The sequence below is a fragment of the Microbacterium sp. bgisy207 genome (assembly GCF_057706855.1).
In genome coordinates, this window is sequence record NZ_JBYIPB010000016.1 from 1 (window position 1) to 57671 (window position 57671).

At 68.9% G+C, this 57671-nt stretch carries 52 protein-coding genes, 1 tRNA gene and 1 pseudogene (1 of these 54 running past the window's edge); 37 read left to right on the forward strand and 17 right to left on the reverse strand.

From position 1 onward, the window contains the following. Positions 1-2: 2 nt before the first annotated feature. The 5 genes from mmsA (at position 3) to AC3ENO_RS13435 (ending at position 6279) form a co-directional block, all read left to right on the forward strand. Positions 3-1517, forward strand: coding sequence for a multiple monosaccharide ABC transporter ATP-binding protein (gene mmsA, locus AC3ENO_RS13415; RefSeq protein WP_434971104.1), 1515 nt, complete (start codon positions 3-5; stop codon positions 1515-1517). Positions 1518-1540: 23 nt separating this feature from the next. After that, the gene (mmsB, locus tag AC3ENO_RS13420; protein WP_434971105.1) at positions 1541-2779 is read left to right on the forward strand and encodes a multiple monosaccharide ABC transporter permease; all 1239 of its coding nucleotides are present in this window, start codon (positions 1541-1543) and stop codon (positions 2777-2779) included. Positions 2780-2833: 54 nt separating this feature from the next. Further along, positions 2834-3661 carry a 16S rRNA (cytidine(1402)-2'-O)-methyltransferase gene (gene rsmI / locus AC3ENO_RS13425; protein ID WP_434971106.1) on the forward strand — a complete coding sequence of 276 codons (828 nt, stop codon included), beginning with the start codon at positions 2834-2836 and terminating at the stop codon, positions 3659-3661. A gap of 60 nt (positions 3662-3721) precedes the next feature. Then, positions 3722-5299, forward strand: coding sequence for a methionine--tRNA ligase (metG, locus tag AC3ENO_RS13430; protein ID WP_434971107.1), 1578 nt, complete (start codon positions 3722-3724; stop codon positions 5297-5299). 95 nt (positions 5300-5394) lie between these two features. Further along, positions 5395-6279 (forward strand): TatD family hydrolase, encoded by an 885-nt coding sequence (locus AC3ENO_RS13435; RefSeq protein ID WP_434971108.1) that lies wholly within the window; start codon positions 5395-5397, stop codon positions 6277-6279. Here AC3ENO_RS13435 and AC3ENO_RS13440 read toward each other — a convergent pair. Then, positions 6261-7331, reverse strand: a complete 1071-nt coding sequence (locus AC3ENO_RS13440; RefSeq protein WP_434971109.1) for a LacI family DNA-binding transcriptional regulator — start codon at positions 7329-7331, stop codon at positions 6261-6263. The genes AC3ENO_RS13435 and AC3ENO_RS13440 overlap by 19 nt on opposite strands. Before the next feature lie 15 nt (positions 7332-7346). Beyond that, a complete protein-coding gene (locus tag AC3ENO_RS13445) occupies positions 7347-8630 on the reverse strand; it encodes a glutamyl-tRNA reductase (protein WP_434971110.1) in 1284 nt (427 codons plus the stop codon). Between the two features lie 79 nt (positions 8631-8709). Between AC3ENO_RS13445 and hemE the strand changes: the two genes are divergently transcribed. Genes hemE through hemL form a run of 8 tightly spaced genes read left to right on the forward strand, consistent with a single transcriptional unit; the run spans position 8710 to position 17218 of the window. Next, positions 8710-9840: a uroporphyrinogen decarboxylase gene (gene hemE / locus AC3ENO_RS13450; RefSeq protein WP_434971111.1), complete on the forward strand. Its 1131-nt coding sequence runs from the start codon at positions 8710-8712 to the stop codon at positions 9838-9840. Between the two features lie 35 nt (positions 9841-9875). Next, the gene (locus AC3ENO_RS13455) at positions 9876-11204 is read left to right on the forward strand and encodes a protoporphyrinogen/coproporphyrinogen oxidase (RefSeq protein WP_434971112.1); all 1329 of its coding nucleotides are present in this window, start codon (positions 9876-9878) and stop codon (positions 11202-11204) included. Positions 11205-11212: 8 nt separating this feature from the next. Then, positions 11213-11875: a hydrogen peroxide-dependent heme synthase gene (gene hemQ / locus AC3ENO_RS13460; protein WP_434971113.1), complete on the forward strand. Its 663-nt coding sequence runs from the start codon at positions 11213-11215 to the stop codon at positions 11873-11875. Continuing rightward, positions 11872-13086 (forward strand): ferrochelatase, encoded by a 1215-nt coding sequence (locus tag AC3ENO_RS13465; protein WP_434971114.1) that lies wholly within the window; start codon positions 11872-11874, stop codon positions 13084-13086. Before hemQ ends, AC3ENO_RS13465 begins: the two co-directional genes overlap by 4 nt. Next, positions 13083-14084 carry a hydroxymethylbilane synthase gene (hemC, locus tag AC3ENO_RS13470; RefSeq protein ID WP_488185785.1) on the forward strand — a complete coding sequence of 334 codons (1002 nt, stop codon included), beginning with the start codon at positions 13083-13085 and terminating at the stop codon, positions 14082-14084. The genes AC3ENO_RS13465 and hemC overlap by 4 nt, the downstream gene beginning before the upstream one ends. Next, entirely contained in the window at positions 14081-14845 is a 765-nt protein-coding gene (locus AC3ENO_RS13475; RefSeq protein ID WP_434971116.1) for a uroporphyrinogen-III synthase, read from the forward strand. The genes hemC and AC3ENO_RS13475 overlap by 4 nt, the downstream gene beginning before the upstream one ends. Before the next feature lie 34 nt (positions 14846-14879). Continuing rightward, positions 14880-15890: a porphobilinogen synthase gene (gene hemB, locus AC3ENO_RS13480; protein WP_434971117.1), complete on the forward strand. Its 1011-nt coding sequence runs from the start codon at positions 14880-14882 to the stop codon at positions 15888-15890. Continuing rightward, on the forward strand, positions 15887-17218 hold the full coding sequence (gene hemL, locus AC3ENO_RS13485) for a glutamate-1-semialdehyde 2,1-aminomutase (RefSeq protein ID WP_434971118.1): 1332 nt from the start codon (positions 15887-15889) through the stop codon (positions 17216-17218). Before hemB ends, hemL begins: the two co-directional genes overlap by 4 nt. Positions 17219-17348: 130 nt before the next feature. On the opposite strand, the gene AC3ENO_RS13490 is transcribed toward hemL, so the two are convergent. Then, entirely contained in the window at positions 17349-18803 is a 1455-nt protein-coding gene (locus tag AC3ENO_RS13490; protein ID WP_434971119.1) for a sugar porter family MFS transporter, read from the reverse strand. Positions 18804-18895: 92 nt separating this feature from the next. Between AC3ENO_RS13490 and rsmA the strand changes: the two genes are divergently transcribed. From rsmA to AC3ENO_RS13530, 8 genes and pseudogenes are all read left to right on the forward strand, one after another. After that, complete coding sequence (rsmA, locus tag AC3ENO_RS13495; protein ID WP_434971120.1) at positions 18896-19750, forward strand: 16S rRNA (adenine(1518)-N(6)/adenine(1519)-N(6))-dimethyltransferase RsmA; 855 nt, start codon at positions 18896-18898, stop codon at positions 19748-19750. A 9-nt stretch (positions 19751-19759) separates the two neighbouring features. Continuing rightward, positions 19760-20839, forward strand: a complete 1080-nt coding sequence (locus AC3ENO_RS13500) for an aldo/keto reductase (protein ID WP_434971121.1) — start codon at positions 19760-19762, stop codon at positions 20837-20839. Beyond that, entirely contained in the window at positions 20833-21810 is a 978-nt protein-coding gene (locus AC3ENO_RS13505) for a 4-(cytidine 5'-diphospho)-2-C-methyl-D-erythritol kinase (protein WP_434971164.1), read from the forward strand. Before AC3ENO_RS13500 ends, AC3ENO_RS13505 begins: the two co-directional genes overlap by 7 nt. Before the next feature lie 120 nt (positions 21811-21930). Next, positions 21931-22236: pseudogene (locus tag AC3ENO_RS13510) on the forward strand (DUF427 domain-containing protein); the annotation flags it as partial. An 11-nt stretch (positions 22237-22247) separates the two neighbouring features. Beyond that, a complete protein-coding gene (locus AC3ENO_RS13515; protein WP_434971123.1) occupies positions 22248-23126 on the forward strand; it encodes an ABC transporter ATP-binding protein in 879 nt (292 codons plus the stop codon). Beyond that, positions 23123-23809 (forward strand): ABC transporter permease, encoded by a 687-nt coding sequence (locus tag AC3ENO_RS13520; RefSeq protein ID WP_434971124.1) that lies wholly within the window; start codon positions 23123-23125, stop codon positions 23807-23809. The genes AC3ENO_RS13515 and AC3ENO_RS13520 overlap by 4 nt, the downstream gene beginning before the upstream one ends. Further along, entirely contained in the window at positions 23806-24534 is a 729-nt protein-coding gene (locus AC3ENO_RS13525) for an ABC transporter permease (protein WP_434971125.1), read from the forward strand. The genes AC3ENO_RS13520 and AC3ENO_RS13525 overlap by 4 nt, the downstream gene beginning before the upstream one ends. Before the next feature lie 75 nt (positions 24535-24609). Beyond that, on the forward strand, positions 24610-25518 hold the full coding sequence (locus AC3ENO_RS13530; RefSeq protein WP_434971126.1) for an ABC transporter substrate-binding protein: 909 nt from the start codon (positions 24610-24612) through the stop codon (positions 25516-25518). A 65-nt stretch (positions 25519-25583) separates the two neighbouring features. Here AC3ENO_RS13530 and AC3ENO_RS13535 read toward each other — a convergent pair whose 3' ends face one another. The 7 genes from AC3ENO_RS13535 to AC3ENO_RS13565 all read right to left on the reverse strand — a co-directional run bounded on the left by AC3ENO_RS13535 (position 25584) and on the right by AC3ENO_RS13565 (position 32207). Next, the gene (locus AC3ENO_RS13535; RefSeq protein WP_434971127.1) at positions 25584-25745 is read right to left on the reverse strand and encodes a hypothetical protein; all 162 of its coding nucleotides are present in this window, start codon (positions 25743-25745) and stop codon (positions 25584-25586) included. 97 nt (positions 25746-25842) lie between these two features. Next, positions 25843-26130 carry a metal-sensitive transcriptional regulator gene (locus tag AC3ENO_RS13540; protein WP_434971165.1) on the reverse strand — a complete coding sequence of 96 codons (288 nt, stop codon included), beginning with the start codon at positions 26128-26130 and terminating at the stop codon, positions 25843-25845. After that, positions 26130-27815: an FAD-dependent oxidoreductase gene (locus tag AC3ENO_RS13545; protein ID WP_434971128.1), complete on the reverse strand. Its 1686-nt coding sequence runs from the start codon at positions 27813-27815 to the stop codon at positions 26130-26132. The genes AC3ENO_RS13540 and AC3ENO_RS13545 overlap by 1 nt, the downstream gene beginning before the upstream one ends. Before the next feature lie 149 nt (positions 27816-27964). Continuing rightward, complete coding sequence (locus AC3ENO_RS13550) at positions 27965-29791, reverse strand: ABC-F family ATP-binding cassette domain-containing protein (protein ID WP_434971129.1); 1827 nt, start codon at positions 29789-29791, stop codon at positions 27965-27967. A gap of 39 nt (positions 29792-29830) precedes the next feature. After that, positions 29831-31147 carry a GNAT family N-acetyltransferase gene (locus AC3ENO_RS13555; RefSeq protein WP_434971130.1) on the reverse strand — a complete coding sequence of 439 codons (1317 nt, stop codon included), beginning with the start codon at positions 31145-31147 and terminating at the stop codon, positions 29831-29833. Between the two features lie 66 nt (positions 31148-31213). Continuing rightward, positions 31214-31717, reverse strand: coding sequence for a hypothetical protein (locus AC3ENO_RS13560; RefSeq protein WP_434971131.1), 504 nt, complete (start codon positions 31715-31717; stop codon positions 31214-31216). Further along, positions 31710-32207 (reverse strand): MarR family winged helix-turn-helix transcriptional regulator, encoded by a 498-nt coding sequence (locus tag AC3ENO_RS13565; RefSeq protein ID WP_434971132.1) that lies wholly within the window; start codon positions 32205-32207, stop codon positions 31710-31712. Before AC3ENO_RS13565 ends, AC3ENO_RS13560 begins: the two co-directional genes overlap by 8 nt. A gap of 83 nt (positions 32208-32290) precedes the next feature. Between AC3ENO_RS13565 and AC3ENO_RS13570 the strand changes: the two genes are divergently transcribed. The 6 genes from AC3ENO_RS13570 to AC3ENO_RS13595 all read left to right on the forward strand — a co-directional run bounded on the left by AC3ENO_RS13570 (position 32291) and on the right by AC3ENO_RS13595 (position 37896). Next, positions 32291-32362: transfer RNA gene (locus tag AC3ENO_RS13570), tRNA-Gln, on the forward strand. Position 32363: 1 nt separating this feature from the next. Next, positions 32364-33830 (forward strand): bifunctional UDP-N-acetylglucosamine diphosphorylase/glucosamine-1-phosphate N-acetyltransferase GlmU, encoded by a 1467-nt coding sequence (glmU, locus tag AC3ENO_RS13575; RefSeq protein WP_434971133.1) that lies wholly within the window; start codon positions 32364-32366, stop codon positions 33828-33830. After that, a complete protein-coding gene (locus AC3ENO_RS13580) occupies positions 33805-34839 on the forward strand; it encodes a ribose-phosphate diphosphokinase (RefSeq protein ID WP_434971134.1) in 1035 nt (344 codons plus the stop codon). The genes glmU and AC3ENO_RS13580 overlap by 26 nt, the downstream gene beginning before the upstream one ends. 96 nt (positions 34840-34935) lie before the next feature. After that, complete coding sequence (locus tag AC3ENO_RS13585; RefSeq protein WP_434971135.1) at positions 34936-35412, forward strand: FMN-binding protein; 477 nt, start codon at positions 34936-34938, stop codon at positions 35410-35412. A gap of 13 nt (positions 35413-35425) precedes the next feature. Then, positions 35426-36328 (forward strand): FAD:protein FMN transferase, encoded by a 903-nt coding sequence (locus tag AC3ENO_RS13590; protein WP_434971136.1) that lies wholly within the window; start codon positions 35426-35428, stop codon positions 36326-36328. Continuing rightward, on the forward strand, positions 36325-37896 hold the full coding sequence (locus tag AC3ENO_RS13595; protein ID WP_434971137.1) for an FAD-dependent oxidoreductase: 1572 nt from the start codon (positions 36325-36327) through the stop codon (positions 37894-37896). Before AC3ENO_RS13590 ends, AC3ENO_RS13595 begins: the two co-directional genes overlap by 4 nt. On the opposite strand, the gene AC3ENO_RS13600 is transcribed toward AC3ENO_RS13595, so the two are convergent. Further along, positions 37883-39391, reverse strand: coding sequence for a sensor histidine kinase (locus tag AC3ENO_RS13600; protein WP_434971138.1), 1509 nt, complete (start codon positions 39389-39391; stop codon positions 37883-37885). The two genes, AC3ENO_RS13595 and AC3ENO_RS13600, sit on opposite strands and share 14 nt — an antisense overlap. Next, positions 39388-40119, reverse strand: a complete 732-nt coding sequence (locus tag AC3ENO_RS13605) for a response regulator transcription factor (protein WP_434971139.1) — start codon at positions 40117-40119, stop codon at positions 39388-39390. Before AC3ENO_RS13605 ends, AC3ENO_RS13600 begins: the two co-directional genes overlap by 4 nt. 193 nt (positions 40120-40312) lie before the next feature. Between AC3ENO_RS13605 and AC3ENO_RS13610 the strand changes: the two genes are divergently transcribed. Both AC3ENO_RS13610 and AC3ENO_RS13615 read left to right on the forward strand, forming a co-directional pair. Continuing rightward, positions 40313-41773: an ABC transporter permease gene (locus tag AC3ENO_RS13610; RefSeq protein ID WP_434971140.1), complete on the forward strand. Its 1461-nt coding sequence runs from the start codon at positions 40313-40315 to the stop codon at positions 41771-41773. 38 nt (positions 41774-41811) lie between these two features. Next, positions 41812-42531, forward strand: coding sequence for an ABC transporter ATP-binding protein (locus AC3ENO_RS13615; RefSeq protein ID WP_434971141.1), 720 nt, complete (start codon positions 41812-41814; stop codon positions 42529-42531). Between the two features lie 73 nt (positions 42532-42604). Here the strand turns inward: AC3ENO_RS13615 and gndA are convergent, their stop codons facing one another. Both gndA and AC3ENO_RS13625 read right to left on the reverse strand, forming a co-directional pair. Continuing rightward, a complete protein-coding gene (gene gndA, locus AC3ENO_RS13620) occupies positions 42605-44080 on the reverse strand; it encodes an NADP-dependent phosphogluconate dehydrogenase (protein WP_434971142.1) in 1476 nt (491 codons plus the stop codon). A gap of 63 nt (positions 44081-44143) precedes the next feature. Further along, positions 44144-44269: a hypothetical protein gene (locus AC3ENO_RS13625; protein ID WP_434971143.1), complete on the reverse strand. Its 126-nt coding sequence runs from the start codon at positions 44267-44269 to the stop codon at positions 44144-44146. Between the two features lie 248 nt (positions 44270-44517). On the opposite strand from AC3ENO_RS13625, the gene AC3ENO_RS13630 reads away from it, so the two are divergent. From AC3ENO_RS13630 to mfd, 3 genes are read left to right on the forward strand one after another with little or no spacing between them, the layout of a single operon-like run. Continuing rightward, positions 44518-45141, forward strand: coding sequence for a 50S ribosomal protein L25/general stress protein Ctc (locus AC3ENO_RS13630; protein ID WP_434971144.1), 624 nt, complete (start codon positions 44518-44520; stop codon positions 45139-45141). 35 nt (positions 45142-45176) lie between these two features. Further along, complete coding sequence (pth, locus tag AC3ENO_RS13635; protein ID WP_434971145.1) at positions 45177-45761, forward strand: aminoacyl-tRNA hydrolase; 585 nt, start codon at positions 45177-45179, stop codon at positions 45759-45761. A gap of 57 nt (positions 45762-45818) precedes the next feature. Then, complete coding sequence (mfd, locus tag AC3ENO_RS13640) at positions 45819-49454, forward strand: transcription-repair coupling factor (protein ID WP_434971146.1); 3636 nt, start codon at positions 45819-45821, stop codon at positions 49452-49454. Between the two features lie 94 nt (positions 49455-49548). Here the strand turns inward: mfd and AC3ENO_RS13645 are convergent, their stop codons facing one another. The 3 genes from AC3ENO_RS13645 to AC3ENO_RS13655 all read right to left on the reverse strand — a co-directional run bounded on the left by AC3ENO_RS13645 (position 49549) and on the right by AC3ENO_RS13655 (position 53358). Further along, positions 49549-50337 (reverse strand): siderophore-interacting protein, encoded by a 789-nt coding sequence (locus tag AC3ENO_RS13645; protein ID WP_434971147.1) that lies wholly within the window; start codon positions 50335-50337, stop codon positions 49549-49551. A gap of 62 nt (positions 50338-50399) precedes the next feature. Beyond that, complete coding sequence (locus AC3ENO_RS13650) at positions 50400-50606, reverse strand: hypothetical protein (RefSeq protein WP_434971148.1); 207 nt, start codon at positions 50604-50606, stop codon at positions 50400-50402. Between the two features lie 58 nt (positions 50607-50664). After that, a complete protein-coding gene (locus tag AC3ENO_RS13655) occupies positions 50665-53358 on the reverse strand; it encodes a phosphoenolpyruvate carboxylase (protein ID WP_434971149.1) in 2694 nt (897 codons plus the stop codon). Positions 53359-53525: 167 nt separating this feature from the next. On the opposite strand from AC3ENO_RS13655, the gene AC3ENO_RS13660 reads away from it, so the two are divergent. The 5 genes from AC3ENO_RS13660 to AC3ENO_RS13680 form a co-directional block, all read left to right on the forward strand. Next, entirely contained in the window at positions 53526-54701 is a 1176-nt protein-coding gene (locus AC3ENO_RS13660) for a Na+/H+ antiporter NhaA (RefSeq protein ID WP_434971150.1), read from the forward strand. Further along, positions 54698-55384: a nucleoside triphosphate pyrophosphohydrolase gene (locus AC3ENO_RS13665; RefSeq protein ID WP_434971151.1), complete on the forward strand. Its 687-nt coding sequence runs from the start codon at positions 54698-54700 to the stop codon at positions 55382-55384. The genes AC3ENO_RS13660 and AC3ENO_RS13665 overlap by 4 nt, the downstream gene beginning before the upstream one ends. 31 nt (positions 55385-55415) lie before the next feature. Then, positions 55416-56666 (forward strand): histidine--tRNA ligase, encoded by a 1251-nt coding sequence (hisS, locus tag AC3ENO_RS13670; protein ID WP_434971166.1) that lies wholly within the window; start codon positions 55416-55418, stop codon positions 56664-56666. Between the two features lie 73 nt (positions 56667-56739). Further along, positions 56740-57579 carry an SGNH/GDSL hydrolase family protein gene (locus AC3ENO_RS13675; protein ID WP_434971152.1) on the forward strand — a complete coding sequence of 280 codons (840 nt, stop codon included), beginning with the start codon at positions 56740-56742 and terminating at the stop codon, positions 57577-57579. 62 nt (positions 57580-57641) lie between these two features. Next, on the forward strand, positions 57642-57671 hold the 5' portion of the coding sequence (locus tag AC3ENO_RS13680; RefSeq protein WP_434971153.1) for a GntR family transcriptional regulator. The gene runs 381 nt beyond the window's last position; only the first 30 of its 411 coding nucleotides appear in the window; the start codon lies at positions 57642-57644; its stop codon lies off the right edge, out of view.

Below are 57671 nucleotides of genomic sequence, written 5' to 3' on the forward strand. Positions count from 1 at the left end.
TCCTGGAGATGCGCGGCATCACCAAGACCTTCCCGGGGGTCAAGGCGCTCTCGGGCGTCACTCTCGAGGTCGAGCGCGGTGAGATCCACGCGATCTGCGGGGAAAACGGTGCCGGCAAGTCCACCCTGATGAAGGTGCTCTCGGGCGTCTACCCGCATGGCTCGTACGACGGCACGATCGTCTTCGAGGGCGAGGAGGTCGCGTTCCGAAGCCTCGGCGACAGCGAAGCCAAGGGCATCGTCATCATCCACCAGGAACTCGCCCTGAGCCCGCATCTGTCGATCGCGGAGAACATCTTCCTCAACAACGAGCAGCGCGGCGCCCTCGGCCTGATCGACTGGAACCGCACGAACTTCCAGGCCGCCGAGCTGCTGGCTCGGGTCGGTCTGCGCGACAATCCCCGCACCCCCATCAAGCAGATCGGTGTCGGCAAACAGCAACTCGTCGAGATCGCGAAGGCGCTCTCGAAAGAGGTGAAGCTCCTGATCCTCGACGAGCCCACCGCCGCCCTCAACGACGAGGACTCGGACCATCTGCTCGACCTGATCCTCCAGCTCAAGGAGCAGGGGATCACGTCGATCATCATCAGTCACAAGCTCAACGAGATCAAGAAGATCTCCGACACCGTGACCGTCATCCGTGACGGGAAGACCATCGAAACCATCGCCCGCGACGACGTCACCGAGGACCGCATCATCAAGGACATGGTCGGCCGCGATCTCGAGCATCGCTATCCCGACCATGACCCGCAGATCGGCGAGGAGTTGCTGCGCGTCGAGAACTGGACGGCCCATCACCCGCAGGACCCCTCGCGGGTCGTCGTGGACAACGTCTCGCTGACCGTCCGCGCCGGCGAGATCGTCGGAATCGCGGGCCTCATGGGCGCCGGACGCACCGAGTTCGCAATGAGCCTGTTCGGCCACAGCTATGGGAGCAAGATCAGCGGCAAAGTCTTCATGCGGGGCCGCGAGATCAAGACCCGAACCGTCGCCGAAGCCATCGAGAACGGGCTGGCATACGCAACCGAGGATCGTAAGACCTATGGCCTCAACCTCATCGAGGACATCAAGCGCAACATCTCGATGGCATCGCTGAACAAGCTCGAGCGTCTCGGGCTGGTCAACGACAACAAAGAGTACGCCGTGGCCAACGAGTATCGGCGCGACCTCAACATCAAGGCCCCGAACGTTCTCGTCAAGACGGGCAAGCTCTCCGGTGGCAATCAGCAGAAGGTCGTGCTGTCGAAGTGGATCTACTCCGACCCCGACGTGCTGATCCTCGACGAACCGACCCGGGGTATCGACGTCGGCGCGAAGTACGAGATCTACACGATCATCAACAAGCTCGCCGCAGCGGGCAAGGGGATCATCGTCATCTCGTCCGAACTTCCCGAGCTGCTCGGCATCTCCGATCGTGTCTACGCGATCTCGGAGGGACGCATCACGGGAGAGCTTCCCGTCGAGGAGGCCACGCCGGAGTCGGTCCTCAAACTCATGACCATGGAGAAGGCCCGCTGACGGGCCCCGCAGGAGAACACACCATGTCCAACGACACCCCGAACACCGAGTCCACGGCCGCGGGCGCGCTCATCAACCCGCCCGACAACAGATTCACCCGCTGGTTCAGCAACATCCTCGCTGACCTGGGCAAGAACGGTATCTTCATCGCTCTGATCGCGGTGGTGGTCTTCTTCACCATCACCACGGATGGCATCCTGTTGCGCCCGCAGAACATCTCCAACCTGATCGTCCAGAACGGGTACATCCTCGTCCTCGCGATCGGCATGGTGATGGTCATCATCGCCGGCCACATCGACCTGTCGGTGGGCTCGGTGGCGGCATTCATCGGTGCGGTCTCGGGCGTCTTCGCCGTCCAGTGGGGTCTGCCGTGGTGGCTTGCCATCACGTTGTCGCTGATGATCGGTGCGCTCGTGGGAGCCTGGCAAGGATTCTGGGTCGCCTTCGTCGGCATCCCCGCCTTCATCGTGACGCTCGCGGGCATGCTCATCTTCCGTGGACTGGCGCTGGTCGTGCTCGGCAACGCCAACATCGGCTCCTTCCCCGAGGAATACCGCGCACTCGGCAACGGCTTCGTCACCGGCGTCTTCGGCGAGGGCACGCCCGACCTGTTCACGCTGCTCGTGGGAGCCGCCGCGATCGTGCTCCTCGTCTTGAACCAGGTGCGCTCGCGGGCTGCCCGGCTCAAGTACGGCCAGGACGTCGACCCGATCGTCTGGTTCGTCGTCAAGCTGCTGCTGGTGTCGGCGGCGATCGTCTTCTTCATGTTCTCGCTGGCCTCGTACAAGGGCATCCCGGTGACGCTCATCATCCTGGCGGTGCTCGTGCTCTTCTACGGCACGATCATGAACCGGTCGGTCTTCGGTCGCCACGTGTACGCCATCGGCGGCAACCGTCACGCCGCGGAGCTGTCGGGGATCAAGACCCGGCGCGTGGACTTCCTGCTGTTCGTGAACATGGGCTTCCTCGCAGCCCTCGCCGGCCTCATCTTCACCGCGCGCCTGAACCTGGCCGGTCCCAAGGCCGGTGACGGGTTCGAACTCGAAGCGATCTCGGCGGCCTTCATCGGCGGCGCCGCCGTCCAGGGCGGCGTCGGAACGATCGGTGGCGCCATCATCGGTGGCCTCATCATCGGCGTCCTCAACAACGGCATGTCGATCATGGGTATCGGGATCGAATGGCAGCAGGCGGTCAAGGGGCTCGTGCTGCTGTTGGCTGTCGCCTTCGACGTCTACAACAAGCGGCGCTCCGGAAACAGCTGAGTCCGTTCTCCCGCGAGACGCGTCGTCGCGGATTTCCCGGCCTAGGCTGGGGCGGTGATCATCCTTGCCGCCACGCCGATCGGGAATCTCGGCGACGCGTCTCGGCGTCTTGTGGAGGCGCTGGAGGCCGCGACGATCGTCGCCGCCGAGGACACTCGCACGACACAGCGGTTGTTCGCGGCGCTGGCGATCCAGAACCGTCCGCGTCTGATCGCGCTGCACGACCACAATGAGAAGACGCGCGCGGCCGAACTGGTCGAGCTGGCCCGGGACGACGACGTGCTGCTGTTGTCGGATGCCGGGATGCCGACGATCAGCGACCCCGGCTTCGGTGTGGTGGCTGCTGCGAGCGAAGCCGGTGTCACGGTGACGGTCCTCCCGGGGCCGAGCGCGGTGCTGGCGGCGCTCGCCGTCTCCGGGCTGCCGACGGATCGCTTCACGTTCGAGGGGTTCCTGCCGCGAAAGTCAGGTGACCGGCGCCGCCTCCTCGAGTCGCTTGCGAGCGAGCAGCGCACGATGGTGTTCTTCGATGCGCCCGGGCGTCTGGCCGTCTCGCTGTCCGACATGGCGCAGGCGTTCGGCGCCGAGCGTCGGGCAGTCGTGTGTCGGGAGCTCACCAAGCTCCACGAGGAGGTGCGCCGAGGAACCCTCACCGACCTTGCGGCATGGGCAGCCGAGGGTGTGAGGGGGGAGATCGTCATCGTCGTCGGGGGAGCCGGTAGCGCCCAGATGGCGTTCGAGGATGCGGTTGACTACGTCTCGGACCTGCTTGCCCAGGGCAAGTGGCTCAAGGATGCGTGTGCTGACGTCGCGACGGCATCCGGGTACTCGTCACGCGAGCTGTACAACGCGAGTCTGGAACGATCCGCCGGTCGCGGGTGACGCTCCCGCGGTCCTTGTCACACGCCGCGAGGTGAGGTCTGCCCGAACTAGACTTCTCGGGTGAGTTCCGGCAGTTCCTTCTACATCACGACGCCGATCTACTACCCGAGCGATGTTCCGCACATCGGCCACGGGTACACGACGGTCGCCGTCGACACGCTCGCGCGTTGGCACCGGCAGTCCGGTGACGACACCTGGATGCTGACGGGCACCGACGAGCACGGACAGAAGATGCTGCGCGCGGCAGCAGCCAACGGTGCGACCCCGCAGGAGTGGGTCGACCGGCTTGTCGGCGAGTCGTGGTTCCCGCTGCTTCGGACCCTGGATGTCGCCAACGACGACTTCATCCGCACGACGCAGGCCCGCCACGAGGAGCGCGTGACGCAGTTCGTGCAGGCGATCTACGACAACGGCTACATCTACGCGGGCGAGTTCGAGGCGCTGTACTGCGTCGGGTGCGAGGAGTTCAAGACCGAGGCCGAGATCATGGACGGCACCGGGGCGTTCGAGGGCCTCAAGGTCTGCGCGATCCACTCGAAGCCACTGGAGCTGTTGCAGGAGAAGAACTATTTCTTCAAGCTCAGCGAGTTCCAGGACCGTCTGCTCGAGCTCTACAAGAGCGTCCCCGACTTCGTGCGGCCCGAGTCGGCGCGCAACGAGGTCGCCTCGTTCGTGCGCAGCGGACTGAAGGACCTGTCGATCTCGCGGTCGACGTTCGACTGGGGCATCAAGGTGCCGTGGGATCCCTCGCACGTCATCTATGTGTGGGTCGACGCGCTCCTGAACTACGCGACAGCGGTCGGCTACGGATCCGATCCCGAGCAGTTCGCGCGCCGCTGGCCGGCCTATCACGTCGTGGGGAAAGACATCCTCCGCTTCCACGCGGTGATCTGGCCCGCGATGCTCATGGCTGCCGGCGTCGAGGTGCCGCGCGGCGTCTTCGCCCACGGCTGGCTGCTGGTGGGCGGCGAGAAGATGTCGAAGTCCAAGCTCACCGGCATCGCGCCGACCGAGATCACCGATGTCTTCGGCTCCGACGCGTACCGCTTCTACTTCCTGTCGGCGATCGCGTTCGGCCAGGACGGGTCGTTCTCGTGGGAGGACCTCTCCGCTCGCTACCAGGCCGAACTCGCGAACGGATTCGGCAATCTGGCCTCGCGCACGGTCGCGATGATCGAGCGGTATTTCGAGGGCATCGTCCCGCCGCCGGCGGAGTACACGGATGCGGATCTCGGCATCCAGCGGACCGTTGCGGATGCTGCGGCGAACGCGGACGCCGCGATCGAGCGCTTCCGTATCGACGAGGCGATCACGGCGATCTGGACCATCGTCGACGAGCTCAACGGCTACATCACCGAGAACGAGCCCTGGACACTTGCGAAGGACGATGCGAAGCGTGAACGGCTCGGGACGGTGCTCTACACCGCTGCGGAGGGACTGCGCGCTCTCGCGCAGCTGCTCTCGCCGGTGATGCCGATCTCGACCGAGAAGCTGTGGATCGCCCTCGGCGCGGCCGAGACCCTGGGCCGTCTGCAGGACCAGCCGCTGCGCGAGGCAGGAACCTGGGGTCGGCTGCGTCCCGGAACGTCCGTCAACGGCCTGGCCCCTCTGTTCCCCCGCGTCGAGCAGCCGGCGTGAGCGACGATCGAGGCGTTTCGACTCGCTTCGCTCGCTCAACGACCGGGGCGAGGGTCGTTCGTTGAGCGACGAGCGCAGCGAGGAGACGAAACGACATGACAGAAGACCCGAGCGCCTACGTGCGGGAACGGTCGGCCTCCGGCCGGCGGGATCTGACCTATCCTGACCCGCCCGAACGGCTGGACGTGGCAGTGTACGACAACCACTGCCATCTCGAGATCGTGGACGGCGATGATCCGCTCTCCCTCGACGAACAGCTCGCCCGCGCGGAAGCTGTCGGCATCGCCGGCGTCGTGCAGGCATCCGGTGACGTGGAGTCCTCGCGCTGGGCGGTGTGGGCCGCCGAGCACGACCCCCGGGTGCTCGCCGCCGTGGCCATCCATCCGAACGAAGCCCCCGCCTACGCGGAGGCAGGGCGTCTCGATGAGGCCATCGCAGTGATCGACGAACTCGCCGCCCACCCGCGGGTGCGCGCAATCGGCGAGACGGGGCTCGACTTCTTCCGCACGGATGCCGAGGGCCTGCCCGCGCAATACCGCTCCTTCGAGGCGCACATCGCCCTGGCCAAGAAGCACGGTGTCGCGATGCAGATCCACGACCGCGACGCCCACGACGAGGTGTTCAGCGTGCTCGATCGTGAAGGTGCGCCCGACAGGACCGTGTTCCACTGCTTCTCGGGCGACGCCGACATGGCCCGCACGGCCGCCGACCTCGGGTACTACCTCTCGTTCGCGGGCAACATCACCTTCAAGAACGCGCAGAACCTTCGCGACGCGCTCGCGGTGACGCCGCGGGATCGGATCCTCGTCGAGACGGATGCGCCCTTCCTCACGCCGGTTCCCCACCGTGGGCGCCCCAACGCTCCCTACCTCGTACCGATCACGGTGCGGTTCATGGCCGCACACCTGGGGATCCCCGTGGCGGATCTCAGCGCCCAGATCGCAGCCAACACTCGCGAGGTCTACGGCGCCTTCGCGTAGGGCAGCGCCGCGGGGGTGGCAAGCGTCGTCGAGCCGCCGACGATGCTCCAGGGCAGCACGACCGGGGGTGCTGTGCCCTCCTCGTCGTCCACCGCGTTGCTCTCGATCGTGGTGACCAACTGCGGCAGCAGCAGGCGGGGCGCGGCCTCGGGATGCACACACACGTGTGTGACACCCAGCCGGGCGTTGATGTCGCAGTCGTGCAGACAGAGCGCGACAAGCTGCAGATCGCGGGGCAAGACGATCCCGAGTTCGGACAGCTCGACGAACAGCGTCGGACCCTCCTGCGCGTAGGAGAACACGGCATCCGCTCCCTGGCGCAGCAGCTCGCGCACGCTCCCGGCAAGCTCGCGGCGATCGGGCTCCAGGTACACGATGGCGGTGTCCTGACGCCGCTGGGCGCACCACGTCCGATAGACGGCCTCGCCGATCTCTCGTCGTCGCACGCCGGGACCTTCGGTCAGCAGCCCGACGCGCGCCGCGCCTCCCGCGGCCAGCAGGTCGAGGGCGGCGCGAGTCGCCTCCTCGTATCCGGTCCGAATCCACAGTCCGACGCTGCGGGGCAGAGGCAGGTCGTTCGTGATGAGGGGGATGTGCGCGGCAGCGGCGAGGCTCATGACGGCGTCGCTCTCGCGCGCGTCGGGAGCGTACACGGCATCCACCCGCGCGCTGCGCAGCAGTTCCGGATGTGAGGTGGGAAGAACCGTCACGGTGAACCCGTGCGCGGCTGCCGCTTCGCACAGGGCTGTGAGCTGACGCATGGCGTACTGGGCCTGCGCTGCCTCGCGCTCGGACGCGGGCGGTGCGCTGGCGACATACCCGATCGACATCGTGCGCCCCCGGCGCAGGGCTGCCGCATAGCGATCCGGGGTGTAGCCGAGCGTCGCCGCGACCTCGAGGATCCGTCGACGCGTCTCGGGCCGCAGCGCGCCGCGATCGTTGAGTGCCTGGCTGACGGCTGCCGTCGACACCCCCGCTGCTGCGGCGACGTCCTTGAGGGTGGGGCGCAGGCGCGCGACGGGCGGGGAGGCGTCGTCGCGGTGCCGAGGCATGGTCCCTCCCGGGGGTCAGGCGCAGTCTGCAGTGGGCGCGGCCTGAAGGTCGCGGGCGGGATCGGGGAAGACGGTGGCGATCGCCTGGACCCACCGGTCGCCCTCGCCGGACGCGGCTAGTGTATGGCCGCGCGCGACCAGGTGATGCATGACCACGCCCGCGAAGTGACGCAGAGCCCGCTCGGTATCCTGCGGCGGTGCACTGTCGCGGGCGGGGAGTCGGGAGATTTCGGCATCCAGCAGGCGCTGAACCCACCCTCGTGCCGCGAGGACCGCGGGTGCGACATCATGCACGCGGCGCACGCTCGCGTGTCGGGCTGCGGCAGCGCTGACGATCGCGCGGGCATCCGCGAGCGACGCGATCTCGTCGATCGGGGCGTGGATCCGGATCGTGTCCAGATCCAGGAGTTCCACACCGGGAAGCTGCTGCACATCGGGCGCGACGTTGCGGGGCATCCCGAGATCGATGATCAGGACGTGTGAGTTCGGCGTTGCCGTCTGCTTCCGTGCCGCCGCCAGCTTCTGCGCGTCGAGAGCCTCCCGCGTCGTGCACGTGACGATGACCTCTGCCCGTGCGAGCTCGGCCGCGGGTGTGTCGGGGTCGACGGCGACCAGCCCATGCCGGGCGGCGAAACTCGCGGCCCGACCGGATCCCGACAGGACGCGGATGTCGCCGGCGCCGCGCGCCCGTAGCGCCGCGAGCGCTGCGGCGGCATAGCGCCCCGTGCCGACCAACAGGACCCGGACGCCGGTCCAATCCACGATGCGTGAGGACGCGAGCTCGAGGGCGAGGCGCACCAGCGAACGGCCGGACTCGCCCAGCCGGGTGGAGTTCTTGACCGCTCGTGATGTCTCGCTGGCGCGGTCGAACAGGTGCTCGAGCGATCGGGTCGTCATCCCCGCCGATCGGGCGTCATCGTAGGCGCGACGCACTTGCCCCGCGATCTCGTCTTCGCCCACGACAACCGACTCCAGGCCCGAGGCGACGGCGAAGAGGTGGTGGGCGACGCGGTTGCCCACGGTGATGTCGATCGACTCGTGCAATTGGCGAAAGCCGATCCCCGACGCGCGGGAGATCTCGGTCAGTGCCGCGTCGACCGCGGACTCGGGCGACGGCTCATCGTCCAGGTCGACGTCGAGGTACGCCTCGAATCGGTTGCAGGTTGCGAGCACGACCGCGCCGCCGATCGCGTCGTGGGCCAGGGGAACGCCCGCGCGCAGTTCGTCGCCGACGGATGCGAGACGCTCGAGCGCGTCGAACGGTGTTGCCCGATGATTCGCCGAAAGGCAGACCAGCACTCGCTCTCCTCTTCCCGTGCGTCTCGTCGGTCGTGACGAGGAGTTAGTATATCGATTAACTCCGGCCGGTGAAGGATCCATGCAACTGACTGATCAGCATCCGCTCGTTGCGCATGCGACCCGCGACTCTCGTCTCATCCGCGCGAGCCTCGGCGAGCGACCCGACCTCACCCCGGTGTGGTTTATGCGTCAGGCCGGCCGCTCGCTGCCGGAGTACCGGGCGCTTCGTGCGACGCAGTCGATGCTCGACGCGTGCCGCGATCCGGCCCTGGTCAGCGAGATCACGCTGCAGCCGGTGCGGCGGCACGGGGTGGATGCCGCGATCTTCTTCAGCGACATCGTCGTGCCGCTCGTGCTCGCAGGGCTCGATGTCCAGATCGAGGCGGGCCGCGGACCCGTGTTCGCGGAGCCGGTGCGCACCGCCAGAGATGTCGCGCGCGTCACGGCGATCGATCCAGAACTCGTCCGCGAGCGGGCTGAGCCGATCGCTGACGCCGTGACCCGAACCACTCTGCTGTTGGCCGACGAGAGCGCGACTCGTGGCGAGCCGATTCCCCTCATCGGGTTCGCCGGCGCCCCGTTCACCCTCGCCGCGTACCTCGTCGAAGGCGGCCCCTCCAAGGATCACCTCCGAGCCCGCCGCCTTATCCACGAGGACCCCGCCGCCTGGGAGGCCCTCACTGGCTGGCTCGCAGCAGTCAGCGGCGTGTTCCTCCAGGTCCAGGTGGCGGCCGGTGCCAGCAGCGTCCAGTTGTTCGACTCGTGGGCGGGGTCGCTGGCGCCCGCGGTCTACCGATCGGCCGCGTTGCCGGCCTCGCGCGCCGCTCTCGAGTACGTCCGCGCCCTCCGGCTCCCGACCGGGGCGGGTATGTCCCACGTCCCGCTGGCGCACTTCGGTGTCGGCACGGGCGACCTGCTCGCCGATATCGCGACGCTCGATCTCGACGTCGTCGGGATCGACCACCGTGTCAGCCTGGACGAGGCCGTTGCGCGACTTGCCACCGCTGTCACGGTGCAGGGGAACCTCGATCCTGCCCTGCTGTTCGCACCACCACACGTCCTGGACGCGGCGCTGGACCGGATCCTGGCCGAGGGCCGGGCTGCCCGTGCGCACATCGTCAACCTCGGCCACGGCGTACCGCCCGAGACGGATCCGGATGTCCTGACCCGGCTTGTGCGCCGCGTCCATGAGCGACCGGATGCCGCGTGAGCAGCGTGGGGACACACTCGTCGTCCGATCCCGACGTGTGCATTGTCGGCGGCGGCATCGCCGGTCTCGTGTTGGCCGTGGAAGCCGGTGCCGCGGGGCTTCGCACGGTCCTGCTCGAGGCGGGAGAGCGCGTCGGCGGAATGCTGGCGCCCGTCTCGGTCGGCGACGGGCTGCTCGTCGACGGTGGCGCGGAGTCCTTCGCAACCCGCGCGGACGTCGTTGCGCGCCTGATCGAACGCTGGTCTCTGCCCGTGGAGATCGTTGCCCCGGACCCGGCGGGGGCGTGGCTTGTCGTCCCCGACGACTCCGGCGCCGGGGTGCGCCGGGCCCCGCTGCCGCGGCACAGCATCCTCGGGATCCCCGCGGACCCGGAATCCGACGATGTCGTGGCGCTCGTCGATCCGGTCCGCGAGAGGCTGCAGCCGCTGCCCGCATCCGAGCCGTCCCTGCACGAGCTCGTCGCGTCGCGCCTGGGCGAGGCGCTCGCGACCACGATCGTCGACACCGTCTGTCGCGGTGTCTATTCCGCGCCCGCCTCGCGCCTGCGGCTCTCACGCGTCCACCCGCAGCTGTGGGCGAGGGTGCAGCAGACCGGCTCCCTGACAGCGGCGGTGTCCGATCTCACGACCACCGGCGAGCGTCCGGGAAGCGCGGTCGCCGGCATCCGTGGGGGACTGTGGCGCCTTGCCGACGCGCTCGCCGCCCGCGCGGAGGCTGCGGGAGTGGCCATCCGAACGGACACCCGCGTGACGCACCTCGACAGTGGCCCCGACGGGGTCGACGTGCGTACGAACCGCGGAGGCGTGCGCGCGCGATCGCTCGTGCTGGCCACCGGCCGCGCCGAGATCGACCGGCTCCTGGGTCGTCCGGACGGTGCGGCGGGCTCCCCCGTTCTCCTCGCGATCGCCCGGATTCACGCGCCCGCCCTCGACGGGCACCCGATCGGCACCGGTGCGCTGGTGGCCGAGACCGTTGCGGGGCAGGTCAAGGCCCTCACCCACGCGAGTGCCAAGTGGGAGTGGCTGCGAGACGAGCTGACTCCTCATGAGCACGTGGTGAGGCTGTCAGCCCGGGATGCCGAGACGGCCCGGTTCGACGCGGAGAGCATCAGCGAAGCGGTGACGCGGATCACTGGCGTCGCCGTGCGGCCATCGGCGATCCGAGAGCTCCGGGTCTGCCGCTGGGATGCTCAGTCCGCGTCGGTCTCGTCAGGTGCCGCGCCGCCCCCGCCTCCGGGCATCCACCTCGCCGGCGCCGCCGTGGCCGGGACGGGGCTTGCCGCGGTCATTCCGCACGCCCAGGCCCTGGCCGCGGACCTCCTGGTCCATCCCCCGACATCTTCGAACCCACGACCGATTCGATAGGAGCATCCGTGACCGCTTCCGATCCCCGACCCAGCTACACGCTGTTCGCCGTGCTCGCCGTTCCTCGCCTGCAGCGCCGCGACGTCTCCGAGCTCGCGGCAGCCGTGGATGCCCTCCCCGCGACGGGCGTGACGCTGCGCGGTCTCTACGACGTCACCGGCATGCGGGGCGATGCTGACCTCATGGTGTGGCTGCACGGCGAAGATCCGGCGGCTCTTCAGGCGGGTCTGCGACAGCTGCGACGTACCGAACCGCTGTGGGATGCCACACCGGTGTGGAGTGCGATGGGCGTACACCGCGAGGCCGAGTTCAACAAGCGCCACATCCCCGGATATCTGCGCGGCGAGAGCCCGCGGGCCTGGCTCTGCCTGTACCCGTTCGTCCGCAGCTACGAGTGGTACCTCCTGCCCGAGCAAGAGCGTTCGGCGATGCTCGCTGAGCACGGTCGCAAGGGCAGTGCCTTCCAGGATGTCGTCGCCAACACCGTGTCGACCTTCGCGCTCAGCGACTACGAGTGGCTGCTGCCTCTCGAGAGTGACAACCTGATCAGCCTGGTGGACATGATGCGGGACCTGCGTGCGACGGATGCGCGCCGGCACGTCCGTGAGGAGGTGCCCTTCTACACCGGGCGTCGGGTCGAGATCGAGGAGCTCGTCGAGGTGCTGTCGTGACGGAGAGCACGTTCCGACCCAAGCCGCCCCGCGCGACCGGAGCCTATTGTGCGCCCGGCGCGTCGGTGTGCGGCGCGACGCCGGCCGCGGCGAGCGGTCCCGCCCACGTCGAGGAGCCTGTCGCGTACGACGCGCTGCTGTTGCTCGGGTTCGGCGGACCCGAAGGCCAGGAGGATGTCATCCCGTTCCTGCGCAACGTGACCGCCGGTCGCGGCATCCCTGACGAGCGCCTCGAAGAGGTCGCCCACCACTACCGCCACTTCGGTGGTGTCTCACCGATCAACGCGCAGAACCGGGCGCTCGTGGCGGCTCTGGAGGCCGAACTCGCGCGCCGCGACATCGATCTGCCGGTGTACTGGGGCAACCGCAACTGGATGCCGTACGTGGCCGATGCGGTGCAGCAGTTGCACGCCGACGGACATCGCCGCGTTCTCGCGCTGGCGACCAGCGCGTACAGCTCGTATTCATCGTGCCGCCAGTACCGCGAGGATCTCGCGGATGCCCTCGAGGCGACGGGGCTGGGTGAGCAGCTCCAGATCGACAAGGTCGGCCAGTTCTTCGATCACCCCGGGTTCGTGGATTCCTTCGTCGACGGGATCCGCGACGGACTCGGCCACCTGCGCGCACAGGGGATAGAGGACGCCTCCGACATCGAGATTCTGTTCTCCACCCACTCCATCCCCGTCGCCGACGCCGACCGCTCCGGCCCCCGGGACCGTGACTTCGGAGAGGGCGGCGCGTACGCCGCGCAGCACACCGCCGTCGCCGAGGAGATCGTGCGCCGACTCGGCATCGACAGTTCGTGGCAGCTGGTCTATCAGAGCCGGTCGGGACCGCCCTCGGTGCCGTGGCTCGAACCCGACGTCAACGATGCGATCCGCGAGCTGCCCGCGAAGGGCCGACGGGCCGTGCTCATCGTGCCCCTCGGGTTCTTGAGCGACCACATGGAGGTCATGTGGGATCTCGACACCGAAGCGGTCGAGACTGCGCGCGAGGTCGGGCTCGTCCCCGTCCGCACGGCGACGCCGGGGATCTCGCCGATCTACGTCGCCGGACTGGTCGATCTGGTCCGCGAGCGCCTCGAGGGGACACCGGCCTTCGAGCGCGTGCGCGCGACCTCCCTCGGCCCCTGGTTCGACGTGTGCCGCCCCGGATGCTGCGAGAATGCCCGCCTCGGCTTCCGGCCTGCGCTCGCGGGGCTGCAGCCGTGACGGCGTCGGTACGGTTGGGAACCCGCGGCAGCACCCTCGCGATGACCCAGTCCGGCACGGTGGCGCGCATGCTGACCGCCGCCACGGGGACGCCCGTCGAGCTCGTGCCCGTCACGACCCACGGTGACACGGCGACCGGGTCCCTGGTCTCGCTCGGTGGCACCGGTGTGTTCGCCACCGCGCTGCGCGAGGCGCTGCTGGCGGGGGAGTGCGACATCGTCGTCCATTCGCTCAAGGACCTGCCGAACGCGCCCTACCCCGCGATCACCCTGATCGCCGTTCCGGGGCGAGAGAGCGCTCGCGACGCGCTGTGCACGCGGGAAGCGGTCGGGCTCGACGCGCTCGCACCGGGAGCGCGCGTGGGAACGGGTTCGCCCCGCCGCGCCGCGCAGGTCCTCAGCCGACGTCCCGACCTCGTCGTGGCCGACATACGCGGGAACGTCGATACGCGGCTGCGCAAGGTCGCGGAGGGCGAGTACGACGCGATCGTGCTGGCCGAGGCCGGTCTTCGGCGGATCTCCCGGGACGCCGAGATCCGTGAGGCCTTCGACCTCGACCAGTGGCCGACCTCGGCCGGCCAGGGAGCCCTTGCCGTGGAGATGCGCACGGCCGATGTCGGCACGGATCTCGGCGCTCAGCTGCGCTCCCTGAACGACCCGCGCGCAGAACTGACCGCGCTGGTCGAACGAGCAGTCCTCGCCGAACTCGAGGCCGGGTGCGCGGCGCCCGTCGGCATCTCCGCTCGGGAAGACGGTGACACGCTTGCCCTGATCGCACAGGTGTACCGGAGCGACGGGGGGCGTAGCATCCGTGTCGAGCAGACGGTGCCGGTGGCGCTCGTTTCCGAGCCGGCGGGCCGCAAGGGCATCGCCGCACGCGTGGTCGCCGAGTTGCGCGCGCGCGGTGTCGACGATCTGGATGCCGAGAATCGCGCGATCACCGATCCCGAGTCCGCGGGAGACGCCCACACGCCGACGGAGGGCGGGATGCCGTCGTGAGCACAGACACCGCCCCCGGGCCATTGGCGGGGCGGCGCGTGCTCGTTCCTCGCGGTGGGGCATGGGGTGAGCGCGTGGCCCGCCTGCTGCGTGAACGGGGAGCTGCGCCCGTGATCGCGCCGCTGATCCAGACCCGCGAGCCGCGGGACGTGGCGGCGCGAGACCGGGTCTTCGCCGCTCTCGCGGACGGCGCCTACGACTGGGTGTTCCTCACGAGCGCGGCCAGCGTCGAACAACTCGTCGCCGCCGGCGTGAAGGTGCCCGCCGGAACGCATATCGCTGCGGTCGGCCGGGCGACGGCGCGCGCCGTAACCGAGGCCGGATACGACGTGGACTTCGTGCCGGCGGGGCGCTCGTCGGCCTCGACGATGATCCGCCAGTGGTGCGCGCTCCACGATCCCGACCGGGTGGGCCGCTGTCTCGTGCTGCGCTCGGATCTTGCGATGGCCGTCGTCAGCGACGAACTCGAGGTGCGCGGATACGACCTCGAGGTGTGCATCGCCTACCGCACCGTCGGTGTCGACCTGGCCCCTGACGTGCTGCATGCGGTGCGCGTGGGCGACATCGACACGGTCCTTGTGACCTCCACGAGCGTCGCCCGCGAACTCGCCGAGCAGGTCGGCGCGCTCCCCGCGGGTACCGTGCTTGCCTCACTCGGCCCCGGAACAACGCGGGATGCCGAGCGTCGTGGACTGCCGGTCACCGTGACCGCCCCCGATCAGAGCATCGAGTCCCTCATCCATGCCCTTCCGCCGACGTGATCCCTGCCGTCGAACCGACCACGGAGTTGCCTTCATGAGCACGTTCCCCACCCACCGCCCGCGCCGACTGCGGCAGAGTCCCGCGATGCGCCGGCTCGTCGCGGAGCACACGCTGTCCGCATCCGCTCTCGTGCTTCCGGTCTTCGTGACCGAGCGCGACGAGCCCCAGCAGATCGCGTCGATACCCGGGGTGCGGCAGGAGACGCTTGCGACGCTCCCCGCCGTGGTGCAGGCCGCCGCGGATGCCGGGATCGGCGGCATCATGCTGTTCGGCGTCCCGCTGCACCGGGATGCCGTCGGATCCGGTGCAACAAGACCCGACGGCATCCTCAACCGTGCGATCCGGGTCGCCGCCGACGCGTCAGCCGGACGGCTCACCGTCCAGGCCGACCTATGCCTGGACGAGTTCACCGACCACGGGCACTGCGGCGTGCTCGACGGCCGGGGCGCTGTCGACAATGACGCGACGCTCGAACGGTACGCGGCGATGGCCATCGCGCAGGCCGATGCGGGCGCCCAGATCCTCGGACTGTCGGGCATGATGGACGGCCAGGTCGCTGCCGTCCGCGGCGCACTGGATGCTGCAGGTCGCACGGACGTCGTTCTTCTGGCCTACTCGGCGAAGTACGCATCCGCCTTCTACGGGCCTTTCCGCGACGCGGTCGAGTCGACGCTCGTCGGCGACCGGACGACGTATCAGCTCGATCCCGCGAACGCCCGCGAGGGCGTCCTGGAAGCGGACCTCGACATCCGAGAGGGCGCAGACATCGTCATGGTCAAACCCGCGGGTCCCTATCTCGACGTCCTCGCCGCGGTCGCGCAGCGCTCGCCGGTCCCCGTCTGGGCCTACCAGGTCTCGGGGGAGTACGCCATGATCGAGGCCGCTGCCGCCGCCGGAGCGATCGATCGGGACCGCGCGATCATGGAGTCGGTGCTCGGCATCCGTCGCGCGGGAGCCGCCGCGATCCTCACCTACTGGGCCCTCGAGATCGCCGCACGTCTGCGAGAGGGCGCACGCGCTCTCGGAACGGAGGTTCAGGCATGAGCGAGACCGCGATGTCCTCGAACAACGAGGCGCTGTTCGCCCGTGCCCGTCACGCCATGCCCGGCGGCGTGAACTCCCCGGTACGCGCCTTCGGGTCCGTCGGGGGAACCCCGCGGTTCTTCGTCAGCGCGCGCGGCCCGATGGTCACGGATGCCGACGGTCGCGAGTACGTGGATCTCGTCGCCAGCTGGGGGCCTGCCATTCTCGGCCATGCTCACCCGGCCGTCGTCGAGGCCGTGCAGGCAGCGGCAGCCCGAGGACTCTCGTTCGGTGCCAGCACCCCCGCAGAAACCGACCTCGCGGAGCTGATCGCAGCCCGCGTGGGGGCGGTGGAGCGTGTGCGGCTGGTCTCGACCGGGACCGAGGCGACGATGACGGCGGTTCGCCTGGCACGCGGGTACACCGGGCGTGACCTCGTCGTGAAGTTCTCGGGTCACTACCATGGTCACTCCGACGGGCTTCTCGCGCAGGCAGGTTCGGGGCTGGCGACTCTCGCGCTGCCCGGGTCCGCGGGTGTTCCTGCCTCGATCGCCGCGCACACCGTGGTGATTCCCTACAACGATCCGGGCGCGCTGGCCGAGGTGTTCGCGCAGCACCCGGGGCAGATCGCGGCTGTCATCACCGAGGCTGCTGCGGCGAACATGGGTGTCGTTTCTCCGCATCCGGGGTTCAACGCCCTGCTCGCGCAGACCTGCCGTGAGCAGGGCGCGTTGCTGATCGTCGACGAGGTCCTCACGGGCTTTCGCGTGGGACCAGCGGGATTCTGGGGTCTGCAGGATGCCGCGGGGGAGCGCTACACACCCGACCTGTTCACCTTCGGCAAGGTCGTCGGTGGAGGCCTTCCGGTCGCTGCCGTCGCTGGCCGCGCAGACGTCATGGACCTGCTCGCGCCGCTTGGCCCCGTCTATCAGGCCGGGACGCTCTCGGGGAACCCCGTCGCGGTCGCTGCGGGCCTGGAGACGCTGCGCCGCGCGGATGCCGAGGTCTATGCCAGGCTCGACCGTGCGTCAGCCCAGCTGTCCGCAGCGGTTTCCGACGCCCTCACGGGGGCCGGTGTTGCGCACGTGATCCAGCGCGCGGGCAACCTCTTCAGCGTCTTCTGGGGCCAGGAGGTTGCGGGCGGCGTCGACGACTACGAGACCGCGGTGCGGCAGGAGACCTTCCGGTACCGCGCGTTCTTCCACGCGATGCTCGAGGCGGGGGTGTCGCTGCCCCCATCCGCGTTCGAGGCGTGGTTCCTCACCGCCGCGCACGACGATACTGCGCTGGAGCGGATCGCGGCGGCCCTTCCCGCCGCGGCGCGCGCCGCCGCATCCGCCCGCGCCTGACCCCGCGCCTGACCCCGCACACCAGTCCTGCCTCTTCCGCGAAGCAGCCCGTTCCCGCCGAACCAGCCCGCAATGCGGGCTGTCTGAACGAAAACGGGCTGCTTCGCGGTGTGGCGTCGGGCCGGGGTGGTCAGGCCTTGGCCTTGGCCTTCGGGCGGGTGAAGAGCGTCTCGGTCTGTTCGAGCTCCATGCCCTTGGTCTCGGGAATGCGCAGCCAGACGAAGAAGAACGACAGCGCGGCGAACGTGGCATACATCCCGTACGTCAGCGGGAGCGACCACGTCGACATCACCGGGAAGGTCATGGTGATGAGGAAGTTCGCGATCCACTGCGCTCCGGCCGCGACACCGAGGGCCTTGCCGCGGATGCGGCTCGGGAAGATCTCGCCCAGAAGCACCCACACCAGCGGTCCCCACGAGGCGCCGAATCCGATGACGAAGAGGTTTGCCGCGACCAAAGCGATGGGGCCCCACGCGCCGTCGAGGTGAACGTCTTTACCGGTACCGGTGGCGAACGAGAAGGCCAGTGCCATCGTGCCGAGTGACAGTGCCATGAGCACGGAACCCGTCAAGAGGATGGGCTTTCGGCCGACCCGGTCGACCAGGAAGATCGCGATCAATGTGACGAGCACGTTCGTGACGCTGGTGAAGACGCTGATCAGTGGCGCGTTGGTCATGCCGACCGAGTTCCACAGGCTCGTCGAGTAGTAGAAGATCACGTTGATGCCGACGAACTGTTGGAACACCGACAGGATGATGCCGATCCAGACGATCGGCTGCAGACCCAGCGCCCTGCCCCGGATCGACACCCCGGCGTTCTTCTTGTCGGTCTCGATCGCCGTGATGAGCTCGTTCATCGTCTTGTCGAGATCGACGGGCGGGACCAGGCGGGCGAAGATCGCACGGGCCTCATCGTTGCGCCCCTTGCTGATCAGGTAGCGCGGTGACTCCGGCACCGTGAACGACAGGATGCCGTACACCGCCGCGGGAACCACCGCCACCAGGAACATCCAGCGCCACGCCTCCAGGCCGAGCCAGAGCACGTTGTCGGCACCGCCGGCGATGCCTTCGAGCAGAGCATCCGACAGGAGCGCCGCGAAGATACCGATCGTGATCGCGAGTTGCTGCAGGGAGGCGAGCCCGCCGCGGATCTGCCGGGGTGCCACTTCGGCGATGTAGGCGGGGGCGACCACCGAGGCGATGCCGATGCCGATGCCGCCGACGATGCGCCACAGACCGAGGTCCCACACCGAGAAGGCGAGGCCGGTACCGATCGCGCTGACGAAGAACATCACCGCGCCGAGGAACATGACCTTCAGGCGGCCCCATCTGTCCGCGAGGTTGCCCGCGGTGAGCGCGCCGACGGCGCACCCCAGCAGGGCGACGGCGACGATGAAGCCGGTCACGAAGTCGTTCAGGGCGAAATCGGCCTGGATCGACTCGACGGCGCCATTGACCACCGACGAGTCGAAGCCGAACAGGAATCCACCGACGGCAGCGGCGATGGACAGGCCGATGGCGCGGCGGCCATAGGTGCTGTTGAGGGAGAACGTCCCCGTGGGGAGCGCGTCAGAAGAGGATGTCACGCGACTCACCGTACTCCCGCGATGGCGTCGCGTGACGGATTCGCTCGGTCGGGTTTCGCGACGTCGTTGCGCCGGCCAACTACAGTGAACGCATGCCCGTCACCCTCCTGGGCGCCGCGGAAGTGCGGGCGCTGGCTGCCGACCTCGGCGTGACCCCGACCAAGAAGCTCGGACAGAACTTTGTCGTCGACGCCAACACGGTGCGCAAGATCGTGCACCTCGCCGGCGTGCAGGCCGGCGAGCACGTCGTGGAAGTCGGCCCGGGCCTTGGCTCCCTGACTCTGGCGATCCTCGAGACCGGAGCCGAGGTGACGGCCGTCGAAATCGACCACAGGCTCGCAGAGCGGCTTCCTGCCACGGCATCCGCTCATGGGGTTCCCCAGGGCGCGCTGCGGGTCATCGACGAGGACGCGCTTCGGGTGGTACAGCTTCCGGGTGAGCCCGAGGTGCTCGTGGCCAACCTGCCCTACAACGTCTCCGTGCCGGTGCTCCTGCACTTCCTCGAAACGTTCCGTTCGATCGTTCGGGGTGTCGTGATGGTGCAGGCGGAGGTGGGTGAGCGGTTGGCGGCCCTACCCGGGTCCAAGGTGTACGGAGCGCCGAGCGCGAAAGCAGCGTGGTGGGGCACGTGGCGACTGGCAGGGACTGTGTCGCGCCAGGTGTTCTGGCCGGTTCCGAACGTCGACAGCGTCCTCGTCGGCTTCCAGCGGACCGACCCGCTCGGGTCGGAGACCGAGCGCGCGCTCACCTTCCGCATCATCGACGCGGCCTTTCAGCAACGGCGCAAGATGCTGCGCCAGGCGCTCGCTGGCGTTCTCGGCGGGTCGGCTGCCCAGGCATCCGCCGCGCTGGAGCGAGCCGGGATCGCCCCGACGGCGCGGGGGGAGGAGTTGACGGCTGCGGAGTTCCTTCGCATCGCCAGAGCACACTCCCCGGAGCCGCGCTAGCCTCGAAGCATGACCGACGAGCAGCGATTCTCGCGCAGCCGATACGACCTTCATCGACCCTATTCGGCATCCGAGAGCCGCTACGGCGCCACAGAGTACCGGCAAGTCGGCACCTCGGGGCTCTACCTCCCTCCGGTCTCGCTCGGGCTCTGGTGGAACTTCGGCGACAACATCCCGTTCGACAACCAGCGCGCGCTGCTGCGACACGCGTTCGACTCCGGGATCACCCACTTCGATCTCGCGAACAACTACGGGCCGCCCTATGGCTCGGCCGAGACGAACTTCGGCCGGATGATGCGGGAGGACTTCGGACGGTACCGGGATGAGCTGATCATCTCGTCCAAGGCCGGGTACGACATGTGGCCCGGTCCCTACGGTGATTACGCGTCGCGCAAGTACATCCTCGCGAGCGCGGAGCAGTCCCTGCAGCGGATGGGCCTCGAGTACGTCGACATCTTCTACTCGCACCGGATGGATCCGGTCACCCCGGTCGAGGAGACCATCGGCGCCCTGGACACCCTCGTCCGCCAGGGCAAGGCCCTGTACGTGGGGATCTCCTCGTACTCGGCGGAGCAGACGGCCGTCGCCGTCGCCGTGGCCCGCAGCCTCGGCACCCCGCTCGTGATCCACCAGCCGTCGTACTCGATGCTCAACCGCTGGGTCGAAGACGGCCTGACCGGTGTGCTGCGTCAGGAGGGACTCGGCGCGATCGCCTTCACGCCTCTCGCGCAGGGCCTGCTCACCGACAAGTATCTCCACGGCGGCGCGGCCGATCGCGCACAGAACCGCAACTCGGTTCCCGCGGACAGGGTGTCCGACCGGGGTCGCACGATTCTGGCGGGTCTGAACGAGATCGCGCGTCAGCGCGGCCAGAGCCTTGCCCAGATGGCGATCCAGTGGGTGTTGCGTGACCCGGTGGTCACCTCCGCCCTCATCGGCGCCTCGCGCCCGGCCCAACTCGACGAGAACCTCGCCGCGCTCGAGGGTCCCGCGTTCGACACCGAGGAGATCGAGCAGATCGACACTCTCACCGACGGCATCGACCTGTCGCCGTCGGGTCTGATCTGGGCGGATGCCTCGGCATCGTGACCGCACCGCTTCGCTCCGACGGCGTCCGGGTGCGGGCGCCGGGAAAGCTCAACGTCTTCTTCGAAGTCGGTCCGCTCTTGGACGACGGCTACCATGCCGTCGCATCCGCCTACCAGGCGGTCTCGCTGTTCGAAGACGTCTGGGCGGTGGCAGCCGACGACTTCCGGCTCGACGTGACCGGATCCGTGGACGTGTCAGCAGTCCCGGTCGACGATCGAAACCTCGCGCTGCGGGCTGCCCGTATCCTCGCTCAGCACACGGGGTTCGACGGCGGCGTTCACCTCACGGTCGACAAACACGTTCCGGTCGCGGGGGGAATGGGCGGTGGCTCTGCGGACGCTGCGGCCGTGCTGGTCGCCTGTGACGCGCTGTGGGGCACGGAGGTCGGCTCTGCGGAGTTGCACCGGCTCGCCGCTCGCCTGGGCGCCGATGTCCCTTTCGCTTTGATGGGCGGAACGGCCGTGGGACTCGGGCGTGGCGACCGGCTGAGTCCGGCGCTGGCCACCGGCCGTTTCGAGTGGGTCATCGTCCTTTCGAACGGGGGCCTGTCGACTCCTGCCGTGTACCGGGAGCTCGACCGGCTCCGCTCCGGCGCGGCGATGAGCGGCCACCCGTCCACCGGGGCCATCCGGCTGTCCGGGCGTACGGGGAGGAGCCAGGATGACGCCGATCCGCTGGTCGCTCCCGGTGTGCTGCACGCCCTTCGTGCCGGCGATGCGCACGCCCTGGCGGGCCACCTGCACAACGACCTCCAGGAGGCGGCGCTCTCGCTCCGGCCCGATCTGCGCGGAGTGCTCGATCTCGGCGATCGTTCGGGCGCGCTGGCCGGGCTCGTGTCGGGGTCGGGTCCGACCGTCGCGTTCTTGTCGGAGGATCTCGAGTCCGCCCTGGAACTGCAGGTGACGCTCTCGGCTGCAGGCTATACGGCTCTCCACGTCCACGGTCCCGTGCCCGGCGCGCGGCTGATCTGATGCGCCGTGTGCGCAGTCGCCGACGCTGACGGCCTCTGCGTCGGTCATAACCGCCCGCAGTGTCCCCGGCCTCCGGTAGCGTGATTCGAAGCCGCATCGGCCGTCCCCGACGAACGGAGAACCATGAAGGCTGTCATCGACAATGTCGTCATCGCGGAAGCGTCTCGCGATGAGCTCGTCTCGATCGAGGGGAACTGGTACTTTCCGCCGAGCAGCATCGTTGACGGTGCGCTCGTCGAGAGCCCCACTCCCTACACCTGCCCGTGGAAGGGCGTGTGCCAGTACTACGACATCGTCGCGGACGGCGTCACGCACTCGGACGGGGCATGGGCATACCCGACTCCCTACCCGAGCGCGTTCGAGCGCGTGGGTACCGACTTCTCGGGCTACGTCGCCTTCGGGAAGGACGTGTCGGTCATCGACTGACCCGGTGCGCCGTGATCATCTTCGACGACGTCACGAAACAGTTTCCCGACGGAACCCGGGCCGTCGACGGGTTCAGTCTCACGCTGCCCGCGCACAAGACGACGGTCTTCGTCGGTTCGTCAGGATGCGGCAAGACGACTCTGTTGCGCATGATCAACCGGATGGTGGAGCCGTCGGCCGGTGCCGTGACGATCGACGGCGAGGACATCGCCGACGCTGACCCCGTGAAGCTTCGCCGTGGCATCGGGTACGTCATGCAGAACTCCGGGCTTCTGCCGCACTACACCGTGATCGACAACATCGCCACGGTGCCGGTGCTGCAGGGCGTCTCGCGTGCTGCGGCACGCGCACGAGGCCTCGAGCTCATGGACACCGTGGGGCTTGACCGATCCTTCGCCAAGCGCTATCCCAGCCAGCTCTCGGGCGGTCAACAGCAGCGTGTCGGGGTGGCGCGAGGGCTGGCGGCAGACCCCAACATCCTGCTGATGGATGAGCCCTTCGGCGCGGTGGACCCGATCGTGCGCGCGGAACTTCAGCAGGAACTGCTGCGTCTGCAGGACGAGGTCGACAAGACGATCGTCTTCGTCACGCACGACATCGATGAGGCCTTCCTGCTCGGAGACCAGGTCGTCATCCTCGAGAAGGGCGCGCACATCGCGCAGGTCGGTTCTCCCAGCGAGATCCTCGAGAACCCGGCATCCGAGTTCGTCGCCTCGTTCGTGGGAGTCGACCACGGCAAACGGTCGCTGCACCTGAAGAAGACCGCGACCGGCACGGCGGTGATCGATGGCACGGGCCGGACCCAGGGCATGCTCGACGAGCCCGTGCAGCCTCCCGGAGGCGAGGCGGACGGCGGAGTGGCTCGGCTAGCGGGGGGCAGCTCGCCGTGAGTTGGATCCTCGACAACCTCGGGCTGATCGCTCAACTCTCGGTGGAGCATCTGCGTCAGTGCGTCATTGCGATCGTGCTGGGGTTCGTCCTGTCGATTCCGCTGGGTTACCTCGCGTGGCGCTTCGGGCTGCTGCGGGGCTGGGTGATCACGGTCACGGGGATGCTGTACACCATCCCGTCGCTTGCCCTCCTGATCCTTCTCCCGACCGTGTTCGGGTACAGCGCACTCAGCGACGCGAACCTCATCATCGCGCTCACCCTCTATGCGATCGCGATCCTCGTGCGCTCGGTCGTCGATGGCCTCGACTCGGTCGACGAGGGCGTGCGCGGGGCATCGACGGCGATGGGCTTCTCCGGGGCGGGCCGGTTCTTCCGGGTCGAACTCCCGCTGGCCGGACCCGTCATCCTCGCCGGACTTCGCGTGACCTCCGTCAGCACGATCTCGCTGGCCACCGTCGGCATCCTCGTCGGCGTCACGAATCTCGGCTACCTGTTCACGAACGGTCTGCAGCGGCGCATCATCCCTGAGGTGCTCGCGGGGATCATCGCTGTGGTCATCCTCGCGCTCCTGATCGACCTCGTCCTCGTCGTCGCGGGACGGATGCTCATGCCGTGGACTCGCCGGAGCCGCATCCAGTCGCGCGCTGCCGCGCCGGCGGTGTCGGTAGGAGCGAGCGCATGAATCTCATCATCGATGCGTGGCTCTGGATCGTTGCGCCAGAGCAGTGGACCGGCCCCTACAGTCTCCCGATCCTCTTCGTCCAGCAGCTGGGCTACACCTTCGCCTCGGTCGGCATCGCGACGCTCATCGCCGTCCCTCTCGGGTGGGCGATCGGACACACCGGGAAGGGTAGGGAGATCGCAGTGGCGATCTCGGGCGCGGCGCGAGCGATTCCCTCGTTCGGTCTCCTCATCCTTCTCGTTCTGGTTCTGGGCGTCACGCGCCGCCCTGAGGCGGCGATCATCACGTTCGTCCTGCTGGCGATCCCTTCCCTCTTGGCGGGCGCATATACCGGCATCCAGGCGATCGACCGCGCGACGATCGATGCGGCCCGTGCCGTCGGGATGACCCGCTGGCAGGTGCTGTGGCGTGTCGAGGTCCCCCTCGGCCTGCCGCTTCTGATGGGGGGGTTTCGCACCGCCACCCTCCAGGTCGTCGCGACCGTGACGATCGCCGCTTACGTGAACCTCGGCGGCCTGGGCTGGCCGATCATTCAGGGCATCCCGCTGGGCCGATTCGACCAGGTCCTCGCCGGCGCGGTCCTGGTCGCCGCGCTCGCCCTGATTCTTGATGGGCTGCTGGCCCTCGCGCAGCGCGGCGTCGTGCCGCGCGGCGTGCGCCCGCCCCCGGTTCCACGCCGATCCCGCTCCCGCCGTGCCGACCTGTCCCTCGCCGCATCAAGCTGATCCACCACACCGATCCACCACACCGATCCGATCCCGCACACAGAGCCCGCACCACCAGAAAGAGAAAGAGGCACCATGACCACCACACGCACCCTCCGCGCCGCCGCGCTCGCCGGCGCCGCCGCGCTGCTGTTGGCCGGCTGCGCGTCGGGCAACCCGCTCGATGAGCCCACCGACGGCAGCGGCGACGCCGCGCCCGACACGATCGTCGTCGGTTCGCAGGCGTATTACTCCAACGAGATCATCGCCGAGATCTACGCACAGGCACTCGAGAACGCCGGTTTCGACGTCGAGCGTCAGTTCAACATCGGGCAGCGGGACGCCTACATTCCCGCGCTGGAGAGCGGCGAGGTCACGCTCTTCCCCGAGTACACCGGCAACCTTCTGCAGTACTTCGACCCTGAGACGACCGCTCGCACGGCTGACCAGGTCTACGCGGCATTGCCGGACGCCCTTCCCGAGGGTCTTGTCGTGCTCGATCAGTCCACCGCGACCGACCAGGACTCGTACACCGTGACCTCCGCCTTTGCCGATGAATACGGCCTGGTCTCGATCGCCGATCTGGCAGATGTGACGGTGCCGCTCACGCTCGGCGGCCCGCCCGAGCTCGCCGAGCGCCCCTACGGGCCGACCGGCCTCGCCGAGGTGTACGGCATCGACGTCGGATTCTCGGCGACCGGTGACACCACGTTCGAGGACCTCGAAGCGGGAACGATCAACCTCGCGAACATCTACACCGCCGACCCGCGCATCCAGACGGCGGGCCTGGTCGTGCTCGAGGACCCCGAGGGTCTCTTCCTCGCCTCGAACGTCGTCCCGGTCGTGAACGCGGACGTCGCCGACGAGATCGCCGACGTCATCAACGCCGTCAGTGCCGCCCTGACTCCCGAGGGCCTGGTGGCGCTGAACGTGCAGAGCACGGTCGATCAGATGTCGCCCGCCGATATCGCGTCGCAGTGGCTGCAGGAGAACGGCCTCGCCTGACGCCCCGACAACGCGCAGCGCCCTTCGTCAGAGGATCCGACGGAGGGCGCTGCGCGTGACTGCGATCAGCGGCCGAACAGGCTCGCGAAGAAACCCTTCGACGGTTCGTTCTCGTGGCCCGCGCAACGCTGGGACTTCGGGACGCCGGCGAGGGCCTGCTGCACGTGCTGGCCGCATCCGCCCCACGTGACTTTGCCGCACTTTCGGCAGGTCGTCTGGTAGCACATCGGTATCTCCTTCTCTGGCGGTAACCCGTTCGCGGGCGCGCCGATCAGCGGCCCGGGCAGCGCGCGGACCGAACAAGGGGTGGGGAGCGGTGGCGGCTCAGGCCAGCGACAGGAAGAGCTTCTCGAGCTCCTCCTGGGTCAGCCCCTCGGCCTCCGCGGCTCCCTCGGGGTCGGCGAGGCAGTCCCGCATTGCGGCAGAGATGATCGCGAAGCCCGCCCGGTCGAGGGCGCTGGTGACGGCGGAGAGCTGCGTCACGATGTCGCGGCAGGTGTCGCCGGCCTCGACCGAGGCGATCACGGCGTTCAGCTGCCCCTGCGCGCGCTTGAGGCGGTTGGTGATGCGCTTACGGACAGCTGCCTGCTCTTCGGGGGTGCCGGTGATCATCATGCGGTGACCTTCTCTCTGACAAGGATGTCGGCGGCTTCTGTGCCCCACCACTGGCGGAGGGTCTGGATCCCGCCCGACAGGGATGCGGCGTCGAATCCGTTGCCGACCAGGATGCGGTAAGCGATGTTCGAGCGGACTCCCGCCGCGCACAGTGCCGCCACCGGCCGGCCCTGGGCCGCCTCACGGACCTCGTCGATCCGCTCGCGCAGCTCGGTGTGCGGGATGTTGAGGGAGCCCTCGATGTGTCCGGACGCGAACTCGCGCGGTGTGCGGACATCGAGGATCAGCGCGTTCTCGCGCATCCGGTCGAGCTCGTCGGCGTACCAGAGCTTCAAGCGTCCGTTCTGCACGTTCTCGGCGACCATGCCCACGAGGTTCACCGGGTCCTTGGCCTGGCCATACGGCGGCGAGTAGGCGAGGTCGAGGTCCATGAGATCGGTCGCAGGCAGCCCGGCGCGGATGGCCGTGGCCAGCACGTCGATGCGCTTGTCGATGCCCTCGTATCCGACGGCCTGCGCGCCCAGCACTCGGCCGTCGTCGTCCGCGACGTGGACGATCAGGTGCACCGTGGCAGCCCCCGGGAAGTAGCCGGCGTGCTGCATCGGGTGAAGGTGAAGGGTCGTGTATGCGATGCCCGCGGCATCCAGGGCGGCGCGGTTGGCGCCGGTCATGGCTGCCGTGATCTCGCCCACCCGCACGATCGCCGTGCCGACCGGCTCGGGGATCGCGCGGGCTCCGGTCATGCCGAAGATGTCGTCGGCGATCAGACGCCCGGCGCGGTTGGCGGGTCCGGCAAGCGGCACGGGGCGCTGGACGCCGGTGACGGCATCCGTGCTCATGGCGGCGTCGCCGGCAGCCCAGACATCCGGTGCGGACGTGCGGCCGTGCGCGTCCACGACGATCGCACCCCGCACGGTCTCGATCCCCGCGGCCTCGACGAAGGCGGTGTCGGGGCGCACGCCGACCGAGAGCACGATCAGATCGGCGGGGATGCGGGTGCCGTCGCCGAGCACGACCACGTCCTCATCGGCGCCATGGTCGACGCGCTCTGCGGCGACACCGTCGTGGACACGGATGCCGAGATTGGTCAGCTGCGTCGTGACGACGCTTGCGAGCTCGCGCTCCAGCGGCGGCAGCACATGCGGGGCGAGTTCGACGACGTCGACCTCGAGGCCGCGGTGGCGGAGTGCTTCGGCGGCTTCGAGTCCGATGAAGCCGGCGCCGAGCACGACGCCGCGCCGAGCGCCCTCGTCGACCCAGCTCTTGATCGTGACGGCATCCGAGACGGTGCGCAGCGTCCGTACGCGGGGCGAGTCCAACCCCGGCAGCGGGGGACGGATCGCGGCAGCGCCAGGAGCGAGGATGAGGGCGTCGTAGGTCATGTCCTCGACACCGGATGCCGAGGCGACGGTCACGGTCTTTGTTGCCGTGTCGATCGCCGTGACGTCGTGACCGGTGCGCACATCGAGGTTGAGCGCGGCCCGCAGGGTCTCGGGAGTGTGGAGCAGGAGAGAGGACTCGTGGGGGATCTCGCCGCCGACGTGGTACGGCAGGCCGCAGTTGGCGAACGAGACCTCGGGTCCGCGCTCGAGCACGATGATCTCGGCGGACTCGTCGTGACGGCGGGCGCGGGCTGCGGCGCTCATGCCGGCGGCGACGCCGCCCACAATGACGATGCGCATGGGCACTCACTTTCGTAGGAGAGAGCTTTCGGAGGGAGAGCTTTCGGAGGGGAGAAGCTTCCGTAACTATACCCCCTGGGGTATACCGGGGCCAAATGCGCATCCGACCCGGAAGGACGTCAGGAACGAGCGTGCCCGTCCGTTCTGGCTCAGGTCGATAGTTCGGTGAGCTCGAACCAGCGTTCCTCGAGGGCCGCGGTCTCGGCTTCGACCTCGCGGAGCTCCTCACCCAGGCGAGCAAGTCCGTCGTAGTCGCTGTGATCGTGGAGGGCCATCCGCTCGTGGATCTGCGCCGTGCGCTGCGTGAGTCGCTCGAGCTTGCGCTCGATCGCGCTCACCTCTTTCTGGGCTGCCCGCAGGTCTGCGCCCGAGAGGGCAGGTGCGGCATCGTCGTTCTGTCGGGCCGGCTCGGCGCGCACCTGGCCGGCTCGCGAGTCCGAGTGTCTGCTGCCCTCGCGCAGCCGAAGGTACTCGTCGACGCCCCCGGGCAGATGACGCAGCCGTCCTGCGCCGTCGGTCCCCGGCACGATGGCGTATTGCTGATCCGTGACCCGCTCCAGAAAGTAACGGTCGTGCGAGACGACCAGGAGCGTCCCCGGCCACGAGTCGAGCAGATCCTCCATCGCTGCGAGCATGTCGGTGTCGAGGTCGTTCGTCGGCTCATCGAGGATGAGCACGTTCGGCTGGTCGAGCAGGATGAGCAGCAGCTGAAGACGGCGCTTCTGACCCCCTGAGAGGTCGCGCACCGGTGTCGAGAGCTGCGCGGAAGAGAACCCGAGCCGCTCGAGCAGTTGACCGGGCGTCAGCTCCTGCGCCTTGGAACCCGCACCGATCGTGTAGCTCGTGCGCAGTCGACCGATCACGACACGCACGGGGTCGTCCAGGTGCTCCTCCAGCTCGTCGAGCCGCTGCGTGAGGGTCGCCACCCGCACCGTCTTCCCGCGCTTGACCCGGCCGCCGCTGGGCAAGACGCTCCCGTCGATCAGTCCGAGGAGCGTGGACTTGCCCGCACCGTTGACACCGAGGATGCCCGTCCTCTCGCCCGGCGCGATGCGCCATTCGATGTCGCGGAGGACCTCACGGCCGTCGAAGCCGACGGAGACATCGAGCAGATCGACCACGTCCTTGCCCAGCCGTGTGACGGCCAGCGACTGGAGCGCGATGCGGTCGCGGATCTCGGGGACATCAGCGATGAGTTCGTTGGCGGCATCGATGCGGAACTTCGGCTTCGAGGTCCGGGCTGGCGCGCCGCGACGCAGCCACGCCAACTCTTTGCGCGCGAGGTTCTGGCGCCGGGCCTCGATGGCTGCCGCCTGGCGGTCACGTTCGACGCGCTGCAGGATGTAGGCGGCGTAGCCGCCCTCGAACGGTTCGACGATCCGGTCGTGCACCTCCCAGGTCAGGGTGCACACCTCGTCGAGGAACCACCGGTCGTGCGTGACGACCAGCAGCGCCCCGGCGTTGGCGGCCCACCGCTTCGTGAGGTGGCCCGCGAGCCACGCGATCGCCTCGACATCCAGGTGGTTGGTGGGCTCGTCGAGGATGAGGATGTCCCAGTCTCCGATCAGCACTGCCGCGAGGGCGACGCGGCGGCGCTGGCCCCCGGACAGTGTCGAGAGCGGAGCGTCCCAGTCGAGGTCTGTCACCAGGCCCGCGAGCACATCACGGATGCGGGCGTCGCCGGCCCACTCGTGCTCGTCGAGGTCTCCGACGATCGCCCGCCCCACCGTCTGGTCGTCATCGAGAGTGTCCTGCTGGTCGACGACTCCGATCCGGACTCCACCACGCACGGTCACCTTCCCGGCGTCGGGTTCGAGGCGCCCGGCGATCATAGCGAGCAGGCTCGACTTGCCGTCGCCGTTGCGACCGACGATGCCGATCCGGTCGCCCTCGGCGATGCCGAGAGTCACGGAGTCGAAGACCACTTTCGTGGGGAACTCAAGATGCAGCGCTTCGGCGCCCAGGAGATGTGCCATCCCCTCCAGGCTAGGCGCCGTGCGGGGTGCAGCTGCGCGTCAGTACCAGAAGCTCAGCCGCGGAGCGTGAGCGGTCTGGAACACCCGCGCGATGCGCGCGGGGTGATCGGTCTCGATCCGGCCAGCTCGCGCCAGCGTCACCGCCGACACCCCGCCCAGGAGCAGGGAAGACAGATCGGCCACGCCGAGCCTTACGAGCGGCACGCCTGCCGGTGGGGCATCGACCCTCTCGACGGATGCGACGCCCTCGGCATCCGTCGCCAGCACGACCGTGCCCCCGGCGAGCTCGAGCGGATCGCTCACCTCGAGCGCGATCGTATCGGCGATGTCGTAGCGGCGGCTCGCGAGCGTGGCGGGAACGTCGAGGATGCGAACGTATTGATGATCCGACACGGTGATCGTGGCGGCCCGCTGGTCGGCGATCATCCACCACAGCGGTTCGTCGACGGCCAGCTCCGACGCACGCAGGCGCCCGATGAGGTCCATTTCCAGGAAGAAACGCCACAGGCCCGCGTACGCGTCGTCGGTGGCGGCCAGCAGCAGAGAGACATCGACGGTGGAGTCCGAGAAGCTCTCGACGTTCTCGGTCACGGTGTAGACGGCGACACCTTCGGTCTCTCCCGACGGCGAGCGGTACTGCACGGCGCGCAGGCGCTCGGGCTTCTCGGCATCCGCGCTGGTGCCGAAGACGCGCTCGAGGTGACCGCCAGGAAAGGCGATCTCGCCGGGGCAGTCGAGGCGGACGCGCTCGTGGAGCACCGCGGCGGTATCGCGAGCCTGCTCACGGGACACGAAGTCCACCCGACCGGCAGCATGCGGCCCGTTCCATGCGGCACGTCGCACCCGGAGATCCCAATGCGCCGATGCCGCTGCGGCACCGAACCCGAACCGCCGGTAGATCGTCGATTCGCTGACGGTGAGAACCGCCACGGGCAGTCCGAGAGCGGCCGCGGTGCGCAGCTCGCCGGCCATCAGGGAGCGCAGGATGCCGCGACGACGATGCGTGGGTGCGACCGTCACCGAGCTGATCGCACTGGCGGGGACCGTGCCGCCGGGGACGGTGAGCTCGGTGGACCACGACGCGAAGGTGGCGACGGGGACCTCTGGCTGCGCCGCGGCGGCGTCGTAGACGCCGAGTTTGCGACGGTACGCGGCGCGCTCGAAGAACGCGTGACGCCGGGTCTCGCCGGGGTCCTCGTCGAGGAAGCCGCGCGAGACGGCGGAGAGCCAAGCATCGGTCTGGATGCGCGTCGTGTCGTCGACGCGGCTGACGGAAAGGCCCTGCTGCGCGAGAGACTCCGACATCACGGCGTCCAGTGGCGCGTCGTGGAAGCTCTGTGGGCTGTCGCTCATCATGTCTCTACGCTACGCGGGGCAGACGACATGGCATGCCGGCGCCGCGGGGGAGCGGGCCTCGGCAGCTCAGTGGAAGGCGTACTCGAGGATCGCCACGAATGCCCCGAGCAGCGCCGTTCCGATCGCGCCGAAGATTCGGAGTGCGATACCCGCTCCCGTTCGCGAGTACGCGACGTACCCGAGGAAGGCGAGCACTGCCATCGTCGCCCACAGGGCGTAGCTGGACGCGTCGTCCGCATCCAAGCCCGCCACGCCGGCGATGATCATCGCGAGGGTGGGTGGAAGGGCAGCCCACAGCATCCCCGCGGAGTGGGTGATGGCGTAGCGCGTCGCACGACCCAGCGGGTGCACGCCGTGGTCGGCGAGGGTGTACGCGAAGACGTGGGCGATGAAGAACACGACGAGCGTCGAGACCGACGCGACCACCACCTCCGTCACATCGCTGTAGTGGTCGGAGGTGATCATCAGCAGTGCCGAGTACACGATGAGGCCGTACACGGCGGCCGGCGTGCGAAAGCGCACGTCGAACCACTCGTGCCAGCGGCCGGATCGGTCTTGTGTCTCAGACATCGAACCCCAGGGAGAGTTTGCGCAGCAGTGCTGCGAGGCGGTCGCGGTCAGCGCGGGAAAGGCTTTCGAGCAAGACGGACTCAGCATCCACCAGGCGCGTGATAGCGGCATCCACGCGCGTCCGGCCGTCTGCGGTGAGCGTCACGAGGATGCCCCGTCCATCGCCCGGGTCGGACTCGCGCCGCACGAGTCGGCGACCCACGAGCCGGTCGATGCGGTTGGTCATCGTGCCGGACGAGACGAGCGTCTGCTGCAGCAACTGCTTCGGGCTGAGTTGGAACGGGTCTCCCGCGCGCCGAAGCGCCGACAGGACATCCCACTCCCACGGTTCGAGTTCGGAGCGACGGAAGGCTTCGCGACGCGCCCGGTCCAGATGGCGGGAGAGGCGATCGACGCGCGAGAGGACCTCGAGCGGGGAGAAGTCCAGGTCGGGACGCTGCGCAGTCCACGCTTCGACGATGCGGTCGACCTCGTCGGATTCAGCAGGCACTCCGCCATTATCCCGGTAGGCCGGGCCGTTATCCCGGCTGACGCGTCCTCTGGCAGACTGGAGCGCGGCCGCGTACGCGCCGGTCCGCCGTGGTGTAATGGCAGCACGACAGCCTTTGGAGCTGTGAGGTCTAGGTTCGAGTCCTGGCGGCGGAGCATGGCTGAGCACACCACACCGATCGCCGTCGTGATCCTCGCGGCAGGACAGGGCACGCGGATGAAGTCCGCGACCCCCAAGGTTTTGCACCAGATCGGTGGACTTCCGCTCATCGGTCATGTGCTGCGCACCGCGTCGGCTCTGGCCCCGGCACGGGCCGTCGTGGTCGTGCGACACGAGCGCGATCTCGTCGCGGATGCCGTGAGCGGCCTGCTTCCCGGCGTCGAGATCGTCGACCAGGACGAGATTCCGGGAACCGGGCGCGCCGTCGAGCTCGCCCTGGGCGCTCTGGACGGATTCGACGGCGACGTGCTCGTGCTCAGCGGGGATGTCCCGTTGGTCGAGGCCGGAGTCGTCGAATCCCTCCTGGCCAGCCACCGCGCCGCCGCCGCGTGCGCGACACTGCTGTGCGCGACGCTGGATGACGCGACCGGGTATGGCCGCGTCATCCGCGGCGCAGACGGCGCCGTCGAGCGCATCGTGGAGCAGAAGGATGCCACCGCCGACGAGCTGTCTGTCCGCGAGATCAACACCGGGATCTACGTCTTCCGCGCCGCCGAACTACGCACGAGCCTTGCCGCCGTGGGCACGGCGAACGCGCAGGGGGAGAAGTACCTCACGGATGTGATCGGCATCCTCCGCGCTGCCGGTCAGACCGTCGCGGCCTCCGACGCTCCGGCGGCGCAGGACGCGCTCGGTGTGAACGACCGTGTTCAGCTGTCCGAGGCGGCGCGGGCCCTGAACGCACGGACGGTGCGCCGGTGGCAGCTCGAGGGCGCCACGATCCTCGACCCCGCTACGACCTGGATCGACGTCACGGCGACTCTGGCGCCCGACGTCACGGTGTTGCCCAACACCCACATCCTTCGGGCGACGACGGTCGAGCGCGGCGCAACGATCGGTCCTGACACGTCACTCGTGGACTGCGAGGTGGGGGAGAACGCGACGGTCACCCGCACGGATGCGACGCTCGCCGTGATCGGACGGGGAGCCGCGGTCGGACCCTTCGCCTATCTCCGCCCCGGCGCGACCCTGGCCGCGCAGAGCAAGGTCGGAACCTTCGTGGAGGTCAAGAACTCCACGATCGGCGAGCGCAGCAAGGTCCCCCACCTGTCCTACATCGGGGACACGACGATCGGGCGCGGCGTGAATCTCGGGGCGGGGGCGATCACCGCGAACTACGACGATCTCGCCAAACACCGCACCGAGATCGGTGACGAGGTCCACTCCGGGTCGCACAACGTCTTCGTCGCGCCCGTTAGGATCGGAGACGGTGCGAAGACCGGCGCCGGTGCCGTCATCCGCAAGGATGTCCCCCCGGGCGCTCTGGCTCTGAGCGTGGCCCCTCAGCGCAACATCGAGGGGTGGGTCGAGAACAACAGACCGGGAACAGCCGCCGCCGAGGTCGCCGCGCGGGCCCGGTCCGCACAGGAAGCGGACGATGGCGAGCAAGAACAAGACGGTTGATCTCGACAGAGAAAGCGGCATCGCTCCTGGCCTTGTCGCCAAGACCAAGAAGCGCCTCGTCGTCGCGTCCGGTCGCTCCCACCCGAGTCTCGCGGACGATGTCGCGACGGCCCTCGGCACGGATCTGGTCCCCACGGAGTACCGGACTTTCGCGTCCGGGGAGATCCTGACCCGTTTCGAGGTGTCCATCCGCGGGTGCGATCTGTTCCTCATCCAGTCGTTCGGTCCGCCGGTCAACGAGTGGATCATGGAGCTGCTGATCATGCTGGATGCCGCAAAGCGGGCATCCGCGAAGCGCATCACCGTCGTCGCCCCGTACTTCCCCTACTCCCGGCAGGACAAGAAGGGTCGCGGCCGAGAGCCGATCAGCGCCCGCCTGGTCGCCGACCTCCTGAAGACGGCCGGTGCCGACCGCGTCATGAGCGTCGACCTGCACGCCGCGCAGATCCAGGGGTTCTTCGACGGCCCGGTCGATCACCTCTTCGCCAAGCCGGTGCTGCTGGAGTACTTCGAACAGAACCTCTCCCCCGAGGACCGTGCGAAGCTCACCGTCGTGTCGCCCGACACCGGCCGGGTGCGGGTTGCCGACACGTGGTCCGACAGCCTGGGAGCGCCGCTGGCGATCATCCACAAGCGGCGCGATCCGAACGTGGCCAACCAGGTCACCGTCAACGAGATCGTCGGTGAAGTCGCGGGGCGGGTATGTCTGCTCGTCGACGACATGATCGACACCGGCGGGACGATCGTCAAGGCGGCCCAGGCGCTCAAGAAGAGCGGCGCCGAGCGCGTCATCGTGGCGGCCACGCACGCGGTCTTCAGCGATCCGGCCAGCGAACGGCTGCAGGATGCCTCGATCGACGAGGTGGTCGTGACCGACACCATCCCGATCCCTGACCGGAAGCGCTGGGAGTCGTTGACGGTTCTTCCGATCGCGCCCCTGCTGGCGCGGGCGATCCGCGAAGTCTTCGAGGACGGTTCGGTCACGAGCATGTTCGACGGAGCGGCCTGAGCCCCTGGGCACCCCCGCGCGACCTGCGCCTGCTCAAAGCGTATGCATAGGCATGGACGCAAGGATGACGGTGACGACCCTCAGGAAGGAACGCTCATGACTCGCACACCCTCCCGCCCCATCCGCATGGGAGTCGCCCTCGTCGGAGTCGCTGGAGCGCTCACCCTCGCCGGGTGTGGGGCGACCGACGCGGTGGCCGAGGCCGATGCGTCGCAGCCGGATGCCGCGACGACGTCGGATGCCGCAACGACCGACGAGAGCTCCGCCGCGACCGGCGGGTACGCCGACGGGACCTACACGGCCGAGGGGTCGTACGCGACGCCCGAGTCGGTCGAAACCGTCGTGGTGACGCTCACGATCGCCGATGAGGTCGTCACCGACGTCGAGGTCACCGGAGACCCGCAGGCGCGGGAATCGGAGCAGTATCAGTCGCAGTTCATCGGCGGCATCAGCAATGAGGTGGTCGGAAAGAGTCTCGACGAGGTCTCGGTGACCCGCGTGGCGGGGTCCTCGCTGACCAGCGGCGGCTTCATGCAGGCTCTCGAGCTCATCAAGGCTGAAGCGGCGTCCTGAGGGTGCCGGCCCGATGAGTGGCGGAGCGCGCGGCGACAGAGATGATGTCGCGGCGTGGCGCTTCGAGGCGATCGGAACCCAGTGGACCGTCGATACCGTCGATGCACTGACCGACAGCGATCGCGCCGCGGTGTCGGCGCTCATCGACGCCTTCGATCGGGAGTGGTCTCGGTTCCGGGAGGACTCGACGGTGACCGCGCTGTCCGCACTCGGGGGTTCGCGGCCGCTTCCCGTAGACGCCGAGGCGATGTTCGCCGTCTACGCGGACCTCGACGACGCGACCTCCGGCGCGGTGAGCCCGCTGGTGGGCGCATCCCTGGAAGCCCTCGGGTACGACCGGTCGTACTCGCTGCGCTCGCGCGGAGTCGTGAGCGCACCGCGGGATTGGCGTCGCACGGTGTCCATCCGTGACGGGCTGCTCCAGCTCGCCGAGCCCGCCCTCATCGACATCGGCGCGGTCGGCAAGGGGCGACTCTTGGACCGCGTGTACGAGGAGCTCGCGTCGCGCAAACCGGGACGTCTGACTGTCGACGCGGGCGGCGATATCCGTGCCTCCGCAGCACCCGAGCGGGTCGGCCTCGAGCATCCGTATGATCCGCGGCGAATCGTGGGCGTCGTCGAGCTCGCGGACGCCGCGCTGTGCGCGTCAGCGACCAACCGGCGTGCCTGGGGCGAGGGGCTGCACCACGTCCTCGACGCCCGGACAGGCACCCCGGTGCGCACGATCGCGGCCACGTGGGCGATCGCGGCGAGCGCGATGGTGGCGGATGCCGTCGCGACCGCCCTGTTCTTCGAGGGCGGCGCTGAACTCGCTCACCGGTGGGGAGTCGAGTGGGTGCGCATGACGACGGCTGGTCGGGTGGAGTGGTCGGCCGGCTTCGGGACCCAGAGGTGTAAGGCAGAGTTGTTCACATGATCGGAATTCTCACGGCCGGGTGGAATCGAGTCTTCGCGGTGCTCGGGACGTTCTCGATGTACCGCATGGTGTTCCTCGCGTTGGTCGCGCTGACCGTCGTCGCGTTCGGGGTCTCGTTCTTCGGGCTTGTGGCGCCGACACCGCTCGAGCTGTTGGCGACGCTCGTCGTGCTCGCGCTCGCGTGCGGCGTCGTCGACATCGTGGCCCACCGGATCATCGGGCAGTCGCTGCGCCTGGAGTCCTCCGTCATCACGGCGTTCATTCTGCTGTTCATCCTTCGGCCGTCTCTGGACCCGCTGGCCCTGGTCGGTGTCGCTCTGGCCGGCGCCGTGGCGGCTGCATCCAAGTACGTCCTCGCGTGGCGGGGGCGTCACATCTTCAACCCCGCGGCCGTCGGAGCCGCAGTTCTCACGATCGTGAGCATCTGGGTGCCAGCGCTCGGTGCCTCGGCGTGGTGGGTGGGAACGCCCGTGCTCGCGGCCCCCGTTCTGCTGTTCGGACTCGCCGTGCTCTGGCGCACCGAAAAGGTCCGTGTCGTTGCGCTGTTCCTGCTGGTCGCGGTGGCCGTCGGTTTCGTGCGGACGACGATCCAGTACCAGTCGGCCGGGCTTGCTGTCGACCCGGGGACGGTGTTCTGGTCCCTGCTGTGGTCATCGCCGTTCCTGTTCCTCGGCATCTTCATGCTCTCGGAGCCCCTGACGCTGCCTCCTCGCCGCTGGCAGCAGTTCCTGGTCGCCGGTGTCGTCGGAGTCCTCGCCGGCTGGCCGATCTCACTCGGCGAGGTCACCCTCGGCCAGGAGCGCGCGTTGCTGGTGGGAAACCTCGTCGCGTTCGCGTTCTCGGTGCGCGCCGCCGTTCGCTTGACCCTCCAGTCCCGGCAGATGATCACCCCGACGGTGCGGATGCTGACCTTCAACGCCAAGCGGCGCGTTCACTTCCTTCCCGGGCAGTACCTCGAACTCGACGTCCCGCATCACCGGCCCGATGCCCGGGGAACCCGACGGGAGTTCAGCATCGCGTCGGCTCCCGAGGACCTGCCCACCATCCGGATCGCGTTCCGGGAATACCCGGCCGGCACCGGACCCGCTCCCAGCTCGTACAAGCGCGCCCTTGCCGAGGTCGGCGACGGGGCTTCGCTGGCCGTCACCGGAATCTGGGGCGACTTCGTGTTGCCGTCCCGCGTCGAGACCCCGCTGCTCATGGTGGCGGCCGGCATCGGCATCACGCCGTTCGTGTCGCAGCTGCGCCACCTTCACGCGAGCGGTCAACAGCGCGACATCGTCCTGGTCTATGTGGCCTCCGAGGCCGCGGAACTCGCCTTCCGTGACGACATCGCGCAGTCCGGCGTCCCCGTCGTGGTGTTCACCCGCGATGATCCCGGCCCGTTGCCCGATAACTGGCAGTGGGCGCGTGGGGTGCGGTTGGATGCTGCGGGACTGCTGGAGGTCGTCCCCGATCTGCACACCCGTCACGCGGCAATTTCAGGGCCGCCACGGCTGATCGCCGACCTTGCGCCGGCGCTGGAGCGGGCGAAGTCGGTGACGACGGACGCGTTCAGCGGCTACTGATCGGGGCCGCCTCGACCCTGATGGGCAGGCGGACGGTGAACGTCGTGTCGCCCGGGCTGCTACGCACCGAGATCTCACCGTGGTGTGCGTGAACGATCGCACGGGCGATCGACAACCCCAGACCGGTTCCTCCGGTCTGGCGGGCTCGCGACCTGTCAGCCCGCGAGAAGCGCTCGAACAGTTCGTCGGCGATCGTCGGATCGATGCCCGGGCCGTTGTCGTGCACGTGGACGACCGCGTCCTCGCCGTCGCGCTCGACCGTGAGGGTGACCTCGGTGCCGGCGGGCGTGTGGGTGCGGGCGTTGGCGAGGATGTTGGCAACGACCTGTTGGAGGCGTGAGGCGTCGCCGGGCAGCGTCACAGGCTCCTCGTCGACCTCGAGTCGCCAGAGGTGGTCTGGCCCGGCCACCTGGGCATCCCCGAGCGCCTCCACGGCCATGCGCGTGAGGTCGACCGACCCGTAGACGAGCTCCTGACCTTCGTCCAGGCGTGCCAGCAGCAGCAGGTCTTCGACAAGGCTCGTCATGCGCAGCGACTGCGCCTGGATCCGCGTCAGCGCCGACTCTGTCGTGTCACTTAAGGAGGGATCGCGCAGCGACAGTTCGGAGTATCCGCGGATCGACGCCAGCGGGGTGCGCAGTTCGTGGCTCGCATCGGCGACGAAGCGCCGCATCCGTTCCTCGTTGCGTTGCCGGGCATCCAGCGACGCATCCACGTGGTCGAGCAGCGTGTTCAACGCGTGCCCCACCCGTCCGATCTCGGTGTGTTCGTCGGTCTCTTCGGCCGGGACCCGGTCGGCGATCGAGACGGCGCCCTCGGACATCGGTACGCTCGCCACCCGCTCCGCGGTGTCGGCGACCAGCCGTAGCGGACGCAGGCTCGCGCGGACGATGACCGTGACGGCAAGTCCCAGGAGCACGAGGCCGCCCGCCGTCACGAGCGCCACCGTCGTGAGAATCTGCGCGACAGTGTCGGTCACTTCCGAGATCGGCAGCCCCGCGATTCCGAACAGGCTTCCCGGCTGGCCCGCGAAAGCGACCCGATAGGTGCCGAGGCCATCGATGGTGACAGTGCCCCAGTCCGTCGTGGACGAGGTCACCAACTGCTGGATCTGGGTGCCGGTGAGCGCGCGGACGTCCTCATCGGCCGTGACATAGGCTCCCGTGATGCCGTCACCGGTGCTCATGACCCACAGGAATCCCGGTGGCTGGCGCCCGGCATCCAAGATCTGCTCGGCACTTGCCCCGGGGACCAGCTGCACGCTTTGGACGGCATCACGAAGGCTCGCGTCCAGGTTGTCTTCCAGGATGCTGCGCAGCAGCGTGCTGGTTGCCACTCCGATGAGGATGAGGATGAGTGAGACGATCCCGACGATCGCGACGATCAGGCGTGCTTGCAGGCTCCAGCGATGCCGCCAGTCCCGAACAGGGACCGCGGCCGGGACGTCCTCGCGTGGCGGCGCGGCCGGGGCATCGCCTTCGCGTGCCGGTGTCACGACGTGGGCGCCTTGATCATGTAGCCGACGCCGCGGACGGTGTGGATCAGCGGTTCCTTGCCCTGATCGATCTTTTTACGCAGGTACGAGATGTACAGCTCCACGACGCTCGAGCGGCCACCGAAATCGTAGTTCCATACGCGGTCGAGGATCTGGGCTTTCGACACGACCCGGCGTTGGTTGCGCATCAGGTAGCGCAGCAACTCGAACTCGGTCGCGGTCAGCTCGATCGCGTCTCCGCCCCGCTCCACCTCGTGGCTGTCCTCGTTGAGTGAGAGATCGCCTACCCGCAGGATCGGCTCCTCCTCGCTGTTGGTCGCTGTGCCGGCGCGGCGCATGAGGCCCCGGAGCCGGGCGACGACCTCCTCAAGACTGAACGGCTTGGTGACATAGTCGTCTCCGCCCGCAGTAAGGCCCGCGACCCGGTCGGCGACGGCATCCTTTGCGGTCAGGAAGAGCACGGGGACGTCGTTGCCCGACTGCCGCAAGCGGTGGAGAACGGCCATGCCGTCGAGGTCGGGCATCATGATGTCGAGCACCATGGCGTCGGGTTCGAAATCCCGCACGGCCTGGAGGGCCTCGAAGCCCGACCCCGCCGTACGGACGTCCCAGCCCTCCATGCGCAGGGCCATCGACAGCAGGTCGGTGAGCATCTGCTCGTCATCGACGACGAGGATGCGCAGGGCGGCGCCGTCCGGGCGGCGCAGAGACGGGGCGGGGGAGGTCATGTCACCATTCTGCGGCGCCCGCTATGTGTTTCCTATGGAGCGAACTATGGGCTGTCTGTGAATCCGTGCGCGCGCGAGTGTCCGTCGCGTCGCCAGGAGGCATAACCGGCTCATAGCGAGCGCTGGGATTGCTCATCACGCCCGTCCCTACCGTCATCCCGACGGCCGGCTCTGCGCCGGCGGAAGGAGACTCATGTACTGGACCTACCTGCGGCGCGAACTGGCGGGCCGCACGAAGCAGACGATCATCGTGGCGGCGGGTCTGGCGATCGCCATCGCCCTGGTCATCGTCGTCAACTCCCTGTCCGCGGGCGTGCGGGACGCGCAGGCGCAGGCGCTCGAGTCGGTGTACGGCGTCGGGACGGATCTGACCGTCACGGGCGTGGCAGCCGAGCCCGGCCAGGGTGGGCCGCAGCGCTTCGAGTTCGGCAGCGGTGAGGGTGAGACCGCCGATGGCACCACCTCGGTGTCGCAGTCGCGGCTGACCGCCGACTTCATGCGCGGCACCCTGGACGCATCGACGATCGACACCGTCGCCTCGCTCGACGGCGTCGCGGCGGCATCGGGTGCCCTGTCGCTGACGAACATCACGTTCTCGGGCGAGATGCCCGATGTCACCCAGATGCCGCAGGGCGGCGAGGGCGGACAGGGCGGCGGTCAGCCGCCCGCCGGCGGTCCGGACGGGGCCGGCGGCAGCGCCTTCGATCTGGACTCGTTCACCGTGCTCGGCATCGACCCCGCAGACACCGCGGTCGGTCCGCTCTCCGCCGTCGAGGTGACCGAGGGCCGCGCCCTGACGGCGGATGACGCCGGTTCGCACGTCGCCGTCGTCGACGCCACGTACGCGTCGACGAACGAGATCGCGGTGGGGGAGGCGATCGATGTCGGCGGCACCGACGTCGAGGTCGTCGGCATCGTCGCCTCGACCTCGAGCGACGCCGATACCGCCGCGAACGTGTACATCCCGCTCGATGTCGCCCAGACTCTCGCGGGCCTCGAGGACGTCGTCTCGACCGTCTACGTCCAGGCCGGCTCGGCAGACCAGATCGAGGCCGTTCAGATCGAGATCGAGTCCAGTGTCGCCGACGTCACCGTCAGCTCGCAGTCCGACCTGGCCGCGACGGTCTCGTCCTCGCTGTCGAGCGCATCCGCGCTCATCTCGAACCTCGGGACCTGGCTCTCGATCCTCGTGCTGGCTGTCGCACTCGCGCTCGCCGTGCTCTTCACGATCTCGGGGGTGACCCGCCGAACCCGGGAGTTCGGCACCCTCAAGGCGATCGGCTGGTCGAACGGGCGCGTGGTCGGGCAGGTCGCCGGCGAGTCGCTCGTGCAGGGCCTGATCGGCGGGGCGATCGGGCTCGCGATGGGGCTCCTGGGGATCTGGGTGGTCAATCTCGTCTCGCCGACGATCTCTGCCACGAGTTCGGGCGTGCAGGGCGGACCCGGTCAGGGCGGCCCCGCGCAGGGCGGTATGGGCGGTTTCGTCGGGATGACCCAGTCCGCGGCCGATGTCGTGCTGCATGCCCCGATCACGCTCTCCGTGCTCGTCGCCGCGGTCGGGATCGCCGTCGCCGGCGGACTGCTCGCCGGGGCCTTCGGCGGCTGGCGCGCTGCCCGCCTCAGCCCTGCCGAAGCGCTGCGGTCGGTCGGATGAGCAACGCAACCCCCGCCACGAAGGAAAGGACCACGACCATGAGCATGACCACGACTGCGGGCACCAGCATCCGCGAACAGCTGCCCGCCGCCATCTACCGGCTCGAGAAGGTGACGCGCGTCTACCCGCAGAAGAACCGCAGGATCCAGGCTCTGGGCGGGGTGGACGTCGAGATCCGCGAGGGGGACTTCGTCACGATTCAGGGGCCGACCGGCGGCGGCAAGTCCACGCTGCTCCAGCTTCTCGGAGCGCTGGACCGCCCCACCTCTGGGGTCGTGAAGCTGGGCGAGACCGACCTGGCCACGGCCACGAACACCCAACTCGGGCTCGTGCGCGCGAGGGAGGTGGGCTTCGTGTTCCAGGGGTTCAACCTCATCCCGACGCTCACCGCTTACGAGAACGTCGACATGGGCCTCGAGCCTCTCGGGCTCACTGCCGCCCAGCGGCGGGAGAAGGTCACCGAGGCGCTCGCCCAGGTGGGGCTGGCCGACCGTGCCGACCACCGCCCGGGCGAGCTGTCAGGCGGGCAGCAGCAACGCGTGGCCATCGCGCGGGCAATCGCCAAGCGTCCCCGGGTGCTGCTGGCCGATGAACCGACGGGCAATCTCGACGAGCACATGCGCGACGAGATCCTGACCCTGCTCGAGGGCCTCAACCGCGACGGGCTCACCCTCATCGTGGTGACCCACGACTCCGCGGTCGCGCGGCGCGCACACCGGCGGCTCCGGCTCGAGAAGGGCAGCGTGCGCGAACTCTGAGCCGCAGCATCCCGACGCGCAGGGGCCGCGGCCGGCGATCCCGTATCGCCTGGCCGCGGCCCCTGTCGTGGGATCAGTGGGTGTCGACCGCGGCGATCTCGGTGCGGTCGCCCGACCAGAGCGTGTGGAAGGTGCCCTCGCGGTCGATGCGCTTGTAGGTGTGGGCGCCGAAGAAGTCCCGCTGTCCCTGGATGAGGGCCGCGGGCAGGCGCCCCGCGCGCAGACCGTCGTAGTAGGCGAGGGACGACGAGAAGACGGGCGCGGGGATCCCGGAGGCTGCCGAATGGGCGACGATAGCCCGCCAGGCGTCCTGGGCGCCGGCGAGAGCGTCGACGAAGAACGGCGCGGTCATCAGCACGGGCAGGTCGGCGGCGTCGGCGTAGGCCTCGGTGATCCGGTTGAGGAACCGGGCACGGATGATGCAGCCGCCGCGCCAGATCGCCGCGACCTTGCCGAGATCGATGTTCCAGCCGTAGTGGGCGGCGCCGGCGCGGATGATGTCGAACCCCTGCGAATACGCGACGATCTTCGACGCGTACAGGGCGCGGCGGACCTGCTCGATGAACTGTTCGGGGTCCGAGACCCGCTCGGTCTGCGCATCAGCGTCGGGGCCGGGCAGCACCCCCGCGGTGGAGCGCTGCTCGGGGTGGGACGACAGCGACCGCGCGAACACCGCCTCGGCGATCCCGGATGCCGGAACGCCCAGGTCGATCGCGGTCTGCGCCGTCCAACCGCCGGTGCCCTTCGCGCCGGCCTGGTCGAGCACGACATCCACGAGCGGCGCGCCGGTGAGGGCATCCGTCTGGCGCAGCACCTCGGCGGTGATCTCGATGAGGTAGGACTCCAGTTCGCCGCGGTTCCACTCGGCGAACACGTCGGCGATCTGGGCGGGGGAGTAGCCGGTCGCGCGGCGGATGAGGTCATACGCCTCGGCGATCACCTGCATGTCGGCGTACTCGATGCCGTTGTGCACCATCTTGACGAAGTGCCCCGCGCCGTCGTGGCCGATGTGCGTCACGCACGGCTCGCCCTCGGCGACGGCGGCGATGGTCTTGAGGATCGGGCCGAGCGTCACCCAGGACTCGTCCGATCCGCCGGGCATGAGGGACGGGCCCAGCAGCGCGCCCTCCTCACCGCCCGAGACGCCCATGCCGACGAAGTTGATGCCCGTCTCACGCACTGCCTTCTCGCGGCGGATCGTGTCGGTGAACAGGGCGTTGCCGCCGTCGACGATGATGTCGCCGGGCTCGAAGACGCGCACGAGCTCGTCGATGACGGCATCCGTGCCCGCGCCCGCCTTGACCATGACGATCGCCGTGCGAGGCACGGTCAAGGATGCGGCGAATTGCTCATACGAGAACGTCGCGACAAACCCCGCCTCGGGGTGCTCGGCCACGAGGTGCTCGGTCTTCTCGGGGCTGCGATTGAAGATCGCGACGGTGTTTCCCTCGCGGCTGGCGAGGTTGCGAGCGAGGTTCGAACCCATCACTGCAAGTCCGATGACCCCGATGTTCGCTGTCGCGCTGCTGGTCGCTGCCTGTTCCGTCACGTTCACTCCCTGGTCGTCGATCGGCGGGTGATCGCCGCAGTCAGCCTAGGGGAACGCTCCAGCTCAGTCCTTGCGGTAGGCCTGTCGTCCCATCGACCAGAACGCGGCGACGACACCGACAAGCGTTCCGAGCGTGAGGATGCCGATCACGGCGACGAGAATGTTCGAGGTGACCTGGGCGTCCATCATCCGTCCTTGCTCTCGGGAAGCGGGCCCGTCGGGGCCCGTCACGATGATACCGGCCTCGCTGGTAGACTTGCGGACTGAACTTCGGCGAGGGATGCTCGCGCGCGCAGGACACGCCGCGTCGAGCATCCGTTATCGACGAGGGTGTGCGGCCTCACGGTTTCCTCACGCGCTCTCGCTCGCGGTTGAGTCGAATCCCCACCACGTCCGGGCTGAGAACAGAACCCGGTCTCTGCCCAAGGAGAATGCACATGTCCGAAGACACCACTGTCCACGCCGAGCTTCGCGAGAACTTCGGAAAGGGCTTCGCCCGCCGCCTGCGTGCCGCCGGCAAGATCCCCGCCGTCCTTTACGGGCACGGCACCGACCCCGTGCACGTGGCGCTTCCCGGTCACCAGATGCTGCTGCTCGTGCGCCGCGCGAACGCGCTCGTCGAACTCGACATCGCCGGCACGTCCCAGCTCGCGCTGGTCAAGGATGTCCAGAAGGACCCCGTGCACCAGATCATCGAGCACATCGACCTCGTGGTCGTGAAGAAGGGTGAGAAGGTCCAGGTCGACGTTCCCGTCGTCGTGGTCGGCGAGTCCTTCCCCGGCACCATCGTCAACCTCGACGCGACGACCGTGTCGCTGACCGCCGAGGCCACCCACATCCCCGAGCACGTCGAGGTCGATGTCGAGGGCCTCGAGGAGGGCACGCACATCACGGCTGCCGATCTCGCGCTGCCCAAGGGCTCCACGCTGGTCACCGACCCCGAGGTGCTCATCGTCGCGATCTCGGTGCCGGCTGCCGCGAGTGCCGGCGACGCCGAGGCGGAGTCCGACGCCGCTGAGGCGACCGCTGCCGAGGCCGCCGAGGCCGCCGAAGCCGAGTGAGCTGACGGCCGGTCCGGGCGAGGGAGCGTCGAGTCGTGAGCGATGCCTGGCTCATCGTCGGGCTCGGCAACCCCGGTCCGCAGTACGAACGCACGCGTCACAACGTCGGCCAGCTCGTCATCGATGAGCTGGCCGCACGGCGTAGCGAGGCGTTTCGCGCGCACAAGGCGAACGCGCGCGTCGCCGAGACTTGGCTGCGCCCGGGTGCCGCCAAGCTCGTGCTGGCAAAGCCGAACTCGTTCATGAACGTATCGGGCGGGCCCGTCGCCGGACTCGCACAGTTCTACGGCATCCCTCCCGAGCGTGTCGTGATCGTCCACGACGAGCTCGACATCCCCTTCGACGCCGTGCGCCTCAAGGTCGGCGGCGGTCACGGGGGACACAACGGCGTACGGGATGTCGCGAAGGCTCTGGGCACGCCGGACTTTCCCCGCGTCCGGGTCGGCATCGGCCGTCCGCCGGGTCGGCAGGACGCGGCGGACTGGGTGCTGCAGCCCTTCCCCGCCGCAGCGCGCGAAGAACTGGCGCTCGCCGTCTCGGACGCGGCGGACGCGGTCGAAAGGCTCGTGTCGGACGGTCTGCTCGCGGCGCAGCAGGTGCACCACGCTCCCCGTCCCTGAGTAGGCGCAGCTAGCGGCTGGGACGCCGCGGGCCGCTGGGGCGCCTAGAATCATCCGGTGACATTTCCCGGGATCTCGCGCGCCCTCGATCGGTCCGAACACTTCCGGGATGCTGTGGCCGCTGCGGTCACGGATGCCGATGTCTCGGTCGTCGACGGCCTTGACGCGCCGCTGCTGACGGCGGTGCTGCGCCGCCGGATCGACGCCGGCAACGCTCCCGCGCTGCTGGTGATCGCGCCGACCGGCAGGCGGGTGGAATCCCTCATCCCCGCGCTGCAGGCTGTCGCGCCGGACGCGCGCGTGTTGCCCTTTCCCGCGTGGGAGACCTTGCCGCACGAGCGGCTGAGCCCCAGTCCGGAGACCGTCGGGCGCCGGCTTCAGACGCTGTCCCTGCTGGCAGGTGGCGCAGGCGAGGCATCCGTGTCACCGACGATCGTGGTGGCATCCGTGCGCGCCGCGCTCCAGCCTCTCGCTGCCGGGCTCACCGACATCGAGCCGGTGCGGTTGCGTGCCGGCGGCCGGGGGAATGATCTCGCACGGATCGTCGAGCGCCTCGTGGAACTGGCTTACCACCGCGTCGACATGGTCTCCCGCCGGGGCGAGTTCGCGGTGCGCGGCGGCATCCTCGACGTCTTCCCGACGGTGGCCGACCATCCCTATCGAGTGGAGTTCTTCGGCGACGAGGTCGACCAGATCCGCGCGTTCTCCGTCGCCGACCAGCGGTCGTTGCCCGGCGACATCGACGCCGTCGAGTTGCTGCCCGGGCGCGAGCTGCTGCTGACCGCCGACGTCCGGACTCGGGCACGGGCGCTCGGGGCGCAGCTGCCGGCGCTGCAGGGCATGCTCGAGAAGGTCGCCGAGGGAATACCGGCTGAGGGGATGGAGTCGCTCACGCCGGCCCTGGCGCCGCAGATGGCAACGCTCGTCGACTATCTTCCGGAGCGTTCGGCTGTCGCGCTCGTCGATCCCGAGCGCTCCCGCACCCGTGCTCGCACGCTCGCGGAGACCAATCACGAGTTCCTCGAGGCCGCCTGGAACGCGGCCACCGCCGGCGCACACAGCCCCGTCGACCTCGGTGCCGGAGACTTCCTCACTCTCGCGCGCCTGCGCGAGGCAGTCCACGAGCGCTCCGGCGTGTGGTGGAGCCTCAGCCCCTTCGACTCCGGCGCCGGGGATGCCGCCGCGGAAGGCCTGCTGACGCCGTCGGATGCCGAGAGCGGCGACGAGGCCCCGGTGCGCGTGCCGGCCCGTCCCGTCCCCTCGTTCCAGGGCAACGTCGAGGGCGCGACCGGGTATGTCGCCGACCGAGTCACCTCCGGGTGGACGGTCGTGATCACCGCATCCGGGGTGGGCCTGGTCGAGCGTGCCCGCGATGTGCTCGCCGACCGCGAGATCCCCGCCGCGATCCTCGACGATCCGGATGCCATTCCCGAGCCGGGCCGGGCCTCGCTCGTGCTTGCGCAGCTCGAGCGAGGGTTCGAGCTCGATGACATCCGGCTGGCGGTGCTCACCGAGTCGGAGTTCTATGGGCGCACCATCGGTGGCGACACCCGCGTCGTCAAGAAACTCGCCTCGAAGCGACGCAACGTCGTCGATCCGCTGCAGCTCACGCCCGGTGACCACGTCGTGCACGCCACGCACGGCATCGGCAGGTTCGTCGAGCTCGCCAAGCGCGAGGTCTCGTCGGGCGGACGCACTCCGGTCAAGAGCGTCCGCGAGTACGTCGTGCTCGAGTACGCGCCGGCCAAGCGCGGGTACCCGGGCGACAAGCTCATGGTGCCCACAGATCAGCTCGATCTGCTCTCGCGGTATGTCGGGGGAGAGACCCCGACGCTGTCGAAAATGGGCGGCAGCGACTGGGCGCAGGCCAAGGGGCGTGCGCGCAAGGCGGTGCGCGACATCGCCGTCGAGCTCGTGAAGCTGTATTCGGCGCGGATGGCGGCCAAGGGTCACGCGTTCGGTCCCGACACGCCCTGGCAGCGCGAACTCGAGGAGGCGTTCCCGTTCGCGGAGACGCCGGACCAGCTGCAGACGATCGACGAGATCAAAGCCGACATGGAGCGGCCGATCCCGATGGACCGGCTGCTGTCGGGCGATGTCGGCTTCGGCAAGACCGAGGTCGCCGTGCGCGCGGCCTTCAAGGCGATCCAGGACGGCAAGCAGGTCGCGATGCTCGTGCCGACGACGTTGCTGGTCAAGCAGCACCTTGAGACGTTCACGGAACGGTTCGCCGGGTTCCCGGTCACGGTGAAGCCACTGTCGCGTTTCCAGACCGACAAGGAGGCCCGGGAGACCCTCGACGGGCTCACGGACGGGTCGGTCGACATGGTGATCGGCACCCACCGTATCCTCACCGAGAAGGTGGTCTTCAAGGATCTGGGACTTCTCATCGTGGACGAGGAGCAGCGATTCGGTGTCGAGCACAAGGATGCGCTCAAGAAGCTCAAGACCGGCGTCGACATCCTGGCGATGAGCGCCACGCCGATCCCGCGCACGCTCGAGATGGCGGTGACCGGCATCCGGGAGATGTCGACCCTGCAGACCCCGCCGGAGGATCGGCATCCGATCCTCACCTACGTCGGTGCGCGCAACCCCAAGCAGATCGCGGCGGCGATCCGCCGGGAGCTGCTGCGCGAGGGGCAGGTGTTCTACGTGCACAACCGCGTGCAGTCGATTCAGCGGGTCGCGAGCGAGCTGGCCGAGCTCGTGCCGGAAGCGCGGATCGCGGTGGCGCACGGCCAGATGGGCGAGCACCAGCTCGAGCGGGTCGTCGACGACTTCTGGGAGCGGCGCGCCGACGTCCTGGTCTCGACGACGATCGTCGAGACGGGCCTGGACATCCCCAACGCCAACACGATCATCATCGACCGTGCCGACAAGTACGGCCTCTCTCAGCTGCACCAGCTGCGAGGGCGCGTGGGTCGAGGCCGCGAGCGGGCGTACGCGTACTTCCTCTACGACGACACGAAGCCACTGTCCGAGACGGCTGCCGACCGGCTCGAGACGATCGCCGTCAACAACGACCTGGGCAGCGGCATGCGCGTCGCGCTGAAGGACCTCGAACTGCGCGGGGCCGGCAACCTCCTCGGTGCCGAGCAGGCCGGCCACATCGCCGGCGTCGGCTTCGACCTGTACCTGCGGATGATCGGCGAGGCCGTCGCGACCTTCCGCGGCGAGGATGTCGAAGGTCCCGCCGAGCTGCGGCTCGAGCTGCCGGTGCAGGCCCGGATCCCCGAGGACTACATCGACAGCGAGCGACTGCGTCTGGAGGCCTACCAGAAGCTGTCGGCGGCTGCGACGGCCACGGCGAAGGATGATGCGATCGACGCGGTCATCGAGGAGCTCACCGACCGCTACGGTGAGCCGCCGGCAGATGTCGCGGGACTGCTCTCGATGGCGCGACTGCGCCGCCGGGCGGCGCGCGCCGGTCTCACGGATGTGGTGGCGATGGGGCCGAACCTGCGGATCGCGCCGGCACGCCTCGAGGACTCGATGCGCGTGCGCCTGCAGCGCCTGTATCCCGCGGCCAAGCTGCTGGCCGGCGGCGAGGCCGTCGTCGTGCCCCTGCCGAAGGCTGACGGGGAACCGGTGGCGGATGCCGACCTCATCGCGTGGGTGGACACGCTGCTCGGCCAACTCTGGCCCGAGCCGGTCGCGACCGAGGCCTCCGTGCCTGACGCGACAGAGGCCTGAACGGCCCACAATCGCGGAAATCCGCACAACCACGCATGGCTCGGGCCGATCGACCCGTCGCTGTGCGGATCCCGCCGCGTGTGCGAGACGGCGACTACGACGTCGGCGGCAGAATCTGGCCGATCGGCTCGCGCTTCTCGGCCTGGAACCGGTCCTCCGTGCGCCCTCGAGCCCAATACCCCGACAGCGACACCTGCCCCCGCTCGAGGCCCTTCTCCTCGAAGAACACGCGCCGCAGCTCTTTCATGGCTTCGCGCTCCCCGTGAGCGAAGACATGCACACGCCCCTCGCGCCACTCGATTCCCCGGACGGCGTCGGCCAGGACCGACGTGGCGTGATCCGGGTTGGTGACCCACGCGAGCTCGACACCGGCGGGGCGCGCGAGGTCGACGATCGCGTCCTCGGCGTCCACCTCGATGACGGCGGTTCCCTGAGCGTCGGGCGCGAGCGCCTCGAGTGCCGCGCCGATGGCAGGCACCGCTGACAGGTCGCCCGCAAAGAGATGCCACTCAGCACCCGGATCGGGGGAGTAACCGCCGCCGGGACCCATGAGGCTTATCGTCGCCCCCGGTCGGACGCTTGCCGCCCACGGGCCGGCGAGGCCCTCGTCGCCGTGGATGACGAAGTCGATGTCGATCGCCTGTGCGTCGTGGTCGACACGGCGAACGGTGTAGGTGCGCGTGACCGGCGCAGCGCCGGGTTCGGGGGCAGGGAACCTGAGCTTGACGTACTTGTCGGTCTCGGGCCGGTCCTGGAACTGGGAGAAACCTGCTCCGCCCAGGCGCACCCGAACGAGCTGGCTATTCAGCCACGTCGCATCGAGGACGGTGAGCTCGATCGTCGGCCGGGGAGCGCGGGAGGTCGTTCGGGAGGAGAGTGCCATCCCCTCCACGGTAGTGCCGCACGCCAACCGCCGGGTCTGGCCAGCGCGACTTCGTGGCTGGCTCAGTCCCAGTTCACTCCGCACTCGCGGCAGAGAAAGACAACGGCATCCTGCACATCGACCTCGGCGCGGCGCTCGAACTCAACCGCGAACCACGCCACGTCGTCGACACGCACCTCGTCGGTGCCGCACAACGGGCAGGTCTCGGTGCCGGCGACCGCCTTGGCGCGGCTGACCGAGACGGATGTGGTGCTCGTCGTGATCGCCATGCCCCGACGCTAGCCCGGGCTGCCGACATGGTGCGCAGCGACGCGCGATCGCTGTCGATCAGCCGGTGTTCTGCAGCCCGGCGGCGACCCCGCTCACCGACAACAGCAGAAGCCGTTGTTGATCGGGGTCAGCGGGGGTATCGGACGCGGCGGCATCGCGGAGCGCCCGCAGCGCTCGCAGCTGCAGCAGCGACAGCGCGTCGACGTAGGGGCTGCGCAGCTTGACGGCGCGCTGGAGCACGGGCTTGTTGGCGAGCACCTCGTCGCCGCCGGTGAGACGGATGACCCAGGAACGCGTCAGCGCCATCTCGTCGAGCACGAGTGCCGCGAGGTCATCACGGTCGCCGAGGGCGAGGTAGCGTCGCGCGATCCGCGGATCCGTCTTGGCAAGGCTCATGCCGACGTTGTCGATCATCGTGCGAAACAGCGGCCACTGCTCGTACGCCTCCCGCAGCAGATCCTCGTCGCCCACGGCGTCCAGCGCGGTGCCGAGCCCGAACCATCCGGCGAGGTTGATGCGCGCCTGGGCCCAGGCGAACACCCAGGGGATCGCCCGGAGATCCGCCAGCGACTCGACGGAGAGCCCGCGCCGGGCCGGCCGGGAGCCGAGCGCCAGAAGACCGATCTCTTCCATGGGCGTGACCTGCGCGAACCACGGCGCGAACCCGGGCGCTTTCACCAGTTCGAAGAACCGTTCGCGCGAGCCGGTGTCGAGAGTTGCCGCGACCTCGGCGAATCGGCGGGCCGCTCCGCTGTTGCGCCGTTCGATCGAGGGGGCGGACGCCAGCAGCACGGCGGCGGCCACCTGATCGATGTGGCGCATGGCGATCTCGGGGTCGCCGTAGCGCGCGAAGATCACTTCGCCCTGTTCCGTGAGCTTGAAGCGGCCATCGACCGAATGCGGCGGCTGAGCGAGGATGGCGGAGTTCGCGGGGCCGCCTCCTCGCCCGAGAGCGCCGCCTCGGCCATGGAAGAGCGTCAGTTCGATCCCTTCCGCTTTCGCCCACGCGGCGATCTCCGCCTGCGCTTCGTACAGCGCCAGGGTCGCAGCCACCGGACCGACGTCCTTCGAGGAGTCCGAGTACCCGAGCATGACCTCGAGGCGGCGACCGGTGCGGGACAGGCGTTCGGCGAACTCCGGATGCTGCACGATCTCGGCGAGGATGCGCGGCGCCGCCTGCAGGTCGGCGAACGTCTCGAACAGCGGGATGACGTCGAGGACCGGCAGTCGCCCGCCGTCGCCCACCGCGTAGCGAGCCAGGCGGTGGACGTTGGCAAGATCATCGGCGGATTGCGTGAAGGAGACGATGTACCGCCCGGCAGCGTTGGGTCCGTAGCGCTCCTGGAGGAAGGCGATCGTGCGGAAGACCTCGAGGACTTCGTCGGCCTGTTCCGACAGTTCGCCGGGTGATCCGGCGCCGGCTGCCGCGTCCAGCTCGGCGAGGACCTTCGCATGCACGGCTGAGTGCTGGCGCACCTCGAGCTCGGCCAGATGGAAACCGTACGTCTCGACCTGCCAGATCAGTTGCTGCAGATGCCCGTAGGCCTGGCGTGCGGCGCCGGCCGCCACGAGGGAGTCCTGCACCGTGCGGAGGTCCGCGAGGAACTCGCTCGGTTCCCGGTACGCCAGGTCCGCGTCGCGCAGCCGCGTCGCGTCGATCTTCCGGGCGAGCATCAGCAGGATGCGGCGGTGCGGCTCGTTCGGGGACCGCTTCGCGATCTCGGTGGCGGCGTCCTCGTCTGCGGCCTTGAGGCGCTTCCACAGCGTCAGCAGCGCCTCCGACGGCGGAGTGGTCTCGGCATCCAGGGTCAGTGTCCGTCCGATGCGCTGGGTCGTGCGCTCCAGGCCGAGCAGAATGTGCTCCGCCGCGATGCCGGCAGCCTTTCGGGTCACGGATGCCGTCACGAACGGGTTCCCGTCGCGGTCGCCGCCCACCCAGGATCCGACGCGCACAAACGGCGTGACCAGGGGCGCGCGGCCGCCCGCGTGCTCGCCCTGGAGCAGGTCATCCACGCGGCGATAGACGGCTGGGACGACCGTGTAGAGCGTCTCGTCGAAGATCGCCATGACCGAGCGGACCTCGTCGACCGGGGAGGGCTTCTCGGGACGCAGGGGCGCCGTTCGCCATAGGGTGTCGATCTCCTCCACCATGCGCCGTTCGACGCTCGTCGGGTCGTTGCCGTCGCGCAAGCGGTCGTCGTGCTCCTGGAGCAAGCCCGCGAGTCGGCGGATGCTCGAGGAGACCGCGCGGCGGCGGGCCTCGGTCGGATGCGCCGTGAAGACCGGGTGGAATCGCAGCGCCTGGAGGCGGTTGAGTGCCGCGTCCTCACCGATCTCGTCGGCGAGCCTCGAATACGCGGCTTCAATCGAGTCGGCAGCGCCCTCGCTGTCCGGGCGTCCGTCCCGTTCCCTCACGATCCGCACCCGCTGGTGCTCTTCCACGAGGTTCACCAGGTGGAAGTAGGCGGTGAATGCCCGCGCGACTTCGTGCGCGCGGTCGATCGAGAACGACTCTGCCACCTCGGTCGCGTGGGCGAAGGCCTCCGGCGTCTCATCCGTGTAGGCCTGGATCGTCGCAAGGCGCAGGCGTTCGACGTCCTCGAACAGGCCCGGGGACCCGCTTTCGCGCAAGACCTCGCCAAGAAGCGAGCCGAGCAGACGCACGTCCCCACGCATCTGCTCGGGGATTTCCTGACCCGCCTCGTATCGGCCGACGAGATCGATGGCTTCGGTCCGGGTCAGTTCGTGCATGGACTCCACCGTATCGCCAGGGTGTTTCGTCGAGGTCACGCGCAGCGGGGTAGGACATGCGCGGTCGCCTTCCCGCCGGGCGTCGTCGCGGCGGGCCGGTAGGATGGGGGTCTGGAGAGCCGGGAAGTCTGGTCGGCATCGGCTGCCGCATCCCCCGAAAGGACTCCATGTCGCTGCTTCGTTCTGCGCGTTTTCCCGCCATCATGCTCCTCGCGGCCGCGGCCGCGGGACTCATCGTCGCGAACTCCCCGATCGGCCACAGTGTGCAGGATCTCCAGCACGCCTACGTCGGCATCCCCGGCGTCTTCGAGCTCTCTGTCGGGCACTGGATCGCCGACGGCCTCCTCGCGCTGTTCTTCTTCGTCGTCGCCGTCGAGCTGCAGTTCGAGCTGACGAACGGGCAGCTCAACTCTGCCCGCAAGGCCCTCCAGCCGGCCATCGCCGCGGCAGGCGGGGTGATCGTCCCGATCGCGGTGTATCTCGGCTTCGCGTGGGGGACCGCGTCCGCTGACGGATGGCCGATTCCGACCGCGACCGACATCGCCTTCGCTCTGGGCGTGCTCGCGGTATTCGGTCGCGGCCTGCCGTCGGGGGTGCGGATCTTCCTGCTCGCGCTCGCGATCCTCGACGACATCGTCGGCATCATCTTCATCGCGGTGCTGTTCACCGACGGTGTCAACATCGGTCTGCTCGCGGCCGCCGCGGTCGCCGTCGTGTTGTTCGGGTACCTGAGTCGAAAGCTCGACAGCCGTGCGCGCGGCGCGATTCTCGCGATCCTCGTCGTGCTGGCACTGACGACGTGGGTTCTTGTCTACCTGTCGGGCGTGCACGCGACGATCGCGGGCGTTGCTCTGGGGCTCGCGATGGCCCAGCAGCCGGCGCTGCATGCACGGCATGCGATGGAGCCGTGGGTCAATGTCATCGTGCTGCCCCTGTTCGCGTTCTCCTCCGCTCTCGTGGTCATCCCGGCGGTGTCCTTCGACGAACTCACGCCCGCGTTCTTCGGCATCCTCGTCGCGCTTCCCGTCGGCAAGATCGTGGGCATCGCCCTGTTCGGATGGATTTCGCAGCGCATCGCGCACGATCCTGCGATGCCGCGACTGCCCCTTGCCGATCTGCTCGCCGCCGGTGCGCTCGGCGGCATCGGCTTCACGGTCTCGCTGTTGCTGTCCGAGCTCGCGTTCGAGGGCAACGATCTGCTCACCGACGAGGCCGTCCTCGGTGTGCTCTCGGGCTCTCTCATCTCCGTCGTCATCGCGGGCGTCCTGGTGTCGATGCGGGCGCGCCGCTATCGGGGCCGGGCAAGCGCCGTCAGCGCGACCGGCGAGGCTACGGCGTCATGACCGACCACGCCGAACCCGTCGCTGCGGACCCGCTTCGGCGTGCCGCCGACACCATGAAGGCCGTGCGCGACACCTGCGTGTGGAGTCAGCAGATCGACCACCGGGCGCTTGTGCCGTACCTCGTCGAGGAGAGCGCCGAGCTCATCGACGCCGTCGAGGTCGGGACGCGAGCGGATCTGCGCGAGGAGCTCGGCGACCTGCTCTGGCAGGTGCTGTTCCACGCCGAGATCGCTTCTCGCGACACCGATGATCCGTTCGACATCGATGACGTCGCGCGTACCCTCACCGACAAGATGGTGCGGCGGCATCCGCACGTGTTCGGGGAGGAGACTGCTCGTACGCCGGAGGACGTCCTTGTGCTCTGGAATGCGGCGAAGGCCGCCGAGAAGCGCTCGCGCACCAGCGTCCTCGATGGCGTGAGCGAACGAATGCCGACTCTCGCGCTCGCTCAGAAGCTGCTCGGCAAGGCCGACAGTGTGGGGTTGCGCACGCCGACCGACGCGGAGACAGTCGGGACCGTTCCGCCGGCTTCCGAGGAAGAGCTCGGCGAGGCCCTGCTGCGTCTGGTCGTGATCTCCAGGGCCCGTGGGTGGGATGCCGAACGTGCCCTGCGCGGGCGACTGCGGTCCCTCCAGCGCGAGATCCGAGAGGCCGAGACGGCGCCTGCTGACCTGGAAGAATAGGCCGGTGCCTCCTGTCAATCCGCCGCGCGGCATGCGCGACTTCCTCCCCGCCGACAAGGCCCGACGCGAGCGTGTGCTCGCCATCATCCGCGAGCGTTATCGCGCGCACGGGTTCGATGAGATCGAGACGCCCGTTGTGGAGGACTATGAACGCCTGCATGCCGGGATCGGCGGTGACAACGAGAAGCTCGCGTACAACGTTCTGCGCCGCGGGCTGGACGCTGACGGCATCCGTGCCGCTGCGGATGACCCCGCGGCGCTGTCTGACCTCGGCCTGCGCTACGACCTGACCGTGCCGCTCGCGCGCTTCTACGCCAGCCACCGATCTGAGCTGCCGGCGGTGTTTCGCGCCGTGCAGATCGCGCCGGTCTGGCGCGCCGAGCGCCCTCAGAAGGGTCGCTACCGGCAGTTCGTGCAGTGCGACATCGACATCATCGGCGATGCGTCGGCGCGCGCCGAGGCCGAGTTGATCACAGCGACCCTGGACACTCTCGATGCGCTCGGGCTGGAGGGCGGCGTGATGCGCATCAACGACCGTCGCCTGCTGGATGCGATGCTCGAGCACTTCGGCTTCCCCGAGGCCGAGCGAGCCGGCATCCTCATCACGATCGACAAGCTCGACAAGATCGGGGCGGACGGCGTGACAGCCGAGCTTCGCGAGCGCTCATCCACGCCCGCCGCGGTCGACGTGTTCGCCGAGTTCCTCTCGCGCGAGAAGGGGTCGGTCAGCGGGTTCGGCGAGCAGCAGATCCGCGACGCCCTTCCCGCGGGCCTGCACAGCGAGGCGATTGATGCGCTGGCCGCGATCGGCGGGGCGGTTGCCGGTGCTCGCGGCGACGCCGCGCCGCTCGTGTTCGATCCCTTCCTCGTGCGCGGCATGGGCTATTACACCGGCACGATCTTCGAGATCGCACACCCGCTGGTCTCCTACTCCCTGGGCGGCGGCGGTCGCTACGACGGCATGATCGGTCGCTTCCTGGGTGAGGAGGTGCCCGCGGTTGGCTTCTCGATTGGATTCGAACGCATTGTCGATCTCGTTGCCGACCTTGCGGACGCCGAACAGTCAGCCGTTGTGCTCGTGCACGACAGGGACGTGCCCGTCGCGGAGCTTGTCGCGATCAAGGCGCAACTGATTGCGCGCGGCGACCGCGTTCGGCTCGAGCAGCGACCGAAGAACCTCAAGCCTCTGCTCGAACGCGCTGTCGCCGACGGGTACACGCAGTTCGCCACGGTTCGTGCGGGGGCGACGGTGCAGTCGCTCGAACTGCGACCTCTGCGATAGCGGGACCAGGCGTTCACCCTGCCGTCACGATCGATTCAGATCGGCCGGGTCCAATCGGGCTATGGGTCGGAGGATGACGGGAGCGTTGGTGCTCGGCTCCGCGATCGGCGTCCTGGCGACCGCGATGCTCGCGGTCCGCGCGGTACTGGATAGGCAGGCGGCGCAGGCGCGACGCCTTATCGGAAAGCCCCTCGGCGAAGACGCAATCGAAGCCGACCGCGTCTGGCGGCGCAAGCTCGGCGGCGAGCCCCTCGACCTGCTGATCCTGGGCGACTCCATCGCGGCAGGGCTCGGGGCGCAGCGGCGCAAAGAAACCTTGGGTGCCCGCATCGCCATTGGTCTGGCCAAGAAGGCGAAGCGCCCGGTGCGATTGCGTACGGCGGCCGTCGTGGGATCGGAGTCCTCGGGCCTCGGCCTCCAGCTCGACGACCTGTCGCACGACTACCGCCCCGATGTCGCCGTGATCGTCGTCGGGGGCAACGACATCACCCACCGTATCCCGGTGTCGACGGCGGTGCATCATCTCGTGGCCGCGATCATCCGCCTGCGGGCGCGGGGCGCGCAGGTGGTCGTGGGCACGTGCCCAGACCTGGGCGCACTGCGCCCGGTTCCCCAGCCGCTGCGTTCGCTCGGTTCGCGCATGTCGAGGCAGCTGGCGGAGGCGCAGTCGGACGCCGCGGTTGCCGCGGGGGCCTATGCCGTCTCGCTGCGGCATGCCGTCGGTCCCTTCTTCATCTCGCAACCCGACGAGATGTTCAGCCTGGACCGGTTCCACCCGAGTCCGCTCGGCTACCGCCGCACCGCGGAGGCGCTCCTGCCCGCGGTTGCCGGCGCGCTCGGGTTCGGGCGCACGAGCGCGGCGACCAGGCACCCGCTCCCGGAACGTGACGTCGCTGCCGCGCAGGAGGCGTAGCGCCCAGGGTCGCGGCGACCATCGTTTGTAGTACTTGTTATATGTGAAGTAGAATACTTTGCATGCTCATCCGGATTGATCCGTCCCGCGAT

Coding starts and splice junctions, on each gene's coding strand:
- AC3ENO_RS13630 (WP_434971144.1), top strand. CDS start 44,518: ATGTCCGAAGACACCACTGTCCACGCCGAGCTTCGCGAGAACTTCGGA.
- AC3ENO_RS13625 (WP_434971143.1), bottom strand. CDS start 44,269: ATGATGGACGCCCAGGTCACCTCGAACATTCTCGTCGCCGTGATCGGC.
- AC3ENO_RS13440 (WP_434971109.1), bottom strand. CDS start 7,331: ATGCCTCGGCACCGCGACGACGCCTCCCCGCCCGTCGCGCGCCTGCGC.
- AC3ENO_RS13675 (WP_434971152.1), top strand. CDS start 56,740: ATGACGGGAGCGTTGGTGCTCGGCTCCGCGATCGGCGTCCTGGCGACC.
- AC3ENO_RS13535 (WP_434971127.1), bottom strand. CDS start 25,745: ATGTGCTACCAGACGACCTGCCGAAAGTGCGGCAAAGTCACGTGGGGC.
- AC3ENO_RS13530 (WP_434971126.1), top strand. CDS start 24,610: ATGACCACCACACGCACCCTCCGCGCCGCCGCGCTCGCCGGCGCCGCC.
- AC3ENO_RS13645 (WP_434971147.1), bottom strand. CDS start 50,337: ATGGCACTCTCCTCCCGAACGACCTCCCGCGCTCCCCGGCCGACGATC.
- AC3ENO_RS13555 (WP_434971130.1), bottom strand. CDS start 31,147: ATGATGAGCGACAGCCCACAGAGCTTCCACGACGCGCCACTGGACGCC.
- AC3ENO_RS13655 (WP_434971149.1), bottom strand. CDS start 53,358: ATGCACGAACTGACCCGGACCGAAGCCATCGATCTCGTCGGCCGATAC.
- AC3ENO_RS13590 (WP_434971136.1), top strand. CDS start 35,426: ATGAGTGGCGGAGCGCGCGGCGACAGAGATGATGTCGCGGCGTGGCGC.
- AC3ENO_RS13650 (WP_434971148.1), bottom strand. CDS start 50,606: ATGGCGATCACGACGAGCACCACATCCGTCTCGGTCAGCCGCGCCAAG.
- AC3ENO_RS13500 (WP_434971121.1), top strand. CDS start 19,760: ATGACCGACGAGCAGCGATTCTCGCGCAGCCGATACGACCTTCATCGA.
- hemL (WP_434971118.1), top strand. CDS start 15,887: ATGAGCGAGACCGCGATGTCCTCGAACAACGAGGCGCTGTTCGCCCGT.
- AC3ENO_RS13605 (WP_434971139.1), bottom strand. CDS start 40,119: ATGACCTCCCCCGCCCCGTCTCTGCGCCGCCCGGACGGCGCCGCCCTG.
- AC3ENO_RS13610 (WP_434971140.1), top strand. CDS start 40,313: ATGTACTGGACCTACCTGCGGCGCGAACTGGCGGGCCGCACGAAGCAG.
- AC3ENO_RS13545 (WP_434971128.1), bottom strand. CDS start 27,815: ATGCGCATCGTCATTGTGGGCGGCGTCGCCGCCGGCATGAGCGCCGCA.
- AC3ENO_RS13540 (WP_434971165.1), bottom strand. CDS start 26,130: ATGATCACCGGCACCCCCGAAGAGCAGGCAGCTGTCCGTAAGCGCATC.
- AC3ENO_RS13435 (WP_434971108.1), top strand. CDS start 5,395: ATGACAGAAGACCCGAGCGCCTACGTGCGGGAACGGTCGGCCTCCGGC.
- AC3ENO_RS13660 (WP_434971150.1), top strand. CDS start 53,526: ATGTCGCTGCTTCGTTCTGCGCGTTTTCCCGCCATCATGCTCCTCGCG.
- AC3ENO_RS13525 (WP_434971125.1), top strand. CDS start 23,806: ATGAATCTCATCATCGATGCGTGGCTCTGGATCGTTGCGCCAGAGCAG.
- AC3ENO_RS13615 (WP_434971141.1), top strand. CDS start 41,812: ATGAGCATGACCACGACTGCGGGCACCAGCATCCGCGAACAGCTGCCC.
- AC3ENO_RS13595 (WP_434971137.1), top strand. CDS start 36,325: ATGATCGGAATTCTCACGGCCGGGTGGAATCGAGTCTTCGCGGTGCTC.
- AC3ENO_RS13665 (WP_434971151.1), top strand. CDS start 54,698: ATGACCGACCACGCCGAACCCGTCGCTGCGGACCCGCTTCGGCGTGCC.
- glmU (WP_434971133.1), top strand. CDS start 32,364: ATGGCTGAGCACACCACACCGATCGCCGTCGTGATCCTCGCGGCAGGA.
- AC3ENO_RS13580 (WP_434971134.1), top strand. CDS start 33,805: ATGGCGAGCAAGAACAAGACGGTTGATCTCGACAGAGAAAGCGGCATC.
- rsmA (WP_434971120.1), top strand. CDS start 18,896: ATGCCCGTCACCCTCCTGGGCGCCGCGGAAGTGCGGGCGCTGGCTGCC.
- hisS (WP_434971166.1), top strand. CDS start 55,416: ATGCGCGACTTCCTCCCCGCCGACAAGGCCCGACGCGAGCGTGTGCTC.
- hemB (WP_434971117.1), top strand. CDS start 14,880: ATGAGCACGTTCCCCACCCACCGCCCGCGCCGACTGCGGCAGAGTCCC.
- hemE (WP_434971111.1), top strand. CDS start 8,710: ATGCAACTGACTGATCAGCATCCGCTCGTTGCGCATGCGACCCGCGAC.
- mmsB (WP_434971105.1), top strand. CDS start 1,541: ATGTCCAACGACACCCCGAACACCGAGTCCACGGCCGCGGGCGCGCTC.
- AC3ENO_RS13585 (WP_434971135.1), top strand. CDS start 34,936: ATGACTCGCACACCCTCCCGCCCCATCCGCATGGGAGTCGCCCTCGTC.
- AC3ENO_RS13550 (WP_434971129.1), bottom strand. CDS start 29,791: ATGGCACATCTCCTGGGCGCCGAAGCGCTGCATCTTGAGTTCCCCACG.
- AC3ENO_RS13560 (WP_434971131.1), bottom strand. CDS start 31,717: ATGTCTGAGACACAAGACCGATCCGGCCGCTGGCACGAGTGGTTCGAC.